Source organism: Acidithiobacillus sp. (genome assembly GCF_023256195.1).
GTDB lineage: Bacteria > Pseudomonadota > Gammaproteobacteria > Acidithiobacillales > Acidithiobacillaceae > Acidithiobacillus_A.
This window is the reverse complement of the sequence record NZ_JAGDWX010000019.1, coordinates 1-56,796: the sequence shown is the minus strand read 5'-3', so window position 1 is coordinate 56,796 and position 56,796 is coordinate 1. Positions and strand designations below refer to the sequence as shown.

At 63.7% G+C, this 56,796-nt stretch carries 55 protein-coding genes, 1 other RNA gene and 1 pseudogene (1 of these 57 only partly in view); 41 read left to right on the top strand and 16 right to left on the bottom strand.

Going from position 1 to position 56,796, the window contains the following annotated elements:
* From Q0C23_RS04445 to Q0C23_RS04420, 6 genes are all read left to right on the top strand, one after another.
* Positions 1–300 carry the final stretch of a hypothetical protein gene (locus Q0C23_RS04445; protein WP_291511176.1) on the top strand. The gene continues 528 nt to the left of window position 1, outside the view, so only the last 300 of its 828 coding nucleotides appear in the window; the start codon falls outside the window, past its left edge; its stop codon occupies positions 298–300.
* A gap of 8 nt (positions 301–308) precedes the next feature.
* The gene (recQ, locus tag Q0C23_RS04440) at positions 309–2,117 is read left to right on the top strand and encodes a DNA helicase RecQ (protein WP_291511175.1); all 1,809 of its coding nucleotides are present in this window, start codon (positions 309–311) and stop codon (positions 2,115–2,117) included.
* 69 nt (positions 2,118–2,186) lie between these two features.
* A complete protein-coding gene (gene cyaY / locus Q0C23_RS04435; protein WP_291511174.1) occupies positions 2,187–2,504 on the top strand; it encodes an iron donor protein CyaY in 318 nt (105 codons plus the stop codon).
* Between the two features lie 3 nt (positions 2,505–2,507).
* On the top strand, positions 2,508–2,966 hold the full coding sequence (locus Q0C23_RS04430; protein WP_291511173.1) for an EVE domain-containing protein: 459 nt from the start codon (positions 2,508–2,510) through the stop codon (positions 2,964–2,966).
* Positions 2,959–3,651, top strand: coding sequence for a glutathione S-transferase (locus Q0C23_RS04425; RefSeq protein WP_291511172.1), 693 nt, complete (start codon positions 2,959–2,961; stop codon positions 3,649–3,651). Before Q0C23_RS04430 ends, Q0C23_RS04425 begins: the two co-directional genes overlap by 8 nt.
* 38 nt (positions 3,652–3,689) lie before the next feature.
* A complete protein-coding gene (locus Q0C23_RS04420) occupies positions 3,690–4,034 on the top strand; it encodes a hypothetical protein (protein ID WP_291511171.1) in 345 nt (114 codons plus the stop codon).
* Positions 4,035–4,073: 39 nt separating this feature from the next.
* On the opposite strand, the gene Q0C23_RS04415 is transcribed toward Q0C23_RS04420, so the two are convergent.
* The 3 genes from Q0C23_RS04415 to lptF all read right to left on the bottom strand — a co-directional run bounded on the left by Q0C23_RS04415 (position 4,074) and on the right by lptF (position 8,393).
* Positions 4,074–6,053, bottom strand: coding sequence for a dynamin family protein (locus tag Q0C23_RS04415; RefSeq protein ID WP_291511170.1), 1,980 nt, complete (start codon positions 6,051–6,053; stop codon positions 4,074–4,076).
* Between the two features lie 145 nt (positions 6,054–6,198).
* A complete protein-coding gene (gene lptG, locus Q0C23_RS04410; protein ID WP_291511169.1) occupies positions 6,199–7,272 on the bottom strand; it encodes an LPS export ABC transporter permease LptG in 1,074 nt (357 codons plus the stop codon).
* The gene (gene lptF / locus Q0C23_RS04405; RefSeq protein ID WP_291511168.1) at positions 7,269–8,393 is read right to left on the bottom strand and encodes an LPS export ABC transporter permease LptF; all 1,125 of its coding nucleotides are present in this window, start codon (positions 8,391–8,393) and stop codon (positions 7,269–7,271) included. The genes lptG and lptF overlap by 4 nt, the downstream gene beginning before the upstream one ends.
* Positions 8,394–8,513: 120 nt before the next feature.
* On the opposite strand from lptF, the gene Q0C23_RS04400 reads away from it, so the two are divergent.
* From Q0C23_RS04400 to nadC, 5 genes are all read left to right on the top strand, one after another.
* A complete protein-coding gene (locus Q0C23_RS04400) occupies positions 8,514–10,016 on the top strand; it encodes a leucyl aminopeptidase (RefSeq protein WP_291511167.1) in 1,503 nt (500 codons plus the stop codon).
* Between the two features lie 10 nt (positions 10,017–10,026).
* Positions 10,027–10,458, top strand: coding sequence for a DNA polymerase III subunit chi (locus Q0C23_RS04395; RefSeq protein ID WP_291511166.1), 432 nt, complete (start codon positions 10,027–10,029; stop codon positions 10,456–10,458).
* A 12-nt stretch (positions 10,459–10,470) separates the two neighbouring features.
* Positions 10,471–11,367, top strand: coding sequence for a hypothetical protein (locus Q0C23_RS04390; protein ID WP_291511165.1), 897 nt, complete (start codon positions 10,471–10,473; stop codon positions 11,365–11,367).
* Entirely contained in the window at positions 11,364–14,180 is a 2,817-nt protein-coding gene (locus Q0C23_RS04385) for a valine--tRNA ligase (protein ID WP_291511164.1), read from the top strand. Before Q0C23_RS04390 ends, Q0C23_RS04385 begins: the two co-directional genes overlap by 4 nt.
* Positions 14,181–14,269: 89 nt before the next feature.
* On the top strand, positions 14,270–15,106 hold the full coding sequence (nadC, locus tag Q0C23_RS04380) for a carboxylating nicotinate-nucleotide diphosphorylase (RefSeq protein ID WP_291511163.1): 837 nt from the start codon (positions 14,270–14,272) through the stop codon (positions 15,104–15,106).
* An 89-nt stretch (positions 15,107–15,195) separates the two neighbouring features.
* On the opposite strand, the gene Q0C23_RS04375 is transcribed toward nadC, so the two are convergent.
* Positions 15,196–16,800, bottom strand: a complete 1,605-nt coding sequence (locus Q0C23_RS04375; RefSeq protein ID WP_291511162.1) for an APC family permease — start codon at positions 16,798–16,800, stop codon at positions 15,196–15,198.
* Between the two features lie 112 nt (positions 16,801–16,912).
* On the opposite strand from Q0C23_RS04375, the gene Q0C23_RS04370 reads away from it, so the two are divergent.
* The 3 genes from Q0C23_RS04370 (at position 16,913) to Q0C23_RS04360 (ending at position 20,235) form a co-directional block, all read left to right on the top strand.
* Positions 16,913–17,392, top strand: coding sequence for a hypothetical protein (locus Q0C23_RS04370; protein ID WP_291511161.1), 480 nt, complete (start codon positions 16,913–16,915; stop codon positions 17,390–17,392).
* 261 nt (positions 17,393–17,653) lie between these two features.
* Positions 17,654–19,096, top strand: a complete 1,443-nt coding sequence (locus Q0C23_RS04365) for a cytochrome ubiquinol oxidase subunit I (RefSeq protein ID WP_291511160.1) — start codon at positions 17,654–17,656, stop codon at positions 19,094–19,096.
* 50 nt (positions 19,097–19,146) lie between these two features.
* A complete protein-coding gene (locus Q0C23_RS04360; RefSeq protein ID WP_291511159.1) occupies positions 19,147–20,235 on the top strand; it encodes a cytochrome d ubiquinol oxidase subunit II in 1,089 nt (362 codons plus the stop codon).
* 83 nt (positions 20,236–20,318) lie between these two features.
* Here Q0C23_RS04360 and Q0C23_RS04355 read toward each other — a convergent pair whose 3' ends face one another.
* The 3 genes from Q0C23_RS04355 to Q0C23_RS04345 are packed head-to-tail and all read right to left on the bottom strand — an operon-like array spanning position 20,319 to position 22,549.
* Complete coding sequence (locus Q0C23_RS04355) at positions 20,319–21,095, bottom strand: TIGR02186 family protein (protein WP_291511158.1); 777 nt, start codon at positions 21,093–21,095, stop codon at positions 20,319–20,321.
* A complete protein-coding gene (locus Q0C23_RS04350) occupies positions 21,092–22,006 on the bottom strand; it encodes a sulfite exporter TauE/SafE family protein (RefSeq protein WP_291511157.1) in 915 nt (304 codons plus the stop codon). Before Q0C23_RS04350 ends, Q0C23_RS04355 begins: the two co-directional genes overlap by 4 nt.
* A gap of 3 nt (positions 22,007–22,009) precedes the next feature.
* Positions 22,010–22,549, bottom strand: a complete 540-nt coding sequence (locus Q0C23_RS04345; protein WP_291511156.1) for a universal stress protein — start codon at positions 22,547–22,549, stop codon at positions 22,010–22,012.
* Between the two features lie 304 nt (positions 22,550–22,853).
* Here Q0C23_RS04345 and Q0C23_RS04340 point away from each other — a divergent pair, with 304 nt between their 5' ends.
* The 3 genes from Q0C23_RS04340 (at position 22,854) to Q0C23_RS04330 (ending at position 25,503) form a co-directional block, all read left to right on the top strand.
* Positions 22,854–23,225, top strand: a complete 372-nt coding sequence (locus Q0C23_RS04340) for a YrhK family protein (protein ID WP_291511155.1) — start codon at positions 22,854–22,856, stop codon at positions 23,223–23,225.
* Positions 23,226–23,318: 93 nt separating this feature from the next.
* The gene (locus tag Q0C23_RS04335; protein WP_291511154.1) at positions 23,319–25,037 is read left to right on the top strand and encodes a proline--tRNA ligase; all 1,719 of its coding nucleotides are present in this window, start codon (positions 23,319–23,321) and stop codon (positions 25,035–25,037) included.
* A 1-nt stretch (position 25,038) separates the two neighbouring features.
* The gene (locus Q0C23_RS04330) at positions 25,039–25,503 is read left to right on the top strand and encodes a universal stress protein (RefSeq protein ID WP_291511153.1); all 465 of its coding nucleotides are present in this window, start codon (positions 25,039–25,041) and stop codon (positions 25,501–25,503) included.
* Positions 25,504–25,542: 39 nt separating this feature from the next.
* On the opposite strand, the gene Q0C23_RS04325 is transcribed toward Q0C23_RS04330, so the two are convergent.
* Entirely contained in the window at positions 25,543–26,196 is a 654-nt protein-coding gene (locus Q0C23_RS04325; RefSeq protein ID WP_291511152.1) for an ABC-type transport auxiliary lipoprotein family protein, read from the bottom strand.
* Complete coding sequence (locus tag Q0C23_RS04320; protein WP_291511151.1) at positions 26,196–27,137, bottom strand: MlaD family protein; 942 nt, start codon at positions 27,135–27,137, stop codon at positions 26,196–26,198. Before Q0C23_RS04320 ends, Q0C23_RS04325 begins: the two co-directional genes overlap by 1 nt.
* A 74-nt stretch (positions 27,138–27,211) precedes the next feature.
* On the opposite strand from Q0C23_RS04320, the gene Q0C23_RS04315 reads away from it, so the two are divergent.
* Genes Q0C23_RS04315 through Q0C23_RS04305 form a run of 3 tightly spaced genes read left to right on the top strand, consistent with a single transcriptional unit; the run spans position 27,212 to position 30,251 of the window.
* The gene (locus Q0C23_RS04315; RefSeq protein WP_291511150.1) at positions 27,212–27,865 is read left to right on the top strand and encodes a protein-L-isoaspartate O-methyltransferase; all 654 of its coding nucleotides are present in this window, start codon (positions 27,212–27,214) and stop codon (positions 27,863–27,865) included.
* Positions 27,865–28,428, top strand: a complete 564-nt coding sequence (locus tag Q0C23_RS04310; protein WP_291511149.1) for an isochorismatase family protein — start codon at positions 27,865–27,867, stop codon at positions 28,426–28,428. Before Q0C23_RS04315 ends, Q0C23_RS04310 begins: the two co-directional genes overlap by 1 nt.
* Positions 28,419–30,251 (top strand): M61 family peptidase, encoded by a 1,833-nt coding sequence (locus Q0C23_RS04305; RefSeq protein WP_291511148.1) that lies wholly within the window; start codon positions 28,419–28,421, stop codon positions 30,249–30,251. The genes Q0C23_RS04310 and Q0C23_RS04305 overlap by 10 nt, the downstream gene beginning before the upstream one ends.
* Here the strand turns inward: Q0C23_RS04305 and Q0C23_RS04300 are convergent.
* From Q0C23_RS04300 to Q0C23_RS04280, 5 genes are all read right to left on the bottom strand, one after another.
* The gene (locus Q0C23_RS04300) at positions 30,218–31,033 is read right to left on the bottom strand and encodes a TIGR00282 family metallophosphoesterase (protein ID WP_291511147.1); all 816 of its coding nucleotides are present in this window, start codon (positions 31,031–31,033) and stop codon (positions 30,218–30,220) included. The two genes, Q0C23_RS04305 and Q0C23_RS04300, sit on opposite strands and share 34 nt — an antisense overlap.
* A gap of 8 nt (positions 31,034–31,041) precedes the next feature.
* Positions 31,042–31,608, bottom strand: a complete 567-nt coding sequence (locus Q0C23_RS04295) for a 5-formyltetrahydrofolate cyclo-ligase (RefSeq protein ID WP_291511184.1) — start codon at positions 31,606–31,608, stop codon at positions 31,042–31,044.
* A 25-nt stretch (positions 31,609–31,633) separates the two neighbouring features.
* Positions 31,634–31,814, bottom strand: a non-coding RNA gene (gene ssrS / locus Q0C23_RS04290) — 6S RNA.
* Positions 31,815–31,823: 9 nt separating this feature from the next.
* Positions 31,824–32,135, bottom strand: a complete 312-nt coding sequence (locus Q0C23_RS04285; protein WP_291511146.1) for a cell division protein ZapA — start codon at positions 32,133–32,135, stop codon at positions 31,824–31,826.
* Positions 32,128–32,385: a hypothetical protein gene (locus Q0C23_RS04280; RefSeq protein WP_291511145.1), complete on the bottom strand. Its 258-nt coding sequence runs from the start codon at positions 32,383–32,385 to the stop codon at positions 32,128–32,130. The genes Q0C23_RS04285 and Q0C23_RS04280 overlap by 8 nt, the downstream gene beginning before the upstream one ends.
* A gap of 76 nt (positions 32,386–32,461) precedes the next feature.
* On the opposite strand from Q0C23_RS04280, the gene mrdA reads away from it, so the two are divergent.
* The 15 genes and pseudogenes from mrdA (at position 32,462) to Q0C23_RS04205 (ending at position 47,889) form a co-directional block, all read left to right on the top strand.
* Positions 32,462–34,405 carry a penicillin-binding protein 2 gene (gene mrdA, locus Q0C23_RS04275; protein WP_291511144.1) on the top strand — a complete coding sequence of 648 codons (1,944 nt, stop codon included), beginning with the start codon at positions 32,462–32,464 and terminating at the stop codon, positions 34,403–34,405.
* Positions 34,402–35,031, top strand: a complete 630-nt coding sequence (locus Q0C23_RS04270; protein WP_291511143.1) for a 50S ribosomal protein L25/general stress protein Ctc — start codon at positions 34,402–34,404, stop codon at positions 35,029–35,031. The genes mrdA and Q0C23_RS04270 overlap by 4 nt, the downstream gene beginning before the upstream one ends.
* 18 nt (positions 35,032–35,049) lie before the next feature.
* Positions 35,050–35,625, top strand: coding sequence for an aminoacyl-tRNA hydrolase (gene pth / locus Q0C23_RS04265; protein ID WP_291511183.1), 576 nt, complete (start codon positions 35,050–35,052; stop codon positions 35,623–35,625).
* Positions 35,626–35,627: 2 nt separating this feature from the next.
* A complete protein-coding gene (gene ychF, locus Q0C23_RS04260) occupies positions 35,628–36,719 on the top strand; it encodes a redox-regulated ATPase YchF (RefSeq protein ID WP_291511142.1) in 1,092 nt (363 codons plus the stop codon).
* A gap of 216 nt (positions 36,720–36,935) precedes the next feature.
* Positions 36,936–37,040 (top strand): Arm DNA-binding domain-containing protein, encoded by a 105-nt coding sequence (locus Q0C23_RS04255; RefSeq protein WP_291511141.1) that lies wholly within the window; start codon positions 36,936–36,938, stop codon positions 37,038–37,040.
* Between the two features lie 15 nt (positions 37,041–37,055).
* A pseudogene (locus Q0C23_RS04250) lies at positions 37,056–37,661 on the top strand (tyrosine-type recombinase/integrase); the annotation flags it as partial.
* Entirely contained in the window at positions 37,649–37,846 is a 198-nt protein-coding gene (locus tag Q0C23_RS04245; RefSeq protein ID WP_291511140.1) for a hypothetical protein, read from the top strand. The pseudogene Q0C23_RS04250 and the gene Q0C23_RS04245, both read left to right, overlap by 13 nt.
* Positions 37,843–38,307 carry a type I restriction-modification system subunit M N-terminal domain-containing protein gene (locus Q0C23_RS04240; protein WP_291511139.1) on the top strand — a complete coding sequence of 155 codons (465 nt, stop codon included), beginning with the start codon at positions 37,843–37,845 and terminating at the stop codon, positions 38,305–38,307. The genes Q0C23_RS04245 and Q0C23_RS04240 overlap by 4 nt, the downstream gene beginning before the upstream one ends.
* Before the next feature lie 105 nt (positions 38,308–38,412).
* Positions 38,413–40,125 carry a DUF262 domain-containing protein gene (locus tag Q0C23_RS04235; RefSeq protein ID WP_291511138.1) on the top strand — a complete coding sequence of 571 codons (1,713 nt, stop codon included), beginning with the start codon at positions 38,413–38,415 and terminating at the stop codon, positions 40,123–40,125.
* Between the two features lie 413 nt (positions 40,126–40,538).
* Positions 40,539–41,798, top strand: a complete 1,260-nt coding sequence (locus Q0C23_RS04230) for a hypothetical protein (protein WP_291511137.1) — start codon at positions 40,539–40,541, stop codon at positions 41,796–41,798.
* A complete protein-coding gene (locus tag Q0C23_RS04225) occupies positions 41,795–42,409 on the top strand; it encodes a hypothetical protein (RefSeq protein ID WP_291511136.1) in 615 nt (204 codons plus the stop codon). Before Q0C23_RS04230 ends, Q0C23_RS04225 begins: the two co-directional genes overlap by 4 nt.
* On the top strand, positions 42,409–45,162 hold the full coding sequence (locus tag Q0C23_RS04220) for a hypothetical protein (RefSeq protein ID WP_291511135.1): 2,754 nt from the start codon (positions 42,409–42,411) through the stop codon (positions 45,160–45,162). Before Q0C23_RS04225 ends, Q0C23_RS04220 begins: the two co-directional genes overlap by 1 nt.
* Positions 45,163–45,164: 2 nt before the next feature.
* On the top strand, positions 45,165–46,028 hold the full coding sequence (locus Q0C23_RS04215; RefSeq protein ID WP_291511134.1) for a hypothetical protein: 864 nt from the start codon (positions 45,165–45,167) through the stop codon (positions 46,026–46,028).
* A 329-nt stretch (positions 46,029–46,357) separates the two neighbouring features.
* Complete coding sequence (locus Q0C23_RS04210; protein ID WP_291511133.1) at positions 46,358–46,669, top strand: helix-turn-helix transcriptional regulator; 312 nt, start codon at positions 46,358–46,360, stop codon at positions 46,667–46,669.
* Complete coding sequence (locus Q0C23_RS04205) at positions 46,666–47,889, top strand: type II toxin-antitoxin system HipA family toxin (RefSeq protein WP_291511132.1); 1,224 nt, start codon at positions 46,666–46,668, stop codon at positions 47,887–47,889. Before Q0C23_RS04210 ends, Q0C23_RS04205 begins: the two co-directional genes overlap by 4 nt.
* A gap of 366 nt (positions 47,890–48,255) precedes the next feature.
* On the opposite strand, the gene Q0C23_RS04200 is transcribed toward Q0C23_RS04205, so the two are convergent.
* On the bottom strand, positions 48,256–49,407 hold the full coding sequence (locus Q0C23_RS04200) for an iron-containing alcohol dehydrogenase (protein WP_291511131.1): 1,152 nt from the start codon (positions 49,405–49,407) through the stop codon (positions 48,256–48,258).
* 365 nt (positions 49,408–49,772) lie between these two features.
* Here Q0C23_RS04200 and purH point away from each other — a divergent pair, with 365 nt between their 5' ends.
* The 6 genes from purH to Q0C23_RS04170 are packed head-to-tail and all read left to right on the top strand — an operon-like array spanning position 49,773 to position 55,708.
* A complete protein-coding gene (gene purH / locus Q0C23_RS04195; RefSeq protein ID WP_291511130.1) occupies positions 49,773–51,338 on the top strand; it encodes a bifunctional phosphoribosylaminoimidazolecarboxamide formyltransferase/IMP cyclohydrolase in 1,566 nt (521 codons plus the stop codon).
* Between the two features lie 9 nt (positions 51,339–51,347).
* Positions 51,348–52,598: a phosphoribosylamine--glycine ligase gene (purD, locus tag Q0C23_RS04190; RefSeq protein WP_291511129.1), complete on the top strand. Its 1,251-nt coding sequence runs from the start codon at positions 51,348–51,350 to the stop codon at positions 52,596–52,598.
* Between the two features lie 4 nt (positions 52,599–52,602).
* Complete coding sequence (locus Q0C23_RS04185) at positions 52,603–53,163, top strand: L-threonylcarbamoyladenylate synthase (protein WP_291511128.1); 561 nt, start codon at positions 52,603–52,605, stop codon at positions 53,161–53,163.
* A gap of 2 nt (positions 53,164–53,165) precedes the next feature.
* On the top strand, positions 53,166–54,059 hold the full coding sequence (gene hemF, locus Q0C23_RS04180; RefSeq protein ID WP_291511127.1) for an oxygen-dependent coproporphyrinogen oxidase: 894 nt from the start codon (positions 53,166–53,168) through the stop codon (positions 54,057–54,059).
* A gap of 6 nt (positions 54,060–54,065) precedes the next feature.
* On the top strand, positions 54,066–55,163 hold the full coding sequence (locus tag Q0C23_RS04175; protein ID WP_291511126.1) for a quinone-dependent dihydroorotate dehydrogenase: 1,098 nt from the start codon (positions 54,066–54,068) through the stop codon (positions 55,161–55,163).
* Positions 55,160–55,708 (top strand): GNAT family N-acetyltransferase, encoded by a 549-nt coding sequence (locus Q0C23_RS04170; protein WP_291511125.1) that lies wholly within the window; start codon positions 55,160–55,162, stop codon positions 55,706–55,708. Before Q0C23_RS04175 ends, Q0C23_RS04170 begins: the two co-directional genes overlap by 4 nt.
* 22 nt (positions 55,709–55,730) lie before the next feature.
* Here Q0C23_RS04170 and Q0C23_RS04165 read toward each other — a convergent pair whose 3' ends face one another.
* Positions 55,731–56,246: a DUF3568 family protein gene (locus Q0C23_RS04165; RefSeq protein ID WP_291511124.1), complete on the bottom strand. Its 516-nt coding sequence runs from the start codon at positions 56,244–56,246 to the stop codon at positions 55,731–55,733.
* Between the last annotated feature and the right edge of the window lie 550 nt (positions 56,247–56,796).

The following is a 56,796-nucleotide window of genomic DNA, read 5'->3' as shown; positions in this document are numbered from 1 at the left end:
CTGGCTGTACGCATTTATGGCGATCGCCTGCGCTGGCTGTTTCTACCCCTGGTCCTTGGCCTCTTCGTCCTTTTGGGCGCCATCGTGCTTGGTCTTGCTTTTGCCCTCTTGGCGGCCCTCCTGGGCGCTGGTCTGAAGTTGCTTGGCGCGATGGTACTGGCCAAGATTCTCATAACACTCCTTGTGCTGCTGTATCTCGCAGTATTTCTCTGCGCCGCGATGGTCTTCGTCTTCGCGTCCTTGAGCGCGGCCGCCACCAATTTGCTGCGCTCCCCCGCGGCGGGCGGGTTTCAGCCCTGAGCGGGATTATGGTCGACGCCTTGCAGTCCGCGCGCGAGGTGCTGCAGCAGGTCTTTGGCTTCAGCGACTTCCGCCCGCCTCAAGATGAGGTCATCGCCAGGCTTCTGGACGGTGGCGATGCCCTGGTCCTGATGCCGACGGGAGGCGGGAAATCCCTCTGTTATCAGGTCCCGGCCCTGACTCTGCCGGGCACCGCCGTGGTGATCTCACCCCTCATCGCGCTGATGGAGGACCAGGTCCAGGCACTGCAGCAGTATGGAGTGACCGCCTACGCCCTGCACTCGGGATTGGACGCCGGTGATACCCAGCGCATCGAGGAGGCCCTGGGCGAAGGTCGGGTGAAACTCCTCTATGTGGCACCGGAGCGGCTCCTGCAGGAGCGCAGTCTGCGGCTTCTGGCGCGTCTGCAGATCAATCTCTTTGCCATCGACGAGGCCCACTGTGTGTCTCAGTGGGGACACGATTTCCGCCCCGAGTACCTGCGCCTGCAGCTCTTGCACGAGCGCTTTCCCACGGTTCCCCGCGTCGCCTTGACGGCCACGGCCGACCCTCGCACCCGCGAGGAGATCCGCAGCCGTCTGGGCCTGCTGCAGGCGCCGGTATTCCAGCGTTCCTTCGATCGACCCAATATCCACTATCGGCTGCAAAGTGGTGGTGAAAGCGGTCGCCAGCAGCTCTTGCATTTCATCCGCCAGCACCATGCCGAGGATTCCGGCATCGTCTATTGCCTCTCGCGCAAGCGGGTAGAAGAAACGGCCCAATGGCTCCAGGAGCATGGGCTGTCGGCCTTGCCGTACCACGCCGGTCTGGACGCCGCCACCCGCCGCCGGCATCAGGCCATGTTCCAGAACGACGAAGTCCGTATCGTCGTGGCTACCATTGCCTTCGGCATGGGCATTGACAAGCCGGACGTACGTTTCGTCGCCCACCTCAATCTGCCCAAGAGTCTCGAGTCCTACTACCAGGAAACGGGCCGCGCCGGGCGGGATGGTCTGGCCGCCGATGCCTGGCTCCACTACGGGCTCCAGGACGTGGTGCAGCTGCGCCAGATGATTCAGCAGTCGGAGGCCGACGCAGCCCACAAGGCTCTGGAACTGGAGCGCCTGGAGGCCATGCTCGGCCTGTGCGAAACCATCGGTTGCCGCCGTCGCGAGCTGCTGGCCTACTTTGGTGAACTGCGGGAGCAGCCTTGCGGCAACTGCGACAACTGTATTTCGCCGCCGGCCGTCTGGAATGCCAGTGAGGCTGCCCAGAAGGCACTGTCGGCGGTGCACCGCACCGGTCAGCGCTTCGGCATCCAGCACCTCATCGACGTGCTCATGGGGCGGGACCATCCGCGCCTGCGTTCCTTCGGACACCACGAGCTGTCCGTCTTCGGCATCGGTCGCGACCTTCCGGCCAACACCTGGCGCAGCCTGTTTCGCCACCTGGCCCTGCGCGGGCAGATCCTGCCCCATCCTGAGGGACACGGTGGCTTCTGTCTCGGTCCACGCGCCCGACCCGTCCTGCGCGGCGAGGAGGAGGTCTGGATCCGCGCACCAGCGACGGAAGAGCCCTCCAAGAGCGCTACCGGGCACCCACGCAGCAGCACTCCGCAGGACGAGCTCTGGGAGCAGCTGCGGGCCTTGCGACTGGAGCTGGCCCGGGCCCGGGGAGTACCGCCCTATGTGATCTTTCACGATAGCACCCTGCAGGAGATCCATCGGCGCCGGCCTCGGGATCGCGCCGCTCTGGCTGCCATTCCCGGTGTCGGCGAACGCAAGCTGGAGAACTTTGGTGAGGACTTCCTGCGCCTCATGCGAGAGCAGCAGGCCTGACCCAAGCACGTGGCTTGCGACGATCTTCGGCTCGGGCCATCATGTGGCGGTTACCTACGGGAGAACAGCATGTCCGATGAAAGCTTCGCCCTCGCGGTAGAACGCACCCTGGAGACCGTCCTCAGCCAATTGGAGGACTGCGCCCCCGAGGTGGAGGCCGACCTGGTGGACAGTGTCCTGACCCTGGAACTTCCGGACGCCAGCAAGATCATCCTCAACCGGCAGGAGGCGGTGGAGCAGCTCTGGCTCGCCTGCAGCGATGGTCCGACGCGTTTCCAGCGGACGGAGCATGGCTGGCAAGATACGCAAAGCGGCAAAGGTCTGGCGGAGGTGCTCAGCACGCTCATCGGTCGGCGTCTCGGCCGTGCGCTCGAGATCCGGCTCTGAGTCATGGCCCACTGGCTGCTCAAGACCGAGCCCGAGGCCTTTTCCCTCGACGATCTGAAGGCCCGCGGGCAGGAGCCTTGGGATGGCATCCGCAACTATCAGGCGCGCAATTTTCTGCGGCAGATGCGCCGGGGTGACGAGGTCTTCATCTATCACTCGCGGGTGGCAACACCGGCCATCGTCGGCCTCGGTCGGATCGTGACGGAAGCGCATCCAGACCCCACCCAATTCGATCCCCAGAGCCACTACTACGATGCTGCCTCCCGTCCTGATGCGCCACGCTGGGATCTGGTGGACATCGCCTACCTTGCCCACTGTCAGCCGCCCGTCTCTCTGGAGACGCTGCGGGAGATGCCCGAGTTCTCCGACAACCCCTTGGTGCGCAAGGGCAATCGTTTGTCCATCGTGCCTATCAGCGAGAGCGAGTGGCAGGCCGTGCTCGCCCGGGTGACTCTTGTCTGAGGCGGTGCTTTACTTCCGCTACGCCGATTCGGCTGGCCTGCGCCTGCGGCTCCTCAGCGCCTGGCGCGGCCTGACCCTGCGCCTGGAACCGCGCCCGCTGCGGGACCTGACTACGGCTTTCGATCTCGGTTTTGCGGACCTTCCGGTGCTGGTGGACGCCAACGACCGGTGCTGGACCGGGGACGTGGAATCTCTACCGGAACTGGACGCGCGAATCAACACCGCTCCCCCACCCCCGGCGCTGGCGGCCGAATGGCCGGCTTTCGTGGCCTGGCGCGCCGAACTTGAGCCGCTACGCCAGCGCCTGCTGGCACCCATCCTCCCCCTCTATCCGGAGATTTCTGCCGATCCCGAGGACTTCGACTGGTACCGGCAGGAGTGCGAGCGGCGCTTCGGCCAAGGGCCGGAGGCGTTGGCCAACGATCGCTACGGCGCCTATCAACAGCTGGAGCGCCTGGGTCGCCTGCGACAGTTGTCCCGCATCCTGGCGCAGAGAAAGTTCTATCTGGGTGATGCTAGCCTCATCGACATCGTCCTGACGGCCGATTTTCACGCCCTGCGTTTTCTCGACGGGGTGACCGTTCCCATCGACCTTCTGTATTATTTTCAGCGAGTGGCCAGCCTCTGTGGCCTGTCCTTGGACAGTGGTCTGGAAGCAGACCGATACACCCATCAGGCGACCTGAGCATCCCTTCACACGCGCAAGCCTCCAGGAGAATAGATATGACCTACGCCGAACTGATCCAGTTTCTAGACACCCACTTGGGCTACAGCCTCACTGCGGGACAGGATCTCAAGGGTGCGCTTGCCGCCGCCCAGGCCGGCACGATGACCGATCCGCTGGCGCAGGAAATCCTGATGGCCATCTATTCCGGTAACGGCTGCGATAGTATCGACGCCACCGTGGATCGCGCCCGCAGCTTCGATGGTCTGGCGGCCCTGCGCCTGCGCAGCCAGGCGGACGATTCCGATCCGGTCTTGTTCCGCAAGGTGCTGAAGCTGTCGGAAACTCTGGATCGCGCCTTCGACGAGGAAATCATCCGCCAGAAGGCGGCACAAGCCCACTGACAGCGGCGCAGCCGAGGACCCGCACGGCCGCGCCGGTCATCATCGGGAGGACATACGCAGGGCAGCAAGGCCCTGATGATCTTCCTCCGTCCAGCGGAAAAGGCCTTGCAGACGGTCGCGCAGAGCCTGAAGTTCCTGGGCCTGACGCTGTAGCGTCTGCTCTCGGCTCATGAGGGACTCGATCCGGGGCTGAATGTTGACGGAAGACTCGACGATGGACTCCAGCGCGCGCAGTTTCTCGTCGGACTGCTCGGCGTACATCATCAGCTGTCGGTTCATCAACTCCAGAGCCTCCTCCACCCAAGCCGTCAGATCCCGGCGCGTGGCCTCGACAAAGCGGCGAATCTGGGTCGCGAGACTCAAGAAGGCCTTGCGGACCACTACCCCCTGAGGTTTCGCGGCAATTTCCAGACGTTTGCCGAAGCGCTCGTAGCTGTCGGCCAAGGACAGGAGCTCGGCACGCCGCGGCAGCAGCGCATAGGGAACGGTATCCAGACGCGGCAGCAGATACTGCTGCTCCAGCCCCTGATAGGCCTCCATCATCATAACCGACAGGCGGTTGGCATGCTCCAGGGCCTGGTCGAACTGGGCGATGGTCTCCGCGAAGAAGCGCGTGAATCGATCGTAGATGCCAACGGTGGTCCAGGCAGCGAGGAGTTCTGCCCGAGCCTCCTCGATCAGACCGTCCAGGCCTTCCATGGCCAGAGGTTCCAGCAGCCAGGTGCGGGAGAGCTCCAGGAATTCCTGCTGCCGGCGCAGAAAGCCGCTGCGATCGCGCGCGAAACTCTCCAGCAATTTCCGCTGCCGCTCCAGTAAGCGCGGCAACTGCTCTCCGGTCTGTGCCTGCAGCCGGCGCATGCTCTCCATCTCCGCGCGCAGATTCTGGATCTGCTCGTCCAGGAGCACCTGCTGATCCACCAGCACGCGCCGCAGCAGCCGGCCGGTATTCTCCTCGATGGCCTTGCGCTTGCCCGGCAACAGGACCTCGGCGATGGCACGTTCGAGACGCTCCAGGCCACTGCGGTGCAGCAACGCCTCGTCCTTGCGAATGCGCCCAACCAGCCCCTTCTGGGCCGATACGGCAACCACCTGGTCGGGGCGCAAATTGAGGCGCTGGGCCACGTTCTGGCTCTGCTGCTCCACCATGGCATCGATTTCACTCGCGGGCTTCAGCTCGTCCCAGAGGGTATCGATCTTGTTGAGCACCACCAGCTGGTTGAGCAGCGGACTGCGCCCCAAGGCCTGTTCCCAGATTTCCAGGTCGCTCTGGGTCAAGCCGGTATCGGCCCCCAGCACGAAGATCACGGCATCGGCATCGCGCGCCAGCTCGAGGCCGAGATCCCCCTCACTGCCCAGGGCATTGAGGCCGGGGGTATCCAGGATGACCAGGCCCGCTTGCAGGACGGAATGGTCCAGACGCAGGAGCCCATAACGCCAGCGAGGTATGCGGACCTTGCCATCGCCACAGGAGGGGCACTGGCTCTGCTCGGGTTTGGCGCCATCCAAGGGCGGGCAGAGCCCCCAACGTCGTGCCTCGCCCAGTCCCACACACAGTGTCTCGGTCAGTTGCCCCATGGCCGCGGCCTGCGCCGCTTCACTGTCCAGGGGCAGTACCGTCCACAGCTCGCGCGAACGCTTGAGTTGCTCTACCGAACCACGCAGGCTCCGGGAACGGATAGGCAGCAGTTCGAGGCTGGCAGCTTGGCCCGAAGTCGCCCGGATCTCCACCGGACACATGGTGGTCTGACCCGGGCCCGAAGGCAGGAGCCGTGCTCCATAATCGTGGAAAAAGAGCGCGTTGATGAGCTCCGATTTACCTCGGGCGAATTCGCCATAAAAGGATATTTTGAGTTGGTCATCCAGTATTTCCTGAGCCAGATTCTCCATCCGCAGGAGGGTCCCGCTCGGGAGCAGCTCCAGACTCAGACTGAATCGCGCCATCTCCTGGACGGCCGCTGCAATGTGTTGCCGCCATTGGTGATATTCCTGCAACCTGTAGATCAACAGCGGCTTTTCCATCGAACCCTCCCGTAAAACGGCCCCTTTCGGCCGTATGTTCCGTTCCTTTGGTCTGGCATGCTGCGCTCCAGCCCGTACTCGAGTCCTCGCTTAATTAGGCAATAAATCCCCAAAAACCATCTCTGAACTTCCCGCAACGAGATCCTCAGCGGTAATAGCGCTGCAGTCCCCAGGCCACGCTGGCAAACAGAGCCAAAGGGAAGACCGTGGCAAAGACCGGAGGGATCCCTCCCGAGATACTGATAAAACCGGACATCTCCGTCAGAAAATGGAAGGCCAGACCCAGCACGAGGCCCGCCAAAATCCGGCCCGCAAGCCCTCCTCCACGCGGGTTACGCGTCACCAGGGGGACCACCAGCCAGATCATGACGAGTCCGACCCAGGGGTAAGTCACCCGCTTCCAGAAAGCCAGCGCGAAGCGGTTCATGCTGAGCACGCTGCCCTGGAGATTCCGGTAGCTCTCCCAAAGGGCCGGCAGGGTCATGGTGCGGGTCGGATGCGAAAAGCTGCGCAAGGTCTCAGGATCGAGACGCACATCCCAGGGCTCCTCGGAGGTATCGCTGGAGACGATCTGCTGCGCACTCAAGCTATGGCTCTGGACCGATCGCAGCTGCCAGGCACCATTGCGGTAGAGCGCTTCCTTCGCCTCCAGAATGCGGGTGACGGCATCGAGGCTCGGTGCCGTGACGACTATACGCAGGCCGTCGAGGCGACGGCCATCGGCGGCGATGGCGCGGATCTGGATCAGCTGCCGTCCCTGGCGCAGCCAAACCCCACCATCGGGAAGGGCCTGAAACTGGCCGCTCTGGCCGTCGTTGGCCCAGATGGCCTCCGCCGCCGGCGAGGTGTAGGGGACCACCCACTCGCCCAAGGCAAAGGTCAACAGCGCTCCCAACAGCCCCACCCAGAGCAGTGGTCTCTGCAGGCGCCACAGAGACCACCCGGACATGCGCAGCGCCACGAGTTCCGAATGGCTATTGAGTAGACTCACCCAGATCAGAGCGCCCAGGAGCAGTGCCAGGGGGACGAGATTATAGGCAAGGTCGGGCAGTTGCAGGGCGATATAGGTCACCAGCTTGCCCATGCCCCAGCTACCGTGGCCCGGTCCACCGGACTTGGCGATGAGGTTGGCCACAAACATCAGCGCCAGCAACACCAGTAGCACCAGCAGGCTGTAACCAAGCATGCCGCGAAAGAGCAGTCGATCGGCGCGCTTCACGGCCGCAGCAGTCCCAACCAGGCGGGCAGCACCGGACGGTCGCCCTGGCGTCGCCAGAAAGCGTAGCCCGCCAGCGCACCCAGCAGGAGCAGCACCCAGAAGAGCCCTGGGAAGCCGCCGATGCGCCCCTGAGCAATACCCTCCTTCAAGAACACCAGCAGATTGTTGGCGGCCAGCAGGGTCAGGATTCCCAGCAGGGCACCCGTGGCCCGGCCCGCCCCGCGCGGCCCGCCGAAGGCCAGGGGGATGGCCAGCAAAGCTAGTATGGGAATAAGCAGAGGCCAGATCAGCCGCCACTCCAGTTCGCTGAGGGCATGCCGCGCCTGCTGCGGCTCGTGCAGGGCCTGGAGCAGCTGGGGAAGGCTCAGTGCCGCCCAGTGTATGCCCCCACTCGAGGCACCCTGTCCAGGTGCCGCCAAGGCGATGCGATAGTGGGCAAAACTGAGGATCTTGAAGCCGGCGGTACCCGGTTGCCCCAGATATCGGTGCCCCTGAATCAGCACCAGAGCGATGCCGCCATCGCTGTCTTTCCGAATCTCGCCATAGGCGGCGGTAGCGATATCCGGCCCGCCCTTGCCACCGAGATCCACGAAGATCTCCCGATAGCGGTGCTCCGAACCTGGGGCCGACTCGCCCACATAGAGGATGCGCCCGCCGGCGATACGGGCAAAGCTGCCGGGCTGGATCAGGGCCTGGGCGGCGGCGTTGGCCAGCCGCAGGCTTTCCGCCTGCAATTGCCGCTGGGCTGCGGGCGACCAGGACAGCGACAGCAGGGCTTCAAGGATGGCGATGGCCAGGATCGGTAGCAACAGGGCTCGCAGCAGGTCCAACAGACTCAAGCCCGCGCTGCGGATGGCGATCATTTCATTGCTGCGATAGAGGTTGGAGAACACCAGGTACACCGAGAAGAAAAAGGCCAGCGGCAGTACCGTCACCAGCAAGGTCGGAGTGGCGAGCCCCAGCAGCTGCAAGGTAACCCCCAGCGGCAGCCGTCCCGACGCCACCTGACTGAGGAGCTGACTCAACTGACCGATGGCCAGGATGCCCAGCACCACCAGACAGCCCAGGACAAAGGTCCGCAGCAGATCGTGCAGGATTCGACCGTGGATACGGCTCACCACCAGCCCCCACCGGGCCCGTTGCCCTGCAAACTTGATCCGCTGCGTCTCACGGCTTATGTTTGCCCATGTTGCTGTCCCCCGCCGGCATCTATCGGCAGAGATTACCACAGGAGAGAAGCCTTGGAGATAGTAGTCCGCACCATCGACCCCTGCCGCGACCCACTGGATTGTCTCATCCTTCCCCTTTTCTCCGACGGCGAACTTCCCCAGGCAGCGGCAGCGGTGGACCAGGCCGGATCCGGCTTTCTGAAGCAGCTCATGCAGCAGGGCGACTTCCGCGCCGACTGCGGCCAGACTCTGACCCTCTACCATGTCCCAGGTGTCCAGGCGGCCCGGCTCATGCTGGTGGGTCTCGGCAAATCGACCAAGATCTCCGACCTGAATTATCAGAAGGCCCTGTTGGCGGTAGGCCGCGCTCTGGCCGACCGGGGGGTAACCCAAGCCGCGCTCTTCGGTCTGGAGCTCGCCGTCCCCCAACGCGATCCGGCGGCGCTGGCGGAGATCGCCGTGCAGGCCATCGCCGACGGTCAGTATCGCTTCGATCGCTACAAGGCGCCTGCAGAAACACCGCGGCGGGAATTGCAGACCCTGACCCTGGCCTTGGACGATCGCCTCGCCCCCCAGGGCGAGACCATTCTCGCCGCCGCCACGGCCGCCCGCATCACCAGCGAGGCTACCGCCTGGGCTCGGGATCTCGCCAATGAGCCGGGCAATGTCTGCACCCCCACCTGGCTTGCGGAACAGGCCCAGACCATGGCGGCCAGCCGCGCCATCGAGGCCGACATCCTCGGCCCGGCACAGATGGAAGCGCTGGGCATGCAACTCCTGCTGGGGGTCGCGCAGGGTTCGCGGCAGGAACCGCGCTTGATCGTCCTGCACTACCGGGGAGGTGAGAAGGATGCCGCCCCCCTGGTGCTGGTGGGCAAGGGCCTTACCTTCGACGCCGGCGGCATCTCTTTGAAACCGGCGGACAAGATGGACGAGATGAAGTATGACATGTGCGGCGGGGCAACGGCTCTGGCCGCCATTCGCGCCGCTGCCGATCTGAAGCTGCCGCTGAATCTCACGGTGGTGGTCCCGGCCTCCGAGAATCTACCCGATGGCAAGGCGACCAAACCCGGAGACATTCACAAGAGCATGCAGGGCCTGACCGTAGAGATCATCAATACCGACGCCGAAGGCCGCCTCATCCTCGCCGATGCCCTCACCTACGCGCGCCGCTTCAAACCCGCGGCCATCATCGACATGGCCACGCTCACCGGTGCCTGTATCATTGCCCTGGGACATCAGACGGCAGCGGTGCTCGGTACGGACGAGGCACTGGTCCAGGATCTGCTCGCGGCGGGTCGGCAGAGTCTCGATCGTGCCTGGGAACTGCCACTCTTTGAGGTCTATCAGGAACAGCTGAAAAGCCCCTTCGCCGATCTCAGCAATGTGGGCGGCCGCCCTGCCGGCACCATCACCGCCGCCTGTTTCCTGTCGCGCTTCGTCGAGGATATTCCCTGGGCGCATCTGGACATCGCCGGAGTCGCCTGGAAAAGCGGCGAGCACAAAGGAGCGACGGGCCGTCCCGTCCCACTGCTGGTGGAGTACCTGCGGCGGCGCGCCGGCCATCCGCGCTGAGGTCCGGCCTTTGCCCAGCGCCAGCTTCTATCGCCTGCCGCCCAACCTGCTCACGGCGGTGGAGCAGCGTCGAGCCATGTGCCGGGTCATCGCCAAGGCCTGGCAGGTGGTAGGGCGGGTCAACATCCTCTGCAGCGATGAGGAGCTGGCGCAGAGCCTGGACGACCTCCTCTGGACCTACCAGGCAGGCGCCTTCACCCCCCACGGACGCGACCCGCAGGAGCCGGTCTGCCTCTACGTCGGCAGCGATGCCACGGCGCTGCGACCGGCACCAGCCCTGGCGCTGGTTGGACTGCGTACGCTGCCCAAGGCCTTGCCGGAAGATGCGCGCCTGCTGGACTTCATTCCTCCGGACGAAGCCAGCACGGCGGACGCTCGCCAGCGTTATCGCTTGCTGCGCGAGGCGGGCTACACTATGCAGACCTACACCCTGGAAGCCTGACGGAGCTCAGCCATGTCATCCCCCTCGCGCCAAGAACCCATTCTCGCCGTCGATGACCTCCCGGAGGACGTGGAGCCGCTCCTGCTCACCAAGCTGGTGCGGGAGGGACTGCCGCCGCCCCTGTGGCATGGTTCGCGCAACTCTGCGGACCAGCACGAGGTGGCCGACGATCGACAGGCTGCAGCGCAGCCCATGCAAGAGCCGGTCGTCGGGCAGCATGAAGCAGTGGCGGATGCGTTCCCAGGGTCCGTGTTTGAGCAGGCGTCGCCCGAGGCCAACGCCGCAATGGCAGCCATACTTGACGAGACCACCGTCGCTCCCGCGGTGGAAGCCGAACCCGCATCTGCGGACCGCGCCCTTCTCGCAGAAGGCGTGCGTGGCGAAGACCGCGCGCCGCATACGACTAGCCCAGCGGATACCGGTTCATCCGAGCCCAAGCCGGCCGTGGAGGATCGCCGCGAGCAGGGTGCCGCAAGCATGGAAGAAGCCGATCTGGCTGAAGCCTTGGAGCGCATCCGCAATCTCTCCTTCCACTACGGCGCTTCTCCAGCGGAGGAAGCACCGGCCCCTGGCAGCTCCACGCCCGCGCCGGAATCCGCGGGTCCAGCGCTGGACATGCAGTTCCTGCAGGAGTTCGAAACCCTACTGTTCCAAGAGGTCGAACGGCGGGTGCTGAGCGAACTGGAAGAACGCCTCACCCAGCACCTGCAGAAGGTGTGGAAGGAACAGGTCAGCATCGCCGTGCTGCGCGCCCTCTCCCTCGAGGGCATCCGCCTGCGTGAAAGCATCAGCAAGGAACTGCAGGAAAGCCTGCCGCAGATCTTGCAGCAGGTCCTGCACGAGGGTTTTGATCAGGCCCTTCACCCTGATATCTCCGACGAAGATCCCAAGCAAGGCCCACAGGCATGACGGAACTCTTTGACCGCCCCTTCGCCCCCGCACAGATTGAGGACGATTGCTATCGACGCTGGGAGACGCACGGCGTCTTTGCCCCGAGCGGGGACGGTCCGGCCTACTGCATCATGCTGCCGCCGCCCAATGTCACCGGCACCCTGCACATGGGGCACGCCTTCCAGGATACCCTCATGGATGTCCTGGTGCGGACCCACCGCATGCGCGGCGAGCGCGTGCTGTGGCAGCCGGGCACGGACCACGCCGGCATCGCCACGCAGATGCTGGTGGAGCGACAGCTTCAGCGCGAGGGTCTGGAGCGGCGGAGCATGGGCCGCTCCGCCTTTCTGGAGCGGGTCTGGCGCTGGCGCGAGGAATCGGGAGACCGCATCGTCCGACAGATCCGCCGTCTCGGCAGCAGTTGCGACTGGAGTCGGCAGCGCTTCACCCTGGACAGTGGTCTCTCCGAGGCGGTCACCGAGGTCTTTGTGCGCCTCTACGAGGAAGGTCTCATTTATCGCGGTAAACGATTGGTGAATTGGGACCCCGTCCTGCAGACCGCCGTCTCCGACCTCGAGGTGCTGAACGAAGAGGAGATGGGCAAGCTCTGGCATATCCGCTATCCCCTGGCAGAGGGTGACGGTCATCTGATCGTGGCCACCACCCGTCCGGAAACGCTCCTGGGCGACGTGGCGGTCGCGGTGCATCCGGAAGATCCGCGCTATCGCCGCTTCGTCGGTCGCCGCCTGCGCCTGCCCGTTGTCGGACGGGAGATTCCCATCATCGCCGACGACTATGTCGACCCCGAGTTCGGCTCCGGCTGTGTGAAGATCACCCCCGCCCACGACTTCAATGACTATCAGGTCGGTCAGCGGCACCACCTGCCGCTGGTCAACGTCTTCACGCCCGATGCCCGCATCCGCGCCGAGGGCGAGGTCTTCGGCGCCGACTGGCCCGCCCCCATCCCTGAGACCCTGCGGGGTCTGGATCGTTACGCCGCACGGCGCGCACTGGTCGCCCAACTGGAGGCCGAGGGCCTGCTGGAGCGCACCGATGAACACCGCCTGACGGTGCCGCGGGGCGACCGCTCCGGTGCCGCCATCGAGCCTTTTCTCACCGATCAGTGGTACGTACGGGTCGCCCCCCTGGCAGAGCCGGCCATTGCCGCGGTAGAGACGGGTCGCCTGCGCTTCGTGCCGGAGAACTGGACCAAGACCTATTTCGACTGGATGCGCCGTATCGAAGACTGGTGCATCTCCCGTCAGCTCTGGTGGGGTCACCAGATACCGGCCTGGTACGGGCCCGATGGCCACATTTTCGTCGCCCGGGACGAAGCGGCGGCGGCAGCGCAGGCCCAGCGGCACTACGGCATGACCGTTCCCCTGGAGCGGGATCCCGACGTGCTCGATACCTGGTTCAGCTCGGCGCTCTGGCCCTTCACTACTCTGGGCTGGCCGGAGCAGACCGCCGACCTGCGGGAGTTCTACCCCACCAGCGTCCTGGTTACCGGCTTCGACATCATCTTCTTCTGGGTAGCCCGCATGGTCATGATGGGCCTGCGCTTCATGGACGAAGTACCCTTCCACGAGGTCTACGTGCACGGCCTCGTACGCGATGGCGAAGGCCAAAAAATGAGCAAATCCAAAGGCAATGTCCTCGATCCTTTGGATCTCATCGACGGCATCGATCTGGAAGCCCTGGTCGCCAAACGCACCCAGGGACTGCTGCAGCCGCACATGGCCCAAAAGATCGAGCAGGCCACCCGCAAGGAGTTCCCGGAAGGTATCCCCGCCTTCGGTACCGATGCCCTGCGCTTTACCCTCGCATCCCTGGCCACCCAGGGTCGAGATATTCGTTTCGACCTCAAACGCGTGGAAGGCTCGCGCAATTTCTGCAACAAGATCTGGAATGCCGCCCGCTTTGCCACCATGCAGGTGGAGCACGTCGGTGATCTCGAGGGCGAGAGCGAGCTGCTGGCACCGGAGCGCTGGATCATCGGCCGCCTGCAGGAGACCGAGGCGGCGGTGAATGAGGCCATCGACCAGTATCGCTTTGCCGACGCCGCCCAGGCCCTCTACCAGTTTTTCTGGAACGACTACTGCGACTGGTACATCGAGCTGGCGAAGCCGGCACTGCGCGGCGAGGGTGCCTTCACTCCCACCCAGCAGCGCGGCAGCCGGCGGACCCTGCTGCGCGTTCTGGAGGCCGGCCTGCGCCTGCTCCACCCCTTCATGCCCTTCATTACCGAAGCCCTCTGGCAGCGGGTGGCACCCATGCTGGGTCGCGGCGGGCCCAGCATTGCCCTGGCCACCTATCCCAAGGCCGAGCTTGAGCGCGTGGATCCGCACAGCGACGCGCAGGTGCAGTGGCTCATGGCCGTGATCAACGCCCTGCGCTCCATTCGCGGCGAGATGGACATCCCACCGGCCCGTCCCCTGCCTCTACTCCTGCAGGGCGGACAGGCGCAAGATCGGCAGCGGGTCGAGGAGTTTTCTCCCTGGCTCTTCAGTCTTGGCAAGCTCAAGGACCTGCACTGGTTGGACGACGGTGAAGCAGCGCCGCCCGCCGCACTGGCTCTGGTGGGCGACCTGCGGCTGCTGGTGCCTCTGGCTGGCGTCATCGATCTTGAGGCCGAGCGCGGGCGGCTGGAGCGAGAACGGCGGCGGTTGGAACAGGACCTCCAGAAGACCCGCAGCAAACTGGCCCAGGAGAACTTCCGCGAGCGCGCCCCTGCGGCGGTGGTCATCAAGGAGGAAGAGCGCCTGAAAGAGCTGGAGAACGCCCTGTCGCAGTTATCCGAGCAGGAAGAACGCCTGCGCCAGCTGGCCTGACGGCCGCTTTCCCATCCCATGTGCTCCTATCGCCCAGCATCGTCAGCGGCGGCCCGCCGCAGCACGCTCCAAGGGAGACTTGCCCGCCCATGACCCTGCTTCCCGCCGATCTTGAACTCAGTGTCCAGCGCGCCTTGGAGGAGGATATCGGCAGCGGTGACCTCAGCGCCGCCCTTATCGCACCCACTCGGCAGCTACGCGCCCATATCCTCGCCCGTGAGCCGGGCGTCCTCTGTGGCCGCCCCTACGCCGAGGCCGTGTTCCGACACTGCTCTTCCGAAATCCACTGCCATTGGCGGGTCGCGGAAGGGATGGAACTGGCGGCCGATACCGTCCTGTGCGAACTGGAAGGTCCGGCGGCCCCCCTGCTCACGGCGGAACGCACGGCGCTCAACTTCCTGCAGCTGCTTTCGGGCACGGCCACTCGGGTACGGCAGCACGTCCGACTCCTGGAGGGTCTGCCTGCACGTCTCCTGGATACCCGCAAGACCCTCCCCGGCCTGCGGCTGGCGCAGAAGTACGCGGTCCGCACGGGCGGCGGACACAATCACCGTCTGGGGCTCTTCGACGGTATCCTCATCAAGGAGAACCACATCGCCGCCATCGGCGGGATTGGCCCAGCCCTGCGCGCCGCGCGCGCTCTCGTCCCCGCCCTCACCCGAATCGAGATCGAAGTGGAGAACCTCGACCAGCTGGAGGAAGCGCTGGCCGAGCGAGCGGACATGATCCTCCTGGATAATTTCTCCCTAGCCGACCTGCGCCGCGCCGTGGAACTGGTCCAAGGCCGGGTGCCTCTAGAGGCCTCCGGCAATCTCGGTTTGCACAACCTGCGCGAAGTAGCCGCCACCGGCGTGGATTATCTATCCGTGGGCAGTCTCACCCGCGACGTCCAGAGCCTCGACCTCTCCCTCCGCTACCGCGACTGAGGGACGCTGCCCCACAGGCCGAGCACCGAAGCGCCCAAGGCCTCGCACCCGCGAACCGGGCGCCGCGATCAACACGCTGTTCGGAATTCTCAGGGCCCGACCGCGGCCTTGCCCTCATTGATCTCGGCCATATAACGCAGGATCTCCCGATCCGGGACGGCAAAGGCCATGGCCGCGCGCAGCACCGTCAGACTGAGAAGGGCGACGATGCCCATGTCCGTGAAGAAAGAAATGTAACCCAAGCCACCCAAGGCCTTTGGCCCGAGATAACTGCACAGCCACAGCAGGCCGAAGTACGGGAACACCCACCACATATGACGCAATCCCAGGGGCTTGCGCTGCTCCGACGGGATGAACAGCCGACGCAGCAGATAGAGCCCGAGGAGCAGAGCCAGGGCCGTAAAGGTGAAACTCAGGGTCTCCAGCCCCGCCCAGAAGATGATCCAGTTGGAAACGATGAAGGCCAAAGGCGCGAGCACCGGCGCCGCCCACAGGCGGAAGGGTCGCGCCGTCTGCGGCATGGCCCGGCGCAACTGCAGCAGGACGATGGGCCCCAAGGCGTAGGACAGTACCGTCACCGAGGAAATATAGCCCACCAGCTTTTGCCAGGATGGAAAGGGAAAGAAAAACAGGATACCTACGAAGTAGACCAGCAACAGGGCACGCCAAGGCACGCCAAAGCGGTTGATGCTGGTAAAAAAGCGCGGAAACACCCCCATTTCGCCAGCGGCCATGCTCACCCGGGCGGCGGACGTCACATAGATGAAGCCGGTTCCGGCGGGCGACACCAGCGCGTCGATATACAGCACGGTACTCCACCAGCCGGCGCCCACGGCCAGCGCCAAGGCCGCGAAGGGCCCCGTAAGCCCCGGGAAATCCACTCCTGCCCATCCGCCGTGACTGAGGTCGGCAGGATTCACCGATACCAGAAAGGCGAATTGCAGGGCCTCATAGAGCAGGGCACTGATGAGCACCGCGCCGATGACGGCGATGGGCAGACTGCGTCCCGGATCCTTGCTCTCTCCGGCGAGGTCAATGGCCTGACGGAAACCAAAAAAGCTGAAGATGATGCCACTGGTGGCCACCGCCGCAAACATGCCCTCGAGAGCGCCGTGGCTCGGTACCAGGCGCAGATTTTCCGGATGCCAGGACAAGGACAACAGGACGAAGACCGTCGCTGCCGGTATCAGTAGCTTCCACCAGGTCGCCACGCTGTTGATGCGCAGCACCCAGCGGATGACCAGAAAATTGAAGGCCACAAAAACGCCCAACAACAGCACCGCAGCCAGGAAGCCACGGCCGCTCAGCAGCCCCTGATTGCCCGGCTCCAGGAAGCCCGGCAGATAGTTGTTGGCGTAGGTGAGCACCGCCGTCACCTCCACCGGCGCGATGGTGACGTAGGAAAAGAAGAGGATCCAGCCCCAGATCCAACCGAGGAGCGAGCCGTTACCCAGGTGACTGATGTGGACGATGGCACCACTGCGCGGTATCAGAGGACCCAACTCGGCATACACCAGGGCCAGCAACAGGATGGCAAGGGCTCCGATGAGCCAGGAAAACAGACTCAGAGGCCCCGCCGTCTGCGCAGCGTGCAGAGGTCCAAACAACCAGCCCGACCCGACGATGGCACCGAGGCTTGCATACAGCAGCCCGAACTTGCCGCCCTCGCGGCGCAACTGACCCACACTCGCCATGCTCCCTCCTCGATCCTCTTTGCGGCTGGATCACCGGGAATGTTTGGGCTTCCCTTCTGTTCCCATGATAAAGTCTCGATTGCATCGAGACAAACGGCAGGGGAAGGAAGCCATGGCCAGAAAAAAGACGCGCGCAGCATCCCACCGCGGATTCTGGCTTGGCGTTCTGCTGGCACTGCTCCTGGGGGCCGGGCTACTGTTTCTGAGTCACCGCTCGATACCGCCCACGCCCACCCCCCAGCCACCCCAACCGACCCAGCAGATACGCACCATCGCCCTTGGCAGCTACGGCGCCACCGTCCGCATCGGCGGTCAGTTCCGCGCCCTGGAGATCCAGCCGCTGGCCGAGCTCCGCGGCCCGGCAGGAACCCCGGCACCCATCCTGTCACAGAGTTCGGTGGAGGCCATCGTCACCAACACCCTCCTCTCCTATCCACAGCTCGAGCGTCTGGCCACCTCACCAGCTACCCGGACGGCTTTTCGGAAGTTGCTGGGTGAGCGCCTCGCCAGGCTTGTGCCGCCCTCTCCGGAGGCCTGGAAACTGCGGGTTATCCGCCTGCATACGCGGATAACGGCAATACCGTCCGCCTGAAACGAGCCCAGGTAGCAGCGAGAGACGGCGCCACGGCGCCCGCAAGAGCGCCCCGCGCCCCAAAAAAACACCACACCGGTGTATATCCACCACCCAGATCGGTGCATATGCACCACCCTCCGCAGTAGAAGCTACACTATAAACAGATAACCATGTGATAATATTGCATTATAATCCGAGCGTTTCTCTCAGGAACAAAAGCTGCTTTCATCCTTTTTGCTTACCGCAAAACATCCTTGGCTTTTTAACGAGGGAAACAACATGATTCTTGAGAACACCCTCCCCATTCTGCTCAGTCGTCTGGACTTTGCCTTCATCACGTCCATGCACATCCTCTGGACGCCGGTGACCATCGGCATGTCCTGGCTCCTCTTTTTTCTGGAGTGGGCCTGGCTGCGCTCGGGGAACGAAAAGTGGTACCGCTTACAGCGCTTCTTCGAGAAGCTCTTCATCGTCAACTTCGGTGCCGGTGTAGCCACCGGTGTGACCATGGAGATGGCCTTCGGCATCCTCTACGGTCCCTTCTCCCAGGCCGTAGGACCCTTCTTCGGCAATATCCTGGGCTTTGAGACCATCACCGCCTTCATGTACGAAGCGGGCTTCATCGGTCTCATGATCTTCGGCTGGGGCAAGATCGGCAAAGGCATGCACCTCTTCTCCACCTTCAACGTCGCCCTCTCGTCCAGCCTCTCGGCCATGTGGATCCTGGTCGCCAACGGCTGGATGCAGTCGCCCACGGGCGTGGTCCTGAAGAACGGTCTCTTTCAGGTGACCAACTGGTGGACCGCCATCTTCAATCCAAACTTCGACATCGGCTTCCCGCACATGTGGATTGCGACCTTGGAGCTCGCTCTGTTCTTCTTCGCGGCCGTGTCTGCCTGGTTCATTCTCAAGAACCGCCATGCCGATCTCTTCACCACCCTGCTGAAGCCCACCCTGCTGGCGCTCATCGTCATCACTCCTTTGCAGATCTTCATCGGCGACGAGCTGGGTCGGGAAGTGGCGGCAGACCAACCCACTTCTCTGGCGGCCATGGAAGGTCATTTCCACACCTACCTTGCCAATGGCAAGCCGGATACCAGTTGGAATCTCATCGCCATCCCCGACGTCGCGGCGGGCAAGAATCTCTTCAGCATTCAGATCCCGCACGTCCTGAGCCTGCTCGAGACCCACACCTGGAATGGCGTGGTAACGGGTATGGATCACTTTCCCGTAAAGGATCGCCCCAATGTCTGGGTGCCTTTCTACGCCTTCCGGATCATGGTAACCATCGGCTTTTTCCTGTTCTTCATGGCCTTATGGGGCAATCTCCTGCGACTGCGCGGAGAGTTCACAGCCGATAGGCTGCGTCGCCATCCCAACTTTCTGCGGCTCATGGTATTCAGCGGCTTTCTCCCGTACCTCGCGGTGTGGACCGGCTGGTGGACTCGCGAGATCGGGCGTCAACCCTGGGTGGTCTACGACCTGATGCGCACCTGGCAGGGTGTCAGCCACATGAGCGTAAGTGCCGAAAGTCTCTGGTTTGCCGGCTATATCGTCTTCGAACTGATGGTGTGGGGCGGCGCCTGGTACTTCTTTTCTCGCATCATCCAGAAAGGCCCGGATGTGGACAGCCCGGTGGTGGGCAGTCCCGAGGCAACGGCCAGCGGCGGCGGTCTGGCGCAGCCGAGCTTTGCCAAGCCCACTCTGGAAAAGACGCGTTAGAGTTCATGGCATCGCGGGACCGGCGCGTCCCGCGACATTTGGAGAAGATCATGGATGGAATCAACGAAATCCTACGTATACACAGCTCCCTCGGGACCTTCTGGTGGATCCTGTTGGGCCTCTTTTTCGTCATCTACATCGTTCTGGATGGTGCCGATCTCGGCGCGGGGGTCTTTTCCCTGATGCTCAAAAACGAGAACGACCGCGCCGCCGTCATGGCCTCCATGGCCGGAACCTGGGATGCCAACGAGACCTGGCTGGTGGTCGCCGGTGGCGTGATCTTTGGCGCCTTCCCGCTCGTCTACGGTTCTACCTTCAATTATCTGATGATCCCCTTGATGTTTGCCCTCTGGGGCATCATCTCCCGCGCTGTGGCCTTTGAATTCCACGTCCACGCCAAAGGCAGCAAGGCCTTCTGGGGCAAGATGTTTGGTCTGGGCAGTCTGGTCGCCGCCTTCTTCGCCGGCGTGGCTCTCGGTGCAACCCTGCTGGGATTCCCCATGTCCAAGGGCAATGCCCAGGGCATCCAGGTGGCCAACGATCCTTTCGTCAACACGGTCCCGCATTTTTCCGGCAACGCCCTGAGCTTCCTGAGCCCGTTCAGTCTCTGGACAGGGATTGCCGCCGTCATCGCCGGTGGCCTGGCGGGCACCCTCTACCTCTGCGCCCGCTTCCAGCAGGATGACCCCATCTACCAGAAGGCCTACGCCTGGGCGACGACCTTTTCTTATTTGGCGTTGGTGGCGGTAGTGGTCACCCTGGTCTGGTCTTACGCCATCATGCCCGACGCCGCCAAGTGGACGGGACCGGGCTGGATAGGCTGGCTGATCCTCTTGTTGGCCATACTCTTTTCGGCCTTCCGCATGATGATGGCCCACGCCGCACACCGGGACTTCCCCGCCTTGCTTTGGTGCGGGGCCATTGTCGTCTTGATGTGGGGCGGAATGTGGGCGACCAATTTCCCCTACATCGTGCCCCAGACTTGGACCATTGCCGCTGGCGCCAACCCGGCCAACGATCTGGCCATCCTGACCCTGTTCATGACCGGCTTCGTTCCCGTCATGATCATGTACAACGCCTATCAGATCTGGGTCTTCCGCCATCGCCTGACCCACTTGGCAGGCTACGAGAGTCACTGAGAAAGACTCGCGACCGAGCCATCCAACTCGCTCGTCCTGGGGGGCTTCGGCCCCCTTTTTTATGGACAGGGCTTGCGCATTTTTCAGCTGCCGCTGCGGCGCTGCATGAGGATGCCGAGACCCAGACCAAGGATGGCCAGCAGCAAGGTCAGACCGATACCGAAGAGCCAGGGCTTACGCTCGGCGACATCGGCCACCCACTGCTCGAGCCCCACCTGCTCCACATCGATGCTCTCGTCACTCTGGGCCAGGACCCTGCCATCGCGGATCAGGTAGGTCTTCAGCGTGTAATGTCCCAGAGGCAGCGAGGCCGGAAGATCGAGGCGCGCCGAGAAGAGTCGGCCGTCCGTGATCTTCACGGCATGGTCCCGCAGGACGAAGCTCCCGGAGCGCTCCTTCGCCGTCAATACCGCTCGTTCCCAACGCGGACGATCCTGAGGCTCCGGCTCGAATTGCGCCTTGGCTATGAGATCCTGCAGATCCAGACCCAACTGCTGCCGGGTGCCAGCCGGCAGCAGGCGATCCAGCGGTGCCGAGGCGGCGATCTCATAGACTCCGGGTAGTTTCTCAACCGTGACCTTTTGCCCTGTGAGCCATATGGGGCCGGTCTGAACCTTCTGGGTGATGGCCAGAGCGCTGGGTGGCGAGCGCAGCACCACCACCACAGAGCCCGGATGAGAAAGCGCACCGAAAACCAACAGCTCCCGACCGGTGAAGCGACTGGTGACCGCCACCCGATCGATGCCGGTACCTACCACGAGCGACGGCGTCTGCCCACCGATATCCCCGGCAGCGGCCGACGCGGTACCCATTGCGACGGCCCCGAGAAGGGACAACGCGAGCCGGGCAAGTCGGATCATAGGACCCTCGTGACCTGGAAAACGTGCTCGGGCGGAATGATCAGTCCCAGCCCCATCTTGACCGCCACCCCCACCACCACCAGGGCCAGCACCAGGCGCAACTGTTCACCGGGCATCCGCGCCCCCAGCCGCGCACCGAACTGGGTGCCAAAGATGGAGCCCACCACCAGGGCCAGCGCCAGATAGGGATCGACGGCGTGGTTCATGCCGGCCTGCAGGATTCCCACTTCGGCGGTGGTGAAGAGCAGCTGGAAGAGCGAGGTACCCACGACCACCTTGGTGGGCATCTTCAACACGTAGAGCATGATGGGCACCATCACGAAGCCGCCGCCCACGCCCATAAGCGCCGTGAGCACGCCAACCGCGAGTCCCAGCGACACCGGCAGCAGGACAGAGATACGCAGATCGGAAACGGGAAAATCCATCTGCCAGGGCAGACGCGTAGCCCAAGAGGACTTTTTCTCACCCGCCGCCGCCTTGGCTGGCCGTCGGGCACCGCGCATGGCCATGAGCGACTCGAGGAGCATGGACAGTCCGATGAAACCCAGCAGGCCCACATAGAGAAAGGTCACCACCAAGCCAAAGTGCCCCGAGGACTCCAGCCAGCGCGCCACCCGCACGCCAGCCAAGCCACCGGTCCAGCTGCCAAGCAGGAGGATCAGGGCCATGCGCATGTCCACATTGCCCATCCGCCAGTGTGCATAGCTTCCTGCTGCCGAGGCACCGACGATCTGCGCGGCCCCCGTGCCTACGGCGATCAGGGGCGGCACGCCCACAAAGATGAGTAGCGGCGTGATGAGAAAGCCGCCGCCCACACCGGTGAGTCCGGACAGGAAACCCACAAGCAGGCCAAAGGCCACGATCATGAAGATATTGATATCCATGTGGGCGATGGGCAGGAAGATTTCCACGGCTCAGTTCCCTTCGGGTGCTTTGCCTAGACGCAGGTCGAGGATGCCGCCGCAGATCTGCCCCTCGGCAGCATCTGCCGGTACCAGCAGTACCGGAATCCGTAAGGCCAGACTGAGCTTGGCACCCAGCCCGCCCAGGGCGTGGGGCAGACCGCGCGGCTTGCTCTCGGTGCCGTAGCCGTGCTGGCCCACCACCACCATGATGATGCGCTCGTCCGCCGCGACGATCTTGGGGATCTCCATCTCAGGACTGCCCTGGACGATGAAGTACTCTGGCAAGGCCAGTCCGCAGCCTTCCTGTATTCGGGCGGCGACACCGCTCAGGTTTTCTTCGGCCTCGCTGCGTGCCTCCTCCAACAGCTTCTGCTTGAGGTCGCTGGAAAAAAGCCCGCTGCCAAAGCCAAGGGGAATGCTCGGCACCTGCAGTGCGGTCACGAGGCCCAGTCGCCCGCCGAGCAACTGCGCAAAACGCGCCGCGACTCCCGCGGCGATGAGGGCGTTCTGGGAACCATCCACCGCCGCCAGGATTACGTGCTCGCCCACCGTCTCCCCCACCGCAAAAATTCGTTGACAAATCCTAAGGCGGTGACGCCGCTTTGTCGAGCCGTGCGGCTTCCCCGGGACGACCATTCACCGCGCGCCCGCTGAGCGGCAACGTCTTCACCACCGGGCTGCAGACCGCCATTCCCTGTCCTGGGCACGACGGTCCCGATGAGGCGATGCAGCCCAGCCATCCTTTCGCCACATCCACCGCGGCCCTGGGAAGGACGCGCGAACCCCACAGGTCACCAGTCCGGAACTTTTTGTACCATCTCGCAGCCCCAAGGATCATCGGCCACGAAGAATCGTGCACACCCACAACCGCTATGGAGAGGTGAACATCATGACCAAGCAGCAGCAGCCGCGCCATCTTGAGGTGGACGGTACCGGGCTTTGCCTGACCATGGGAGGCGATGAACTCGTCATCCGCAACCGTTATGAGACGGCGGCCACGGCCAACGATCTGCTCATCGGCATACTCTTTCTCGTGGGTAGCTGCTTTTTCTTCTATCCCGCCATGGAGTACTCAGGGGTCTGGCTCTTTGTCATCGGTAGTGCCGGCCTGCTGATCCGGCCAATGATTCGTCTGGCGCGCAATGTTCACATCCAGAGTCTTCGGCAACAGAGCACAACGGTTCCCCGTGGCGCCGAGGCAGAGCTCCTTACCGTCGACGACTGAAGCCGCTTTGCCGAGGGCAGTGGGCGCAGCCACTCTTCCTTAGGGCCAGTCCTTTCCTTACACTGGCCCATCGTTTTCGTTTCAGGAAGTGCCATGCGCGCCAGTCAAAGCTTTCTTCCCCTGCTCAAGGAAACACCGGCTGAGGCCGAGCTCGTCAGCCACCAGCTCCTGCTGCGCGGCGGTTTCATCCGGCGCCTAGCTTCCGGCCTCTACACTTGGCTGCCTCTGGGCCTACGTGTGCTGCGTCGGGTCGAGCAGGTCGTGCGCGAGGAAATGGATCGCAGCGGCGCCCAGGAAATCCTCATGACCGTCGTTCAGCCGGCGGAGCTTTGGCAGGAGTCGGGGCGCTGGGACCTCTACGGACCGGAGTTGCTGCGCCTCAAGGACCGGCATCAGCGCGACTTCTGCCTCGGACCTACCCACGAAGAGGTCATCAGCGATCTGGCCCGGCGGGAGATCCGCTCCTACCGGCAGTTGCCCGTCAATCTCTATCAGATCCAGACCAAGTTCCGCGACGAGATTCGCCCCCGCTTTGGCCTCATGCGGGCCCGCGAATTCATCATGAAGGATGCTTATTCCTTCCACATGGATCAGGCCTCCCTGGAGGAAGGCTACCGCGCCATGTACGAGGCCTACGGTCGGGTCTTTCAGCGGCTTGGACTGGACTACCGGGCTGTGGAAGCGGACAGCGGTGCCATCGGCGGCAAGCGCTCCCACGAATTCCACGTCCTCGCCGACTCCGGTGAGGACACCATTGCCTTCTGCCGTCACTGCGACTACGCCGCCAATGTCGAGCTGGCCGAAAGTGCCCAAAAGGAAGCCGCATCCGGCAGCCCCGCTGCCGACGCTCCAACCCCTGTCCTCGTCGACACCCCCGGCATCCGCACGGTCGCCGCCCAGGCCGAACACCTGGGCATCGAGCCCTCTCGCATCGTCAAGACCATTCTGGTCCTGGCCGACGAGCGCCCCCTGCTCCTCCTCCTGCGCGGTGATGACGAGCTCAATCTCGTCAAGACGCAGCGGCATCTGGGCTGCACCCATCTGCGCCTGGCCACGACCGAAGAAGCGGAGGAACACACCGGTGCGCCGGTAGGCTTCATCGGCCCCCGGGATTTGCCGCCGGACCTGCCGGTGCTGGCGGACCTGCGTCTACGCGCCGTGCAGGACTTCAGCAGTGGCGCCAACCGGCGCGACATGCACTGGCTGCACCTACACTGGGGGCGGGACCTGCCCTGGCCGGAGCGCTGGGCAGACCTGCGCGCCGTCCAGGCGGGCGATCCCTGCCCGCGCTGCGCCAGCGGGCACCTGGAGATCTGCCGTGGGATCGAGGTGGGGCACGTCTTTCAGCTGGGTACCCGCTACAGCGAAAAACTCGGGGTGCGGGTGTTGGACGAGGGCGGTCGGGAGCAGACGGTACTCATGGGCTGCTATGGCATTGGGGTATCGCGCATCGTTGCGGCGACGGTGGAGCAATCCCACGACGAGCGCGGTATCGTCTGGCCTGAGGCACTCGCCCCTTTCCAGGTTGGGATCGTCGCGATCAATGCCCGCAAATCACCGGCGGTGCTGGCCGCCGCCGTGGAACTGCACGATCGGCTCGAAGCGGCCGGGATCTCGACGCTGCTGGACGATCGCGACGAACGACCCGGAGTGCAGTTTGCTACGCTGGACCTCATCGGTCTGCCGCATCGGGTAGTGGTGAGCGAAAAGCTGCTGGCGCAAGGCATGCTGGAGTATCGGGCCCGACGCGACACGGACCACCAGCTGCTCGCTCCCGAGGAGCTGTGGCAGCGGCTGCAGGGAGCATCCTGAGATGAGCACGGCGATCCGACATATCCTCGCCGCCGTGGATTTCTCGCCAGCAGCAGAGCTGGTGCTGCAGTGGGCATGTCGCGAGGCGGTCCTGCACGGCGCCCGGCTCACCATTGCCCACGTCTTCAGTCCGCAGGCCATGAACCTGCAGCTGCCGGAGGAGATCCTGCCACCGGATCTCGATCTGATGACGCGGCTGCACAAACTGGCGGAGCTGGAGATGGCCAAACTCAAATCCCACTGCGACCCGCAGATCAAGGACACGGACACGCTGCTCATCGACAGTGCCCAAGGTATCGGCCACGCTCTGGTGCAGGAGGCGCAGGGCAGCGCCGTCGACCTGATCGTCGTCGCAAGTCACGGCCAGGGGATGCTGGGACGCCTGCTGCTCGGTTCCGTGGCGACGGATGTCGTACACCACGCCCACTGTCCGGTGCTGGTGGTCAAACCAGAGGCCCGGGCCTAGCACCTTCGCACCGGCGGCACGGGACCGCCAGAGCGCGTCTCAACCCCCTTGCTCCATGGACTGCCGCGCAGCTGCCGCTGCCCAGGAGCGCAGTTCCGCCATGCTCGTGGCGGTAGCCTGTGTCATGGCCGCTGCTCCACCCTGTGGGCCAATCTGCTTCAGTGGCACCCGCTGCAGGAATTCCCGCTGCGCCACCACCGCGTAGCTGCGCGCGTCCACCAGGGTAGCCGTGTAGGCCAGCTCCGCCTCGCCGCGCTCGGGACCCGAGAAATTCAGCACGAAGTTCTGCAGGCGTAGTTCCAGGCGAAAACGCTTCTGGGCGTCACCGCGGGTCAGCACCGCCTGCCAGTCACCGCTCTGCTCCAGGGTCGTCACCGCCGCGGCGCGCAGCATCTGCGCCGGTGCCGCGGCCCAGCGTGCCTGGCCGTAATAACGCAGCGCTTCGGGGTCGCGGTAATCCAGACGGTACAGATAGCGGCTGCTGTCGAGCCAGGCGGGCGCCTCTACCTCGGCCACCTGCAGCACTGGCAGGACCTGGGTCGAGGGCCGGCTCATGGGCGCAGACGCAGCCGCCGGCAGGACGGAGTAGGCCTGCTCATAGACGGCCGGACCGCCAGCACAGGCCGACAGGGCGAGGCTCAAGAGCGTCATCGTCAGCAGACGCCCCCGGCCCCCGTTCAGGATAGGATGCATCAGGGCCTCCCAGAGGATGCGAAGCCGGGCTGCCCCGGACCCGGAGGCGGTGGCGTGCGGCCAAAGACGAGACTCTGCGGCGCGTCTTCGAGATTTTCCGAAAGCCTTCCAAGCCGTTGACTGCTCTGCGCCAGCTGGCTGCTGAGTCGGTTCAACTCCGGCAGGGTCTGATAGTTCAGGGTCTGTATGCTGTCGAGACCTGCGGCCGAGAGGTCCTGCACCGAGCGTGCTGCTGCGGTGACGCTGGCCAGCGGCGCCCGCGCCGACACCGCCAGATCGTTGAGGTGTCGCAGCAGGGTGTGGCTCGCTTCCATGGTGGAGCGGGTCGCAGCGATGGTGGCTGGCAGCTCTGCCAGCGCCGGCTGGAGCGAGCGTTCCAGGGTCACCAGCTCCGCCGTCGCCTCATCCAGGTGCGTGATGGTCTGGGCAAAGTGTCGCCGATTGCTGTCGTCAAGTACGGCATTGAGCCGCTGAGCCAGGGTATTTCCCTGATTGACCAGAGACTCCCCATTTCGGGACAGGGCCTCGATGAAGCTTGGATGCATGGGGATGACTGGCGGCTCCCCTGGTGGATGGGCAATGGGGGCAAAATCGGTACCGCTGTCGCTCAGGGAGAGATAGCTCAGCCCCGTCACCCCTTGTGGCTGCAATTCTGCAAAGGTAGCGCGGGTGATGGGGGTGTCGCGGGCGACCCGAATGCGTACCTGCACCAGGCGAGGATTCTTGGGGTCGAAGCCGATGGACTGCACTTCGCCGACCTTCACCCCCTTGAAACGTACTGCAGCCTGGGACTGCAAACCGCTTACGCTATAGGGGGACAGGACATCGTAGACCTTGCCTTCGGGCGCGCTGTGGTGCATCCACAGGCCCGCGGCGACGAGCCCGGCGGCGAGCACAGCCAAAAAGACGAGCGCGACCAGAGCGTGGGCACGGCTTTCCAATAGGAACCTCGGTACGTTGACTTGACCCAGCGGCCATGACTAAATGTAGCAAAATTTTAGGATGTTCCACACCTATGTCTTACGATACCCTACGTCAGACCATGATCGACACCCAAATCCGTACCTGGGACGTCCTCGATCCCAAGGTATTGCAGGCGGTGGCGACCACGCGGCGTGAGATCTTTGTGCCGACCGCTCTGCGGCATTTGGCCTTTGCCGACTTCTGTATTCCCCTGGGGCAGGGTGAAGTCATGTGGACACCCAAGATGGAGGCGCGTGTCCTCCAGGAGCTGGATCTGAACGGCAGCGACCGGGTACTCGAGATCGGTACCGGCAGCGGCTACTTTGCTGCCCTGCTGGCACGACTGGCCGGCGTGGTACACACCGTCGAGGACCGCGCCGATCTCCTCCGCCCGGTGGAGGGCCGCCTGCACAGCGAGGGTATCCAAGGCGTGCACCTGCACCAGGGAGACGGTTCCATGGGCTGGGCCGCTCACGCCCCCTACGATGCCATCTGCATCACCGGATCCCTCCCCCGCCTGCCGGAAATCTTCCTCGAGCAGCTCGGTCCGGGCGGGCGTCTGATCGCCATCATCGGCAGCGGCGCCGTCATGGAGGTGTTGCGTCTGCAGAAGGATGAGCGGGGCGTGCTGCGGCGGGAAAGCCTCTTCGAGACACAGATTCCGCCACTGCGGCACCACCTGCCCGGCCCCGGCTTTCAGTTCTGATGCCAGGTCCTCGTCTCACCCACATCCAAGCCGAGCAGGCGGTCCTGCTGCTGGTGGACCTGCAAGACCGCCTTCTCAACACCCTCGCACCCCAGACTCGGCACCTGCTGTTGCGACGGGTGGATGCCCTCGTCGCGCTGTGTCAGCGCCTGAGCGTTCCCATCCTGGCGACGGCGCAATATCCCGAGGGTCTGGGTCCGCTGCCGCCCGAGCGGACGGCACCCTGCGCCGCCGTCTTCGCCAAGACGTCTTTTTCCTGCCTGGGCCAGGCGGACCTGCGCCACTGGCTGCTGGCGCACGACGACCGTCGCCAGATCTGGCTTGCCGGAGTCGAGACCCATGTCTGTGTCGTGCAGACGGCCTTGGATCTGGAGACCCAGGGCTGGCGGGCCGTGGTGGTGGAAGACGCCTGCGCCAGCCGCGATCCCGGCCACCGCGACTCGGCCCTGACCCGTCTGCGCCAGGCCGGCGTGCTGGTGGCACCGGCGGAGTCCATCTTCTACGAGAGCCTGGGCGACGCCCGCCATCCGGCCTTTCGGGAGCTGGCACCGCAGTGGCGCTAGCGGCCGTCGCGGATGCAGCGCCCGCAGGACTGGTCTACCGCGTACACGCGGATCCTCTCACCCATCGCTTCATCGTCGATCTCCACATCCCCGCGACCGACGCCCAGGAGCAGATATTGGCCATGCCGGTCTGGGTGCCCGGCAGCTACACGCGGCGGGATCTTGCCCGCCACATCGTCGAGATCCACGCTGCGGACGACGCTGGCGCACTGAGTCTGCGCAAGATCGATGATCACCGCTGGATCCTCCATCCGCGGGGAATGCCGCTGCGGGTGCATTACACCGTCTACGCCCTGGATCTTTCGGTACGCACTGCCTACCTCGACGAGCGCCTGGGCTTTTTCAACGGCCCAGCCCTGTTCCTACGAGTCCACGGCCACGAGCAAGGTGAACACCGGCTGGAGCTCTCCGGCCCCGATGCCTGGCAGGTCGCGACGGCCATGCCCCGCGTCGGCGGCTCGGACTGCTCCTGGGGCAGCTTCGCGGCTGCGGATCATCGCCGCTTCTGCAACCATCCCGTACTCATGGGTGCCTTGAGCTTCGTCCACTTCGCGGCAGCCGGCCTGCCGCACCGCTTGGTCCTGGCCGGCCACGAGCAGGCCAATCTACCCGCCCTGGGTCGTGATCTTGCCACCCTTTGTACCTGGCAGCAGGAATTCTGGGGCAGCAGCCCCTTCCCGGAATACCACTTTCTCTGCATGGGCAGCGAGAACGGCTACGGTGGCCTGGAGCATGAGCGCTCCAGCGCCCTACTCTGCGCCCGCGACGATCTCACCGAGGCCGATCGCGCAGGCTGGGAGCGCTTCCTGGGTCTCGCCAGCCACGAATACTTTCACAGCTGGTGGGTACAGGCCTTTCATCCCGCGGCACTGCGCGAATCCGTGGGCGAGGAAGCGGTGCTCACCCGCGACCTCTGGGTTTTCGAGGGCATCACCTCCTACTACGACGATCTCGCCCTGCGGCGCAGCGGACTACTCAGCGTCGAAGCCTATCTCGAAGGTCTCGGTCGGAACATCACCACCTTGACCATGCGCCCCGGGCAGGGCCTGCAGAATCTTTGGGAATCCAGCGAGGATGCCTGGATCAAGCTCTATCATCCACACCCCAACAGCGCCAATTTCGAGGTGAGCTACTACAACAAGGGCGCACTGCTGGCCCTGTGCCTCGACCTGCTCTTGCGCGACCGAGGCGAGAACTATAGCCTCGATGCCTTCCTGCAGCACTTGTGGCATGAAACCGGCGGCGAGGGTGCGGCGTTGCCCGAAGGGGAATTCCTCCCCCGCCTCGCCGCCTGGGCAGGTCCGGACGTTGCGGCCACCGTCGATGCTTGGCTGGCCGCGCGCGGACCCCTACCCTTGTCGGAGAGACTCGCCAGCGTCGGGCTGGAGTTGCGGCTGCGCCGGCCAAGCAATCCCAGCGATAAAGGTGGCAAGCCGGCAGAGCCGCCTCTGCGCTGCTGGCTGGGCGCGCAATGGCACAGCCACGCCCAAGGCGTGGAACTGGGCTGGGTAGCGACGGGAGGTGCCGCTGAAAAGGCGGGACTCTGCCCCGGTGACCGGATCGTCGCCCTGGACCGCTGCGCCTGCAGCGCCGAAACCCTGCAAGGCCGACTCGATGCCATGGCTCCCGGGTTGCCGAGGACCCTCCACTACTTTCGCGACGGTCGTCTTTGGGAAACGTCCCTGGTACCGCAAGAGCCTCCAACGGATCGCGCCTTTCTCCATTGGCGTGCGGAAGTCGACCCCGAGACCCGCCGTCGTCGTGCGCGCTGGTTGGGTCTCGATCCAGATCAGGCGGCCGATTCTCCCGTCTCGGGCGGATAATCGCGACGTACCCGCTCGACACGTAGGGCACGGCCGCTGTCCGGATCCACTTCCGCCAGCAGACCGCAAAAGGTAGCCACTCCGTCCACGGGCGCTGCGTGTCCCGGCAGGGCGTGGACGAAACGACGGATGGCGGCGTGCCGATCCACTCCGATCACCGAATCGTAGCAACCGCACATGCCTGCGTCGGCCTGAAAGGCTGTGCCCCCCGGCAGAATACGCTCGTCCGCCGTCGGCACGTGGGTGTGGCTGCCTACTGCCATGGATACGCGTCCGTCCAGATACCAGGCAAGGGCGTATTTCTCGCTGCTGGCCTCGGCGTGGAGATCCACCACCACCACCCGGCAGTCCGCCGGACGCGCCGCCAGGGCTGCATCGGCGGCGCGAAAGGGACAGTCGTAGTTGGGGTGCATGAACAGCCGTCCCATGAGATTCAAGACCCCGAGCTGCCAGCCGCCGGCCATGGGCACACTCACCCAACCCGCCCCCGGCGTGCCGGGCGGAGCGTTGTAGGGCCGCAGCAGACGCGGCTCGGTGTCGATGAACTGTAGGATCTCCCGCTGATCCCAGACGTGGTTGCCGGCGGTGACGACGTCCACTCCCAGGCTGCGGAACTCTGCAAACTGTGCGGCGGTGATACCCATGCCCCCGGCCGCATTCTCGCCGTTGACCACTACCGCATCCACCCCGCCTGCGCCGCGAAACTCCTGCAGGGCCAGCCGCAGGGCACGTCGACCCGCCGCCCCCATGACATCGCCTGCGAACAGAATTCGGACCGTCATAGCTTCTTCTACCTCCGCCAGCCTTTGTCGGTACAGACCGCATCCAGAGCCACGTCCCAAGCTTCATGGGGGAGCTTTGGCAGTTCCTGGAAGGCGTGGCCCACCCCCACCAGCCGCGGCTTGCGCCAGTGGCGTCGATGCCCACGGGCCGCCAGACTGCGATCGTAGAATCCCCCACCCATGCCCAGGCGCCGGCCACTACTATCGAATGCCACCAAGGGCACGATGAGCAGATCCAGGTGGCGCCAGGACCGCTGGGCTCTGGCGCTTGCCAGGGGCTCCGGTATCCCCAGACGATTGCGCGTCCAGGATCCCGTAGGCGTCCCGGGCGCAAAGCGTAGCATGCGTGCTTGGGGACCTGCCAGGACGGGAAAGTAGAACACCTTGTGGCGGGTACGCGGGTGACCCAGGACGCCTAGGGGACTGATTTCACCGGAGACGGGCCAATAGACACCGATACGGCGGGCCTTGCGGAAGTTGCGGTCACTCAGGAGGTAGCGGGCCAGGGCGCGCTGGGCGCTGGCGAGATCACGCGGACCAAGTGCCATGCGCAGACGTCGCATGCGACGTCGCAGATCGGATTTGCTGGCGGAATCAGGAAGACTCCCCGCCTGGGTCGTATAGCCCGCTATCCCAGGAACCTGATGTTCAGGTGGGAATCCACACACCGCTTCAGGCTACTCCGCAAGGGAGCGGCACACCGCGGTGATGACTGGGGATCCCCTGGATAGACAATGTTGGTTCAGGAATCATCTCGGCCACACGTGCCCCGCAGGGAGCAACTTCGAAGCTACTCCTCGCCCCTACCCATGTCAACCAAGGCCTGCAGGCGCTGGGCCACGGCCTCCAGGGTAGCCGACTGCTCGGCACGGGCCTCCTCGGCGCGCAACAGATCCGCCGCCAGGTTCATGGCCACCATGAGCGTCAGGCGCTCCTTGCTGACCCCACGGGTGGCCTGCTGACCTGCCTCCGCCAGCCGCTTCTGCAGCAAGGCGACGGCCTCACGCAGCAGTGCCTGCTCCTCGGGACGACAGGCAACGCGGTAGTGCTGACCCAGCAGCTGGGCATCTACGGAGACCATGGGTGGGGATGGCTCAGCCACGAAGTTCGCCATCCTCGGAGTCCTCCCAGACCTCGATCTGACCCAGGAGTTCGCCCAGGCGCTGACACACCAGCTCCTGACGCTGGCGCAGCAGGATGTTTTCCGCCTCCAGACCTTGCACCTGCCGCTGCAGGTGGCGCAGCACCTGGCGCTCGGAGCCCTGCTCTGGCAGCTGGCGACGCAAGGACCGATAATCGGTTAGCATACGTTCCAGATCGGCAAAGAGGGTTTCGAATCGCGGCTCCAGCACGTCAGCTCCCAGGGCGTCGGACGCTTCGAGTGTACGGAGCCCTCCCGGCTTTTGCAATCGGAGTCCGCCCAGCGTCATGTCCCCTGCCGAACCCTTTCCCAAGGCCCATCACTTTCGCAATCGCCTGTGGCTGGCGGCCGCCGTCATGCTGCTGCTGTTGGTGGCGGTCCTCCTGCGACTGCTGTATCTGGAAGTCTGGCATTATGGCCGCTTTCGTCGTCTCGCCCACGACAACCACGTGGCCCTGGCGCCCGTGGCACCAGCCCGTGGCCTTATCGTCGCCGACCACGGCGAGGTGCTGGCGGAGAATCGTCCGACCTACGCCGTCCAGCTCATCCCCGATGAAATCCCGGACATGGCCACAACCCTGGTCCGGCTGCAGGAGCTCCTGCAGCTGTCGCCGGAGGATCTCGCCAACTTTGCCAAACGGCGGGCGGGAAAGCCGGATTTTGACCCGGTGCTGCTGAAGACCGGTCTCGATCCCCAGCAGATCGCCCGCTTGGCCGTGCGCAGTGAGGATTTCCCGGGAGTACGGGTGGTGGCCGTGCTGCACCGTCACTATCCCTATGGCGCCCTCTTCTCCCACGTGGTCGGTTACGTCGGCCCCATCACCGCGGCCGATCTGCAGCACTTTCATGCACGCAGCTACCTGGGACGGAACTACATCGGCAAAGCGGGACTGGAGCGCCAGTACGAGCGCCAGCTGCGTGGCGAAATGGGTTATGAGATCAAAGAGGTGGATGCCCAGGGCATGCAGGTCGGTACCCTGCACGAGCAACCCCCCGTCAGCGGCGACAAGCTGGTCACGCATCTGCGTCTGCGGGTCCAGGAGGCCGCCGCCGCAGCCCTGGAAAGTCACCAGTACCGCGGCGCCGTGGTTGCGCTGAACCCCAACAACGGCGCGGTGCTGGCCATGGTCACCAGCCCCAGCTTCGATGCCAACTGGTTCGTGGACGGTATCAGCGCCGCGCACTGGCAGAGCCTGCTGGCGAACCCGGGACGGCCGCTGGTGAACCGCGCCGACGATGGTCTGTACCCACCGGGCTCCTGCGCCAAGCCCTTCTTCTCCATCGAAGCGGTGCAGCAAGGGGTCATTCCCCCGGATTATCACACCTACTGCCCGGGCAACTTTCAGTTGGGCGGGCACACCTATTGGGACTGGAACCGCGGCGGCTTTGGCGAAACCGGTCTGACCAAGGCCCTGGCCTGGTCGGTGGACGTCTTCTATTACAAGCTCGCCGTGAAAATGGGCATCCGCATGCAGGACCAGACCCTGTGGCGCTTTGGCTTCGGCCATCGGCCCGGTGTGGATCTTCCCGGCGCTTCCAGCGGCTTCGTCCCGACTCCCGCCTGGAAGCGGGCGCATCTGCACGCCTCTTGGTATACCGGCGATTCCGTGATCCTGGGTATCGGCCAGGGGTATCTACTGGTGACGCCGCTGCAGCTGGCACGTGCCGTGTCGGCCATCGCCAACGGCGGCTGGTTGGTGCAGCCCCAGGTCGGCAAGGCCTTGGTGAGCCCACACCATGGCACCGCGATTCCCATCCCCCAGGCCAAGGCAGAAAACCTGCACATCGCGCCCGCAGCCCTGCATGCCGTGCGTCTGGGGATGGAGGCCTGCGTCCAGTCGGGCACCTGTCGCAGCATCCAGATCCCCGGCATTTCCATTGCCGGCAAGACCGGCACGGCACAGGTCCCCATGGGTCGGAAGAACGGTCGGACCATCTACAACAACGACTCCCTGTTCATCGGCTGGGCGCCGGTGCACCATCCCAGGATTGCCGTCGCCGTGGTCGTGGAAAACGGCGGACACAATGCCTGGCAGGCGTTGCCCGTGGCGCGGGCGGTGATCCAGTCCTATCTGGCGCCGCCCACAACCACCGCCACGAGCACGGTCCGGGCGACAGCACAGCTTGTCAAAGGGGCAGCGCAAGGCTATAGTTCCGCCCTTTCCAAAGGGGAGAAAGGTGCTGTCGACCCTCGCCCCGCTCTCGGCTCATCACAGGAGTACAAACAATGACAGAAGTCCAGTTTTCCATTCCCGCCCAGGAACGCGATGGCCACGGTCGTCGTCCCAGCCGTCGCCTGCGCCGCGACGGGCAAGTGCCGGCCGTGCTCTATGGTGACGGCAAGCCCGCCAGTCCCCTGAGCCTGGAAGCCCGTGTTCTGCGCAAACTCCTGGCGGACGAGCGCGTCTTTACGCACGTCGTTACCCTGGAATTTCCCGATCGCAAGGAAACCGCCCTCATCCGGGATCTGCAAATGCACCCCTACAAGGAGGAAGTGCTGCACGTGGATTTTCTCCGGGTCCATGCCGGTGAGCGCGTGACCCTGCACGTCCCCATCCACCTCGAAAACGAAGCTACCTGCGTCGGGGTGAAGTCTGGTGGCGTGCTGCATCGCGCCCTGGTGGAGGTCGAGGTAGAGGCGCCGGTGGGCCGTTTGCCTGAGGCCATCGTCGTCGACATCGCCCAGCTGCAGGTCGGCGAAAGCATCCATCTGTCCCAGATTGCCGTGCCTGCTGGGGTAAAGCTGATCCCCTTGGGTCACGACGATGACAAGGAAGTCGTCTCGGTGCACAGCGCCCGCACGGCAGCGGAAGCCGATGAGGAGAGCGAAGAAGGCGCGCCTGCCGCAGGCGAGTGACGCGCCCTCGTCATGGCTGTGGATTGGCTTCTGGCCGGTCTCGGCAACCCTGGCGCGGAGTATGCCCACACCCGCCACAATGTCGGCTTCTGGTTCGTGCGCGCCGTGGCCGAGAAGGCTGGCAGTCCGTGGCTCCGAGAAGCGCGTTTCAAGGCGGAGCTCGCACAATGTTCGGCTTCCGGCCAGCGTCTCGTGCTCTGCCAGCCCCAGGATTTCATGAACCGCAGCGGTGGGCCGATACAGGCCATCGCCGCTTTCTACAGGATTCCCCCGGAAAGGATTTTGGTCGCCCACGACGATCTCGATCTGCCGCCGGGGACAGCGCGTCTGAAGTTCGGCGGCGGACACGGGGGGCACAACGGGCTGCGCGATCTGGATCGCGCCCTGGGAACCGCGGCCTACTGGCGTCTGCGTCTCGGTATCGGTCACCCCGGACATAAAGACCGCGTGGTCGCCTATGTACTGGGTGCGCCGGATCGCGACGATCGCGAGCAGGTCGACGCAGCCATCCACCGCGCCCTTGCGGTCCTGCCGGATTTCCTCCAAGGCCGCAGCGACGCGGCCCAACAGCGTCTGCACACTCTGGAGTCCTGACCATGTCCCTGGCCTGCGGTATCGTCGGTCTGCCCAATGTCGGCAAGTCCACCCTCTTCAACGCCATCACCAAGGCCGGCATCGCCGCGGAAAATTATCCCTTCTGCACCATCGAACCCAATGTCGGGATCGTGGAGGTTCCGGACGAGCGCCTGCAGGCTCTGGCGGCCATCGTCAAACCACAGCGGGTGGTACCGGCGACCATGGAGTTCGTCGACATCGCCGGGCTGGTGGCCGGGGCTGCGGAGGGTGAGGGACTGGGCAACCAGTTTCTGGCCCACATCCGCGAGACGGCGGCCATCGCCCTGGTGACCCGCTGCTTTGAAGACGACAACGTGGTGCACGTACAGGGTCGCGTGGATCCCATCGCCGACCTCGAGGTCGTACTGACGGAGCTGATTCTGGCGGACCTTGCCACCGTCGAGAAGGCGCAGCAGCGCGTGCAGAAACAGGCCAAGGGTGGACAGGCAGAGGCGCGGGCGGAGCTTGCGCTCTTGCAGAAACTACAACCCCACCTTGACAGCGGCCAACCAGCGGCGAGCCTGAGCCTCAATGCAGAGGAACGTCTGCGCCTGCAGCCGCTCTGCCTTCTGAGCGCCAAGCCCATGCTGGTGATAGCCAATGTCCACGAGGATCAGCTGGAAGATGGCCCCTGGCGCGCGCCGCTGGAGGCATGGGCCGGTGCCCGTGGAGCGCGGGTGGTGCCCGTCTGCGCCGCCATAGAGGCGGAATTGGCGGAGCTTCCCGAAACCGAGCAGCGGGAGTTTCTACAGGATCTGGGCCTCGCAGAGCCGGGTCTGAATCGCATCATCCGCTCCGCTTATGCCCTGCTGGGGCTGGAAACCTATTTTACCGCTGGCGAGAAGGAAGTGCGGGCCTGGACCTACCCGCGCGGCGCCACGGCACCTCAGGCTGCCGGAGTGATCCACAGCGACTTCGAGCGCGGCTTCATCCGCGCCGAGGTCATCGCCTTCGAGGATTTCATCCATTACGGCGGCGAAGTGGGCGCCCGTGAAGCTGGCAAGATGCGGCTGGAAGGAAAGGAATACCGCGTCCGCGACGGCGACGTGATGCACTTCCGCTTCAATGTCTGAGTCGCCGAGCCGTTTTCCTGATGTTTCATAAAACACTAGGAAAGTTGGAAATCCCAATAAAACCGAGCAGTTGGGCGGTTTTCTTGTTTCATGGCGCTGCTTCGTGTTTCCCGAACAGCCAGAGCATGCCTGAGTACGCTGGTGAGTACAACCATTGGAGGATGTGCGAATAAGTGAGCATAGTGACGCTGTCGCCATGACAAGGAGTCAGCCACCATGCTTACAGACACGCACTGCCGCAACGCCAAGCCCAAGGAGAAGCTCTACCGCTTGAATGACCAGCGCGGGCTCTACCTCGAAGTCAAGCCCAACGGAGTCTAGGCTTGGCGACACCGCTTCACACTGGATGGCAAGGCCAGCATGTCTGCGCTAGGCGAATACCCTGCCGTTACGCTCTCTGAAGCCAGGGAACGCAGCGAGGCCGCACGCAAACTGGTCAAGCAAGGCATCAATCCCGCCCAGCAAAGGCAGTTCGACCGCATCCGGCAAGCCAGCGAAGCAAAAAACATCTTCGAAATCGTCGCCAAGGAGTGGCTTCAGACAAAGGACTGGGAAGATGTCACCAAGAACCGGTGTCTGGATATGCTGGAGCGCGTGGTGTTCCCCAGTTTCGGCAGCATGCCGGTTCGCGAAATAACGCAAGCCCATGTTCTGGATATCCTGCAGAAAACAGCAAAGCGTGGCGCGCCCACGGTTGCCGCCGAGGTACGGCGCACCATGTCCGCCGTGTTCGAGTTCGCCGTCGCCACCTTGCGAGCCGACAGCGATCCGGTTTGGCCGGTGCGCGCGGAGCGCCCTGTAAAGCCGACCGCCGCTAAGGTACCGCGTCATCGAGCAGCCTCAAGCACGGAATCCAGCCCTGAAGAGAATCATGGCGAGGTGGGGCAAAATGCAGTACATTTGCGTGTTATCACTGACGAGACGCTTCCATGTCACGCCTGAAGAACGAAACCCTCTCCATCCGCACCTCCGCTGAGATCAAGCAGCTTTTGCGCTTGGCGGCTGACCGCGAGCGTCGCTCGGTGGCTTCGATGATCGAAATCCTGGTGCTGGAGTACGCCGGCGCGCACAATCTGCACGCCGATGGCCTCGCGAAAACGCCAGTCAAGAGCACGCCATCCAGATGACGCAAGCAGCCTCGACAATCACCCTCGGTCAGCTTGAAAGCCACCTCTGGGAATCCGCCAACATCCTGCGCGGCACGGTGGATGCGGCCGACTTCAAGACCTACATCTTCCCGCTGCTGTTCTTCAAGCGCATCTGCGACGTCTGGGACGAAGAGTACCAGGAGATTGTTGATGAGACCGGCAATGAGCAGCTGGCCTGGTTTCCGGAGTCCCACCGCTTCCAGATCCCGGAAGACTGCCACTGGAACGATGTTCGCACCAAGGCCAGCAATTTCGGGACGGCCCTTCAGCGCGCAATGCGCGAGATTGAGAAAGCCAACCCCGACACCCTGTACGGCGTGTTCGGCGATGCCCATTGGTCGAACAAGGACCGGCTGTCTTTGCCCAGTCCTCCTGGAGGTCAGCCGCTTGAAGCGATAGTGTCCACTATTGTCAGGACACCTCAAACGACTGTCCGGTAAGCGACCGTTTTACAGGCTAGTGGATGACTCCGAGCTGTTGCTGGTCATCCCCGCTGCCGAGCCGCCCGCAGCAGTTGAATGAGATTGAGAGGATAAGGAAGCACCATGGCCAAGGCTGAAGCCAGCGTTGAAGAACTGGTCTCGATGATCGAGCGCGGTGAGCTGCGCTTACCGGAAATGCAGCGGCAGTATGTCTGGCGCTCCACGCGCGTGCGCGACTTGCTCGACTCTCTGTATCGGGGCTATCCCTCGGGAGCGATCCTGCTGTGGGAAACCGATGAGGCCGTGCCCCTGCAAAGCTTCGCCGTCAGCCAAAGCAATAACCCTTATCAGAGCACCCGCCTGCTGCTCGATGGACAACAGCGTCTGACCTCGTTATCTGCCGTCATTCGTGGCGAGCCGGTGTCGGTGCGCGGTCGCCGTCGGCCCATCGATTTGCTGTTCAATCTGGAGCATCCCGACCAACTGGCCGTCGTGACCGAAGTGGATGAGAACGGCGGTGACGCCGAAGTCGATGAGGAAAGCGAGCTAGGCGGCGACGAGGCCGACGCCAGCGAGGACGAACTGCTGACGCGCTTCAACAAAATGACCTTCGTGGTGGCGACCCGGAAGCTGGAGCAGTTGCCGCAGTGGGTGAAGGTATCCGAAGTCTTCAAGACCGACAGCGATGCGCCTTTCCTCAAACGTGCGGGCATCAGTGGCTTTGATGATCCACGCTACGAGAAATACAGCCAGCGCCTAGCCCGGCTACGCGGCATCCGCAAGTACGTGTACCGCATGGACGTGCTGGAGCGAACGCTGTCCTACGACGAGGTCACGGAAATCTTTGTACGGGTCAACTCGCTGGGCGCCAAGCTGCGCAGCTCCGATCTGGCTCTGGCGCAGATCACGGCCAAATGGCGGCACTCGCTGCAGACCTTCCTGGACTTCCAGAGTAATTGCGCCCAGAACGGCTTCGAGCTTGATCTGGGTTTGCACCTGAAGAATTTGATGGCCTTTGCCACCGGGCAATCCCGTTTTCTGACCGTCGGCAGCCTGACCCTGGACGTACTGCAGCAAGCGTGGAAAGAAGCCTGCGAGGGGATGGAATTTGCCCTTAATTTCACACGCAGCAATCTGGGTATCGACAGCCCTGCCTTGCTGTCATCGCCCTTCTTACTGGTGGTACTGGCCTACTTTGGACACCGCCGCGACTATACCCTCAGAACGGAAGATGCGCAGCAGTTGCGCTACTGGGCCTTGGCCGCCAATGCCAAAGGCCGTTTCTCGCGGGGTTCCAGTGAGACCATTCTGGATCAGGATTTGGCGACCATCCGCAATGGCGGCGGCGTCAATGAACTGATCGACCGGTTGCGTCTGCAGTTCGGCCGCCTTGACATCACGCCGGAAGAGCTGGAGGGGCGCAACCAGCGCAGTGCGCTGTTCAAGACCATGTTCCTGGCATTTCGTGCGGCAGGTGCCAAGGATTGGCGCAGCCACCTGGCCATTGCTCTGGACCACTCAGGCAGTCAGCACCGCTTGCAGTTTCATCACATTTTCCCCAAGGCATTGCTGCGCGGCAGCTACACCCCTCGCGAGGCCGACGACATCGCCAACCTGGCTTTCATCGGCGGCAAGACCAATCGCGCGATCAGCGACAAAGCGCCTGTGACCTACCTGTTGCCGCTGGTGGCGCAGCACGGTGCAGCACCATTCGCCGCACAGTGCATCCCGGTGGAGGAGGAACTGCTGGCACTGGATCACTACAAGGCGTTCTTGCAAGAGCGCCGTAAACGCATCGCGGCGGCACTGAATGCTTTCATCCATGCGACCGCTTGAGCTGTCAGCGCCACCTTGTTGCCACACTGTGACCCACATGTCGCCACAATGCTGCCGACATGTTCAACACAATGTTGCCACGCTGTTCACCACATTGACGCCACCTTGTGCACACAGTGTTGCCACCATGCCTGACACATTCCGGCCGGGACGCAGCCCAAAAGTCGCTTGTCCCCAGCACGATGAGCACATTCTTTGTGGTGGCTCGCGAGAGCACAAAGAATGTGGCCGCTGGGCTCGATTTCGCCAGAAATCGGGCGCGGCGGCGTGGGGACAACGAATGGTCGATGCGTCCAGCCTGCACCGTATGAAACGCCGCTGCGGCCATGCGCCGGGTTGCCGCCCTGTGCGGCTGGCGGATGAGAGCATGCCGCACAGGGCATGCCTGCTCGGTGGAGGGAGACTGAACTGACATGGCCAACCCTCGCTCGCTGGTCTACGCGCTTTACACCCATTGGGACACCGTGGAGCTTTTGGTGCGGCTGTCGCGCGAGTTTGCCGTGCTGACCAGCGATCAGGTGTTGAACGGTATTGCCAAGGTATCCGGGCAACGGGATGCCGAAACGCAGGGCGCGGTGCTGCGTGCCCTGGTCAATGCGGACATCCTGCAAACCTTGCCGCGCAGCAGCGATCTGCAGCTCAATGCCTACGTGCTGGAGTTCGTGCGCGGCCTCACCCGTGAACATGAACTGGGCCTGGCTGCCGTACTGCAGGCGCGTGTTGCTGCGATCCGTGAAGCCACCGAAGCACTCAATGAAGGGATGCTCGGGGCCGACATGGATCGCGTGCGCGGAGCCGCCAACAAGCTGGCAGAACTCTTCCGCCAGATCAGTCTGCAGCTCGATCAGGACCGGCACGCGCTCTTTGAGCTGGCGGAAAACGCCAAAAGCGTCGACAGCAGCATGCCGATCAGCCAGCGCTACCGCCAGGTTCTGGAAGCCTACGATCATTATGTGGAGCCGATGAACCAGATGATGGACAGCGGCTCGCAGGGCACCTTCTACCGCTATCTGGAAGAAGCAGAGCGTGCGCTCGACTTGAGCCTAGAGCAATTGTCGGTGCAGGGCGCACTGTACTTACATCGCCTGCAGTTACGTCAGGTGGCACACCAGGCCAAGGAGCTGCGGCGCTTTGGCCGGCTGGTGGCGCAACAGTGCGCCGACACATTGCTGCCCTTGCGCGAAGAGCTGCGTCAGCACAACGCACTGACCAGTGCCATTAGCCTGCTGCTGGGGCAGGTGCGCAAACGCGGCCTGCGTCGCGCACTGTCGCGCCCGGCGGATAAGACCGCACTCCCCGTCTGGCGCAATGAGCGCGGATTCAAACTGCAACTGGGTGATGAGGTACGGACGGTCATGGCTGTCGCGCGCCAATACCAGCCACAGGCGGTGGCCTTTCCGCAGGATGAGCCCGGCGATGACGTTCCGTTGCTGGAGCAGGTGGACGAAGCCGCTATTCGCGCGCATCTGGCCCGCAGCCTGCCTGTGGAAAATCTGCTCGATTGGCTGCACCGCCATTACGCCCACCTGCAGGATGCCACCCTGCTGCGCCTGTTCCATGACCTGCAACATGAGCCCGGCTGGCATTTCGAGGCCGCCAGCCGGCCTGAAAAAACCACGTTGCAGACGATTCGCGTCCTGCATCACCCTCACCGCGTGCGTATCCCGCAATGACGATCCGACACGCTCTGGCAGCCGCGCTATCACAGATGCCGGCATTGGCCGAGCTGTTCCGCCTGTTTCTCTCCGGCAAACACCTGAACCGCGTGGCCGAGCCCGCGCTGTGGGCGGAGCTGGAACAGCACGAGACCAGCTATGTCAGCTTGTTTGCCGCGCTGGGATTCGAACTGCGCCTGGATGCCAGGGGCTTTGCCTGGTTTCACAACAGCGAGGCCAACAGCAACATCGGCAAGATCAGCCGCCAGCTGGCTTTGCTGTTCATGGTGATCTTCGATGCCCAGGCCAGCGCCGGCAAGGCCCTGCAGCGCTTTACCGATTGGCTGATCGACAGCGCCTGGCTGGCCGAGGTCTACAAGCAACAGCAAGACCTGCTGGATGCCGAGGGCCTCAACCCCGACGCTCTGTTGGAGCTGCTGGGTCGCGCCTGCAACCTCGGCTTTGCCGTGGCCGAGCCGACAGGCTGGCGACTGCTGCCCGCTGTATGTCGCTACCTTGATCATTTCGAAAGCCTGGCGTTGACGGCCAAGACCGATGGGGACGAAGAGAGCACGCCGGCAGCGGAGGACTGGACTGCGGATGCACCAGACGACGAGGAGAACACCTGATGCAGTACGGTTTCCAACGTTTGGTCCTGCTGGGGAGTGCCGGATACTCGCGCGCCGAGCTGCCGCTCGATGGTGCGGTCTCTCTGGTGGCGCCCAACAATACCGGCAAGACCAGCCTGATCAATGCCCTGCAGTTTCTGCTGATCATCGACCGCCGCCGCATGGATTTTGGTGCGCACGATGTGGATAAGAGCCGGCGCTTCTATTTCCCCAACAACAGCGCCTATGTGCTGCTGGAGGTGTCGCTGCCGGAGTCCGGCACCGTGGTGCTGGGATGCGTGGGCAGAGGGGTGAGCTTCGAGTACGAGTATTTCGCCTATGCTGGGCCGCTGGAGGTCGAAGAGTTCTGCCTGCAGGATGGCAACTTGGTGGCACAACCGCAGCTGGCTAGCCATCTGGCGAGCTTTGGGCGCCGGGTATTCAGCTACAGCAGTAGCGAATTCGCCGACATGATCTATGGCGGGCGCAGCCGCAAGCTCGCCAGTCAGCAGGATTTCTGCGTTTTCCGGCTGGAGCACGCCGGTGACGCCAGCGTCTTCCAGCGTGTGCTCACCCGCACGCTGCGCCTAGACAAGCTGTGCTCCAGCGAGGTGAAAGACTATCTGCTGCAGATTTTCCGCCGCGACCTGCCGGATGCCAGCATCGACTTCAAGGCGGAATGGGACAAGGCGTTTGCTGACCTCAACGCCGAGCGCAGCCAGTACTTGGCCGCCGTGCGGCTGCAAGCCTCCTTGGGCGAACTGGAGCAGAAGCAGGAAGCCCGCCTGGTCTTGCGCGGCAAATTGCTATGCTGGCGCCCCTTGATCGACACGGCACTGGGTCAGTGGCAACAGCATTACGAGACCCGCCAGCAAACCTTGCAGCATGAGTTGGCGCAGTGCGATGTCGAGCTACAGCGCCTGCGCGAACAGGATATGCAGTCGGCTGGCGAGAAAAAAGAGTGCGAGTTGGAACAAAAGCAGCTCCGCCAACAAAGCGAACAGTTGCGTGCGTTGCAGCAGCGTTTTGCCTTGATCTCCGACCGCGCCCTGCTGGAGGCGCGCCGCCACGAGTTGCTGACGCAACGGGATGCGTTGGTCGTACGGATCGGCCAGGCACAGAGCCGCACGCCAGCGGCCATCGAGCGCGAGTTGGCGCGGATCAAACGGGAATCCGCGCAGCTGGATCAGGAGTCGCGCACCCAGGGGCAGAACCTCTTTCAGCAACTGGCCAGTGTCGTATCTACGGAACAACTCAACGCGCTGAACAAGGTGCTGGCCAGGCCAGTTCTGACCTTGGGCACAGAGGACTTTCAACTCGACGACAAGGCACTGCTTGCGGCTTTGGCCGATACCAATGCTGGGCAACTCAATTTTCCTGGCCTGCAACTGCGGCTGAAAGGCTTGCCGGCACAGTATCAGCAACGGACCCTGGCGGAACTGGGTGAATTGCAGCAGGAGTTACAGCAACAGCAGGCTCAACTGCAAGAACAATTGGCCACCGCCCAAGCCCTGGAGAAGGTCAAGCAACAGCGCCAGACATTGGAGCAGCAACTGGCACAGCTGGATGCCGAACTGCGAGACTACGCGCAGATGGAGGATCTGCAGCAGAGCGAGGCCGAGCGCAAGACGCGGCTGCAGACACTGGAGGGAAGGCTCGCAGAACTCGGCACCCATTTGGCCCAGTCGGCACAGCGGCACTACGCACTGGATCAGCAGCGTCAGCAACGTCAGCAGGATTTGGCGAACCTGCAGCAGCAACACCAGCAGATCGAGCAACGCCGTCATCAGCGCATCGACCACGAAGGCCCCTTCACCTGGCTGGCCGAGCTGCCACACCACCCCTGGCTGGCCCAGCCCGAGTTCGCGCCGGAACAACTGGCCGAACGGCTGCAGACCTATCTGACCGACTGTCGCCAGTTGCTGGAGCTGGATGAGCAGATTCGCCATCTGCTGGGTGAAATCCATACCGGCGGATTGACCAAGTATCAGTTTGTCGGCGAACCGGAAAGCGAGATTGTTCGACTCGTTGAATTCGCCCATCACCTGGCGCAGGAAGCCGAAGCCCTGGAAAAAAAAGTACGCTCGGCGGTGGTGAATGTGGCCGCCGGCCTGCGCGAACTGCGCGACGGCCTGTTTGCTTTCAAGCGCCGGATGCGCGAGTTCAACCGCAAGATCAGCGGCCGGCAACTTTCCGATCTGGCCGTGTTCAAGATCGAACCCGAAGACGAAACCATTCTGGTCGAGGCCATTCAGCTGCTGATCAGTACCGCCGCCAGGGTGGACAGTGGCGAAACCTTCGAACTGTTCAACCAGCAGAGCGTGCTCGAAGATGATCAACTCAATCGCGCCAAGACTCTGCTGATCGAAGAGGGTAACGCCCGCCATGGCCTGCGTGTGGCCGACCTGTTTCGCCTGCGCTTCTGGGTCGGCAAGGCAGATCGCGAGCCGGAAGCCTTCGATGACCTCGACAGTGCCGCCTCCAATGGCACCGTGCTGATGGCCAAACTGGTGACGGGGCTGGCGATGCTGCATCTGATGCAGGATCAGCGTCGCCCCATCCAGGGCATCTGCTACCTGGACGAGGCACTGGCCCTGGACGCCCGCAATCAGCGCAGCCTGATCGAGACGGCGGCGGAGTTCGGTTTCTCGTTGATTTTTGCCTCGCCCGCGCCGCTGACGACCGTGCGCTACTGTGTGCCAATTCACACGCGCAACGGTAGCAACCAGATCAGCCGCCGTAGCTGGCAGGTCATCGAACCGCTGGATGCCTGAATATGGATCGAACCCTGCGCGCAGCCTTGCTCAAGCTGCATGGCCAACAAACCCTGCCGGCCAGCCATTTCACCGCCGTTCAGCGCCGCGCTCTGGATCGCTTTGCCCGGCAGACAGGAGCGGTAATCTGCCAGCGTCAGGGGCGCGGTGATGTTTACCGTGTCAGCGATCCGCGACTATTCGATATCCATCTGAGCGCACTCTCCCCCGAGGTCGGGATACTGGCCGCGGACGACCTGCCGCTGCGGGCGCAACATATCGCCCATGCCCGCGACAGCAAAGCGCGCAATCATCAGCATGAGCGCTACTACCCCTTGCTCAAGGCCGTTGGTGAAAAGGTACTTTGGCAGCAAGGCGAACACAGGAACGAACTACCACTCAGCCAACTCACGCACCGCTTCGGGGCTGCCAGCCTGCGCATCGAAACGAGAGACACCTGGCAAAGCGAGCAGCCGCTCTGGCTGGTGGAGAACCAGGCGCTGTTTGACCGCACGGACTGGCTGCCAGTGGGAACGCAAGCCACCGTGCTGTACTACGGCGGACAGCTCGATGGCCGGCTTCTCGCTTGGCTGGGGCAGCGTCCGCGTGCCAGCCGTGTCGTACTGTTCCCGGACTATGACGGTGTGGGGCTGGCCAATTTCGCGCGGCTTTATGCACAGCTGGGCGATGTTTGCGAATGCTGGCTGATGCCCGACTGGCAAAGCAAGCTGGCACGCTATGGCAGCCAGCGGCTATGGCAGGATACGTTTCGAGAGTTCACCAGTGCTGCTCTGCAGTTACCTGATTATCTGGGCCCGTTAACCGAACAAATGCGCCGATCCGGACTGGCGCTCGAACAGGAAGCGGTCTGGCTATCTGTTCTGTAGGTGCCTTTCGATTAAGCGTGCAATGTCGCCTGGGGGCATGCCCGCTTCCAGAGCCTGTCTCAGAATCGGCTCCAGCCGCTGCCAACCTTGCGGCGAGGCGGCATTGCTACCAACGGCTTCTGTCAGGTGAAACATCAGTCCCTCCAGCAGTTCTTCGCCACCCACGTCCGCTGCGGCCTGTTCCGCCAGCGCCAAGAGGACGTTGCGTGCTGATTAACAGTCACTGCCTGATCGCTCGCAGTAGCTATCGCAGCCATCTGCTTTCAAGAACAGATAAAGTACACTATAATGTCACTTATAATATTTTTTAGTAATCAAGGATCATAAAAATGATTTTTCATCTCTCGACTTCCGCTGAGATCCTGCAGGAACTGGGGGCTCGTCTGCGCGAGCAGCGACTTGCCCAGTCGCTCACGCAGCGTGAACTAGCGCAAATGGCCGGACTGTCGTTGGGGGCGTTGCGCAAACTCGAAAGCGACGGCCAATGCTCGCTGGAAACGCTGGTCCACGTCGTGCAGGCGCTTGGTTTGTTGGAGGCGCTGGACGATCTTTTCGTGCTCAAGCGGCAATCCATCGCCCAGATGGAGCAGGTGGACCTTGTCAGCCGCCGCAAGCGTGCGCCGCGCAAGAAGGCATCATGAAGCTGCTTACCGTGCATTATTGCGGCTGGGGAGAAGACTGGCGGTTGGGACGCTTGGCCGATGACGGTCAATCCCTGCTTTTCGAATATTCTCCCGAAGCCCTGTCTCAGGGCTTGGAACTGTCGCCCTTGCACCTCAAGCTGCGTGCAGATGCCTACGGAAGTTTTCCGGCCCATTTGCATCGCCTTCCGGGCCTGATCGCCGACAGTCTGCCGGACGGCTGGGGTTTGCTGCTGATGGATCGCCTGTTCCGTCAACACGGCTTGCGCCATCCCGGGCCACTGGACCGGCTGGCCTTCATTGGTGAGCGCGCGATGGGCGCGTTACGCTTCGTTCCGGCAAGCGACGCCGACATCCGGGAGCCCGACTGGTCCTTGCTGGCGCTGGCCGAGCAAAGCCGTCTCGCGCTCGCGGGCGAGGCAAGTGTCGCCCTGCGCGAACTCGCGCTCACCGGCGGCTCGCCGCAAGGGGCCCGACCCAAAGCGTTAGTGCAGTACGACGCAGCGACCGGGCAAGTCAGCACCCGTCCGGATGCGCCCGGCAGTCCCTGGCTGGTCAAGTTTCCGGCGCAGAACGAACACAAGGAGGTCTGCGTCATCGAGCAACTCTATGCCGAGTTGGCTCGGGATTGCGGACTGGAAGTGCCCGAAAGTCGCTGGTTCGACCTTGGCCCCGAACTGGCCGCCTTCGGCGTCGCGCGCTTCGACCGGGAGGGGGGGCAACGCGTCCCGGTGCACAGTCTGGCTGGATTGTTGCAAGTGGATTTTCGCCTGCCCGGTGCCACCGACTACACCGCCTTCCTGCGTGTTACCCGTTTCCTGACGCGCGACGAGCGCGAAGTGGAGAAGGCCTACGCACGAGCCGTCTTCAATGTGCTCTTCCACAACCGGGACGACCATCCCAAGAACTTCGCCTGGCGTCTCGGGCCTGACCGGCGCTGGCGTCTGGCACCGGCATTCGATCTGACCTTCAGTGAAGGCCCGATGGGCCAGCATCACCTGGACGTTTGCGGCAAAGGTACCGCCATCGAACGCCGGCATCTATTGCGTCTGGCGGACGAAGGAGGCGTCCCAACGAAACGGGCGGAAGAGGTCATCGACCGGATGTTGCTGCAGGCAAGCTCATTGGGTGAGCGGCTTGAGCGCGCTCCAATTAGGCAGATGCTGGCGCAACAGATAAAATCCACCGTTGACGCCTGTCGCCGGCGCATGGAACGCTGAATTCGAGCCGCCGCAATGGCGCCAGATCACGGTTGAACGTACTCACGACTGTTTTTTTGAGTACAAACATGAGTATATTTTTTGACGGATCAGCATAGCGAACTTTTTACTCAATGAGTTGCGGCCACAATTGCTGTTCAACATCTGAGTTGCCGCGTCGTTTCCTGGAGGTCGTCTGAACCCCCGGGGAAGACTAGGGCACTGGATATAAGAACACCGAATATAAGCTGGAACGCAAGCGGCGCTATCGGCTATCGATCCCCACTGCCGCCTTGCGCCTTCTCGCCGTCGAGGCGCATCGGGGCACGCCCGGGAGCAGGACTCCGGGCCGTGCAGGTCGTGTCCAGCAGACGGCAAGAGCGCTGCTCAGGCGCAGAGTTCCAGAATTTCCCGGCTGCGCTGCGGCGTGATGTCGCCACGCTCCCCGAGCTGGACCATGCCGTGCTTCTCCAACTGCGACACCAGGGCTGGGATGGCGTCGGCGCCGATTCCATAATCCCGCAGATGCGTCTTGACGCCCAGGGACTCGAAAAAGCTGCGCGTGTGGGCGATGGCTTCATCGATGATGCGATCGTCCTCACCGCTGAGGCCCCAGACCCGACGCCCGTACTGGATGAGCTTGTCGCGTTTGCCATCGCGCTGGCGCTGCAGCGTCGCCGGCAGCACCACTGCCAGAGTCTGCGCGTGGTCGAGACCGTGCAGGGCGGTGATCTCGTGACCGATCATGTGTGTGGCCCAGTCCTGTGGTACACCCGCAGCGATGAGACCATTGAGGGCCATGGTGGCGCACCACATCATGTTTGCCCGGGCATCGTAATCTTGAGGGTTCCGCAGCGTCTTCGGTCCTTCCTCGATCAGGGTCTGGAGGATGCCCTCGGCAAAACGATCCTGCAGGGGGGCATTCACGGGGTAAGTCAGATACTGCTCGACGGTGTGGGTGAAGGCGTCCACCACGCCATTGGCGATCTGCCTCGGCGGCAGGGTGAAGGTCTTGCTTGGATCCAGGACCGAAAAACGCGGATAGACGAGCGGGCTGCTGAAGGGCAACTTCTCGTGGGTCGATGCCCGGGTGATGACGGCGAAGGCGTTCATCTCTGAGCCCGTCGCCGGCAGGGTAAGGACGGTGCCCAGGGGCAGGGCCTGCCGCACTGGGGCATGGTCTGCCAGAATGGCCCAAGCATCGCCCTCGTGATAAAAGGCGGCGGCAATGAACTTACTGCCATCGATGACGGAACCACCGCCGACGGCCAAGATGAAATCCACCTGCTCGGCACGCGCCAGTTCCACGGCGCGCATCAGTGTCTCGAACCGCGGGTTTGCCTCGATACCGCCGAATTCCACGACGGCATGACCGGACAACGCTGCCGTGACCTCGGTGTAGACACCATTGCGGTGAATGCTGCCGCCGCCGTAGGTGAGCAGAACCTTGGCACCAGCGGGCAATTCCTCGGACAGAGCTGCAATCTGACCCTGGCCGAAGAGGATTTTTGTCGGGTTGTAGAAGGAAAAATTCTGCATGCTACCTCCGCAATATCTGAGGTGCGAGATGCGCTCGCACGGAAAACCTGGCCGGGCGCCCCAAGGCCGCCAACTCAAGGTAGCCAATATATACCAACCGGTCGGTTCTGCAAAATGGATCGTCCCTTAGATTCCGCGGCACCCCCAAGACTCGGAGCACAGGTGCCCACGGTAATCGCCGTCGGGCCATTGCGCCGCCCCGCGTTCTCGGCTACTATTCATCCATCCGATCGGCTCAGGCCGCATCGAAGTGAACGCTCCCTCCATCAGGAGGTTTGGGTACGACAGGTTTCCTGATCGTACCTTTTTTAATTCCATCGTCGCTGGAGCCCTTGCCCCAGGCGACGCTATCGCAGAGGACGAACATGGGGGAAATCAGGCGCGCACTCATCAGTGTGTCGGACAAGCGCGGCGTGGTGGATTTTGCTCGGCAGTTGCGCGAATTCGGGGTCGAGATCCTCTCTACGGGAGGAACGGCCCTCGCCCTGCGCGAGGCCGGACTCGACGTCATCGACGTCAGCGACTACACGGGCTTCCCGGAACTCTTGGGCGGCCGCCTCAAGACGCTGCACCCACGCATCCACGGCGGTCTGCTGGCGCGACGCGACGACGCCGACCATCAGCAGCAGATGGCGGAGCAGGACATCCCGCCCATCGACCTCCTCTGCGTCAACCTCTATCCTTTCGCGCAGACGGTGGCACGGCCCGATGTGACCTTGGCGCAGGCCGTGGAACAGATCGATATCGGTGGTCCCACCATGCTGCGCGCAGCCGCCAAGAACTGGGAGGGGGTGACCGTCCTCGTGGACCCCGAGGACTACCCGCGCGTCCTTCAGGAAATGGCGTCGAGTCAAGGCGGCGTGGGTGCCAAGCTGCGTTTTCAGCTGGCGACCAAGGTCTTCGCCCACACCGCCCGCTACGATGGAGCCATCGCCGACTACCTGTCCCGCCAGGGCAGCGACGGTGCCACCGCAAGCTTTCCGCAAGTTCTGACCCTGCAGCTGCACAAGGTGCAGGAACTGCGCTACGGCGAGAATCCGCACCAGCGCGCCGCCTTCTATCGCGAGGACGAGGCCACAGGTCTGGCTGCCCTCCAGCAATCTCAGGGAAAGGAGCTCTCCTACAACAATCTGAGCGACAGCGACGCAGCTCTCGCTCTCATTGCTGAATTCGACGCTCCCGCCTGCGTCATCGTCAAGCACGGCAACCCCTGCGGGGTGGCCCTGGGCGACACTCTCCACAGCGCCATTCAGCGGGCCTGGGCCGCCGATCCCGTGTCGGCCTTTGGAAGTGTGGTCGCCTGCAATCGTCCGCTGGATGCAGATTCCGCCGCCTTTTTTGCCGGTGTCTTCGTGGAAGTGATTCTGGCCCCGGACTTGGACCCTTCCGCTCAGGAACTGCTCCAGGGAAAGAAGAATCTACGCCTGCTGCGCATCCCCGACATTCGCCCCTGGCAACAGCCGGGCCTGGATTTCAAGCGGGTCTGTGGCGGACTGCTGGTACAGGATCGCGACATCCGCCGCGAGCCACCGGAGGAGTGGCGGGTCGTCACCCGCCGCGCGCCCAGCCCGCAGGAGCTGGATGATCTGGCCTTTGCCTGGACCCTTGCCCACCACGTGCGCTCCAATGCCATCGTCTATGTCGCCCAGAAGCAGAGCCTGGGTATCGGCGCCGGCCAGATGAGTCGCGTCGATGCCGCCCGCTGTGGCGCGGAGAAGGCGAAGGCACTGGGTTTCGATCTGCGTGGATCGGTACTGGGCTCCGATGCCTTCTTCCCCTTCCGGGACGGCGTCGACACCGCCGCTGCCGTTGGCGTGCGCGCCATCATTCAGCCGGGCGGCTCCATTCGCGACGAGGAAGTCATCGCCGCTGCCGACGAAGCAGACATCGCCATGGTCTTCACCTCGGTCCGTCATTTCCGCCACGGTTAGGAGCAGGCCATGGATCGCGTCCTGGTTTTGGGTCAAGGCGGGCGGGAACACGCCCTCGCCTGGAAACTCGCACAGTCGCCCCAAGTGGAGCGTGTATTCTGCGCCCCCGGCAATCCGGGCACGGCTCATGAGCCCAAGGTGCAGAACCTGCATCTGGCCAGCGACGACCACACAGGCCTCGTCGAGGCGGTGCACCGGCTTGCCATCTCCCTGGTAGTGATCGGTCCCGAGGCGCCCTTGGTGGCCGGGGTTGCGGACCGCCTGCGCCGTGCGGGTGTTGCGGTTTTTGGCCCTAACGCCGATGGCGCCCGCCTGGAAGGCAGCAAACTCTACGCCAAGGCTTTCATGGCCCGGCACGGTTTGCCGACAGCCGCCTATGGCCGCTTCACCGAGCTCGACGCAGCCCGCGCCTTCCTGCGCCAGCAGGACCTGCCCATCGTCGTCAAGGCCGATGGTCTGGCCTCGGGTAAGGGAGTGGTGGTAGCCAGCAGCCGCAGCGAGGCAGAGCAGGCCGTGGACAAATTCCTCCGCCAGGGCCCCATCCTCATCGAGTCGTTCCTGGAGGGTGAGGAGGCGAGCTATATCGCCATCGTCGCCGACGGGCAGGTTCTGGGGCTGGCCGGCTCACAGGATCACAAGCGCCTCCTGGACCGGGATCAGGGCCCCAACACCGGCGGGATGGGGGCCTACTCGCCGGCGCCGGTACTGGATCCCCACATGGCCGAGCGCGTGCGACGAGAGATCATGGTGCCGGCGGCGCGCGGACTCATGGCCGAGGGCATTTCCTATCGCGGCTTCCTCTATGCGGGCCTCATGATTGGCCGGGACGGACCCCGCATCCTGGAATTCAACTGCCGCCTGGGGGATCCGGAAACGCAACCCCTGATGCTGCGGCTGCGTTCCGACCTCTATCCGCTCCTGCTGGCGGCGGCCCGCGGCGAACCGCTCCCGCCGCAGATCCAATGGGATCCGCGCACCGCTCTCTGTGTCGTGCTCGCGGCCGCAGGCTACCCCGATGCGCCGCGGACAGGGGACGCCATCCACTTGCCAGCAGCGCTGCCCGCCGACAGCAAGATTTTCCAGGCCGGCACCTGCGAGCGGGACGGGACCACCTACACCCAGGGCGGGCGGGTACTGGGTGTCACCGTGCTCGGCGCTGATGTCGCCGCGGCGCAGCGGCGCGCCTACGATATCGTCCAGCAGATCTCCTGGCCCGGGATGCAGTTTCGCCGCGACATCGGCTGGCGCGCACGCGCTTGAATCGATGCTGCCCCGCAACCCACGCCGTCAGGATCTGCGCCAAGCGGTAGCGCGCCTGCGGCGTGGCGAGGTCATCGCCTATCCCACCGAGGGAGTGTGGGGCCTTGGCTGTGACCCCCGTCGTCGGCGTGCCTTGCGCCGCATACTCGGGCTCAAGAAACGGCCGCAGGGAAAGGGCGTGCTGCTGATCGCCGCCACGCGGATCCAGGCCGCCCGTTTTGCCATGCTCGAGACGGTCGATGCACAGCTCCTCGACCGCTACTGGCCCGGTACCACCCTGGTGCTGCCGGCGGCGAGGGCGGCGGCCCCCTGGCTGCGCGGCAGGCACGGTGGTATCGCCATCCGTGTGACCCGACACGAGGCGAGCCAACGTCTGTGCCGGTCCTTTGGCAGCGCCATCGTCTCCACCAGCGCCAATCCCTCGGGCTTGCAAGCTGCGCGGGATTTGCGCACCCTAAGGCGATATTTCGGGGCACGCGTCTGGGCCTTGCCGGCCCGCCTGGGTGGCCAGCGCCGGCCCAGTCGCATCGTGGACGCTGCCAGCGGACGCATACTCAGGAGTTGACCGTGACCCAGATCCCCTGTGTGGACACCCTCGAGACCTTCCTCCTGAATCTGCAGGACCGCATCTGTACGACTCTGGCAGAACGCGACGGCCGCGCCAGTTTCCGAGAAGATCGCTGGGAGAGGGGCGAAGGTGGCGGCGGTCGCACCCGGGTCATCCAGGAAGGCGATCTGTTGGAGAAGGGCGGGGTCAACTACTCTCGGGTCTTCGGGCAGAATCTGCCGCCCTCGGCCACGGCCCACCGACCGGAACTGGCGGGCCAGGCCTTCACCGCTCTGGGCGTGTCCTTGGTCCTGCATCCACGCAATCCCTACGTCCCCATCGTCCACATGAACTACCGCTTTTTCAATGCCGGCAGCGTCTGGTGGTTTGGTGGGGGTGCCGATCTCACTCCCATCTACGGCTTTGCGGAGGACGCCCGCCACTTTCACCGCACCCTGAAGACCGCCTGCGATCGCCACGGCCCCAGCTACTATCCCCGCTTCAAGGAGTGGTGCGACCGCTACTTTTATATTCGCCACCGCCAGGAAATGCGCGGGGTGGGGGGTATCTTCTTTGATGACCTCAACGGGGACCCTGCAGTCATCCAGGCCTTGTGGCAGGATCTCGCGGGTGTGTTCCTGGACAGCTGGCTGCCCATCGCCGATACCCGTCGCAACACTCCCTATGGCGAGCGGGAGCGTCAGTGGCAGCTGCTTCGGCGCGGTCGCTATGTCGAATTCAACCTCGTCTACGACCGTGGCACGCTGTTCGGTCTGCAATCGGGAGGCCGTACCGAGAGCATCCTCATGTCCCTCCCCCCCCTGGCGGCCTGGGAATACGATTGGCAGGGCGAGCCGGATAGCCCAGAAGCCCGACTCAAGACCGACTTCCTCACCCCTCGGGACTGGGTCTAAGCCGCCGTGGGCTTTGCATCCTGGCGACCCTGGCTCTTCCTACTGGAACCGGAGCGTGCGCACGCGCTCGGTCTGCGTCTGCTGTGCGGACTCAATGCCATGCCCAAGACCCGCGCACATATCTGGCCGCCCCAAGCCGTGGATCCGCGCCTAGCTCAGGAACTGTGGGGCCTGCACTTTGCCCACCCCATCGGACTCGCCGCCGGCTTCGACAAAGAGGGAGAGGCCCTCATCAGTCTCGCCAGCATGGGTTTTGCGTTTCTGGAACTTGGGACCGTCACGCTGCGTCCACAGGTCGGCAATCCCCGCCCTCGCGTTTTCCGTTACCCCCAGCAGCGTGCCGTCATCAACCGACTGGGCTTCCCCAGCCGGGGAGCGACAGCGATAGCCGCAAGTCTGGCCGCCCTGCCCAGCCTGCCCGTGCCCCTCGGCATCAACATCGGCAAGAATCGCGAGACGCCGCTGGCCGCCGCGGTAGCCGACTATCGTGCGCTCATCCGTCAATTGGGGCCCTTTGCCGATTATTTCAGCATCAATGTAAGCTCCCCCAATACCCCGGATCTACGCCGACTGCAGCATCCCCTCAATCTCCGCCCCCTGCTCCAGGAATTACGGGAGGAACGGCAAAAACTGCAGCGCCAGCCGCCGCTGCTGCTGAAGATTGCCCCCGACCTCGCGCCCAGCGAAGTCGCCGCCCTGGCCGCCCTGGCGCAGGAGCCGGAACCGCTGCTGGACGGCTTCATCGCCACCAACACGACCTTGAGCCGGCCAGCCGACTGGACCGCACCCCACGAGAACGGTGGACTCAGCGGCGAACCGCTGAAGGTGCGCGCCAATCGCATCATTGCCCAGTTGTATCAGGCCAGCGGCGGACGGCTGCCCATCATCGGCGTGGGTGGCGTATTCACGGCGGAGGACGCACTGGCCAAGATAGAGGCGGGTGCCAGTCTGGTTCAACTCTACACCGCGTTGATTTACGAAGGTCCCGGCCTGGTCCGGCGCATCACCACGCAATTACCGGAGCTGCTGCTGGCACGCGGAGTGGAAAAGATCGACGCACTGGTGGGAACGCGCGCCGCGCAATGGGCCGCTACGCCGGTATGACGGCGGTCGTTGCACGTCTGGCCGGCACGGAAGATCTGCCGTCGCTGGTAGCCCTCGTCAACGGAGTCTACCGCGGTCCCGCCGCTGCGGCGCGGGCCTGGACCACGGAAGCCCAGATCATCGACGGACAGCGCTGCGATCTGGAGATGTTGCAGGCGCTCCAGCAATCACCAGCCGGTTTTTTCCTGCTCCTGGAAGAGCGCGAGACGGGACGGATCTGCGCCGCCTGTCATCTGCAGGACTGCAGTGAAGCGGTAGCGGAGACGGGTATGCTGTCCGTAGCCCTCGATCGACAGGGAAAAGGCTTGGGCAGCCAACTCCTGAGTCGTGCCGAGGCAGAGGCGCGGGCCCGCTGGCGCAGCCGTGTCATGCGGCTCTGGGTCATCGACTGCCGGGCAGAGCTGCTCGCCTTCTACGCCCGTCGCGGGTACCGTGCGACAGACATTTACCGGAGTTTCCCGCAGGATCCCCGCTACGGCGTACCGAGGCTGACGGGATTGCGACTGATGGCTCTGGAGAAAAACCTGCCGGAGTCGGACGGCTAGACGGTACTTGCCGAGGCCTTCGTCACTGCAGCGGTATGGTCTCCTGCCCTGCCGTCTGATCGGAGTTCTCAGCGCTGCCCATACTGGGCGTCGTGCCGCTGGGAGCCGTGGCGCTGGCCGCCGCACCCAACTGCTGAGACAGAAGACGCTGGAACTGCAAGGACTGAGCCTTGTCGCCGAAAGTACCGATGCGGATATTGACTTTGGTCACGTCCGTCGCCATGGAGGTGAGTGTCACCCGCGCGGTTTGTCCGCGGTCTGTGGTACCCTCGATAACGGCCTCATTGGCCGACTTCTGAATCATTCCGTTGTAGCGGATGTTCATCTGCTGAAAGGCGGCCTGCGTCCCCCGACTCGCCAAGTTCAGCGAGACTGGATAGAAGGCGTAGTAGTTCGCCACACCACCGTTCTCGACATAGGCCACCGCTCCCCCACCGGCGCCGACGCCCAAGAGGGCCACACAGCCGCCCAAAGGCAGGGTAGAGAGCAGCGCCAAAGTCAGCAGAATTCTACGAGGACGTCCAAAACGTGTATGCATACTTGTCTCCCAAGGGCTGCCGTGCGTTGACGCATTCGCTGGTAAAAATCACCGGCGGCATCGGAGCGCAGCCCAAAAACGGATCGGTGGCCGACATCACGGACACCGCTGCGCGACCCCCGCAGCACCGCTCCGAGCTAGCGACAGCGACAAAATATCAGCAAACCCAATTATAAATCGTCGATTATCATAGCATACCGGAGAATGGCGTCCATGTGGGAGAGCGTCTGTGCTTCCCCGGGGCCCTACCCGCCTCCAGGCCGATCGCCATAGACACGATACCGGTGTAACGGGGCGCGCTGGCAGCTTTGGCCGGTGACCTTTCCGACCGCACCCGAAACTCGAAAAAATGCGGAAATTTCCTCGAATCGACACCTACGAGAGGGACTTTTCCAACGACGCGCTCTTTACCCGGCATTCTGCGCTGCTTTCTTGGACTTCTTTCGCGATCATCCAGATGTTTTGCGCACGAATGCGATCACGCTGCCCCCAATTGTTGGTACCGAGAGTCGGACTCGAACCGACACGGTGTCACCACCACCGGATTTTG

Bases quoted from the DNA above. Each gene is read 5' to 3' on its own strand.
- Q0C23_RS04200 (WP_291511131.1), bottom strand. From the start codon at position 49,407: ATGCAGAATTTTTCCTTCTACAACCCGACAAAAATCCTCTTCGGCCAG.
- Q0C23_RS04365 (WP_291511160.1), top strand. From the start codon at position 17,654: ATGATTCTTGAGAACACCCTCCCCATTCTGCTCAGTCGTCTGGACTTT.
- mrdA (WP_291511144.1), top strand. From the start codon at position 32,462: ATGTCCCCTGCCGAACCCTTTCCCAAGGCCCATCACTTTCGCAATCGC.
- purD (WP_291511129.1), top strand. From the start codon at position 51,348: ATGGATCGCGTCCTGGTTTTGGGTCAAGGCGGGCGGGAACACGCCCTC.
- Q0C23_RS04310 (WP_291511149.1), top strand. From the start codon at position 27,865: ATGCCAGGTCCTCGTCTCACCCACATCCAAGCCGAGCAGGCGGTCCTG.
- Q0C23_RS04170 (WP_291511125.1), top strand. From the start codon at position 55,160: ATGACGGCGGTCGTTGCACGTCTGGCCGGCACGGAAGATCTGCCGTCG.
- Q0C23_RS04205 (WP_291511132.1), top strand. From the start codon at position 46,666: ATGAAGCTGCTTACCGTGCATTATTGCGGCTGGGGAGAAGACTGGCGG.
- Q0C23_RS04165 (WP_291511124.1), bottom strand. From the start codon at position 56,246: ATGCATACACGTTTTGGACGTCCTCGTAGAATTCTGCTGACTTTGGCG.
- Q0C23_RS04245 (WP_291511140.1), top strand. From the start codon at position 37,649: ATGTCACGCCTGAAGAACGAAACCCTCTCCATCCGCACCTCCGCTGAG.
- Q0C23_RS04370 (WP_291511161.1), top strand. From the start codon at position 16,913: ATGGCCAGAAAAAAGACGCGCGCAGCATCCCACCGCGGATTCTGGCTT.
- Q0C23_RS04430 (WP_291511173.1), top strand. From the start codon at position 2,508: ATGGCCCACTGGCTGCTCAAGACCGAGCCCGAGGCCTTTTCCCTCGAC.
- Q0C23_RS04210 (WP_291511133.1), top strand. From the start codon at position 46,358: ATGATTTTTCATCTCTCGACTTCCGCTGAGATCCTGCAGGAACTGGGG.
- Q0C23_RS04335 (WP_291511154.1), top strand. From the start codon at position 23,319: ATGCGCGCCAGTCAAAGCTTTCTTCCCCTGCTCAAGGAAACACCGGCT.
- Q0C23_RS04390 (WP_291511165.1), top strand. From the start codon at position 10,471: ATGTCATCCCCCTCGCGCCAAGAACCCATTCTCGCCGTCGATGACCTC.
- Q0C23_RS04355 (WP_291511158.1), bottom strand. From the start codon at position 21,095: ATGATCCGACTTGCCCGGCTCGCGTTGTCCCTTCTCGGGGCCGTCGCA.
- Q0C23_RS04230 (WP_291511137.1), top strand. From the start codon at position 40,539: ATGGCCAACCCTCGCTCGCTGGTCTACGCGCTTTACACCCATTGGGAC.
- Q0C23_RS04185 (WP_291511128.1), top strand. From the start codon at position 52,603: ATGCTGCCCCGCAACCCACGCCGTCAGGATCTGCGCCAAGCGGTAGCG.
- Q0C23_RS04225 (WP_291511136.1), top strand. From the start codon at position 41,795: ATGACGATCCGACACGCTCTGGCAGCCGCGCTATCACAGATGCCGGCA.
- Q0C23_RS04360 (WP_291511159.1), top strand. From the start codon at position 19,147: ATGGATGGAATCAACGAAATCCTACGTATACACAGCTCCCTCGGGACC.
- nadC (WP_291511163.1), top strand. From the start codon at position 14,270: ATGACCCTGCTTCCCGCCGATCTTGAACTCAGTGTCCAGCGCGCCTTG.
- Q0C23_RS04385 (WP_291511164.1), top strand. From the start codon at position 11,364: ATGACGGAACTCTTTGACCGCCCCTTCGCCCCCGCACAGATTGAGGAC.
- Q0C23_RS04270 (WP_291511143.1), top strand. From the start codon at position 34,402: ATGACAGAAGTCCAGTTTTCCATTCCCGCCCAGGAACGCGATGGCCAC.
- Q0C23_RS04255 (WP_291511141.1), top strand. From the start codon at position 36,936: ATGCTTACAGACACGCACTGCCGCAACGCCAAGCCCAAGGAGAAGCTC.
- Q0C23_RS04215 (WP_291511134.1), top strand. From the start codon at position 45,165: ATGGATCGAACCCTGCGCGCAGCCTTGCTCAAGCTGCATGGCCAACAA.
- Q0C23_RS04420 (WP_291511171.1), top strand. From the start codon at position 3,690: ATGACCTACGCCGAACTGATCCAGTTTCTAGACACCCACTTGGGCTAC.
- Q0C23_RS04415 (WP_291511170.1), bottom strand. From the start codon at position 6,053: ATGGAAAAGCCGCTGTTGATCTACAGGTTGCAGGAATATCACCAATGG.
- cyaY (WP_291511174.1), top strand. From the start codon at position 2,187: ATGTCCGATGAAAGCTTCGCCCTCGCGGTAGAACGCACCCTGGAGACC.
- recQ (WP_291511175.1), top strand. From the start codon at position 309: ATGGTCGACGCCTTGCAGTCCGCGCGCGAGGTGCTGCAGCAGGTCTTT.
- purH (WP_291511130.1), top strand. From the start codon at position 49,773: ATGGGGGAAATCAGGCGCGCACTCATCAGTGTGTCGGACAAGCGCGGC.
- Q0C23_RS04220 (WP_291511135.1), top strand. From the start codon at position 42,409: ATGCAGTACGGTTTCCAACGTTTGGTCCTGCTGGGGAGTGCCGGATAC.
- ychF (WP_291511142.1), top strand. From the start codon at position 35,628: ATGTCCCTGGCCTGCGGTATCGTCGGTCTGCCCAATGTCGGCAAGTCC.
- Q0C23_RS04315 (WP_291511150.1), top strand. From the start codon at position 27,212: ATGTCTTACGATACCCTACGTCAGACCATGATCGACACCCAAATCCGT.
- Q0C23_RS04325 (WP_291511152.1), bottom strand. From the start codon at position 26,196: ATGCATCCTATCCTGAACGGGGGCCGGGGGCGTCTGCTGACGATGACG.
- Q0C23_RS04330 (WP_291511153.1), top strand. From the start codon at position 25,039: ATGAGCACGGCGATCCGACATATCCTCGCCGCCGTGGATTTCTCGCCA.
- Q0C23_RS04300 (WP_291511147.1), bottom strand. From the start codon at position 31,033: ATGACGGTCCGAATTCTGTTCGCAGGCGATGTCATGGGGGCGGCGGGT.
- Q0C23_RS04240 (WP_291511139.1), top strand. From the start codon at position 37,843: ATGACGCAAGCAGCCTCGACAATCACCCTCGGTCAGCTTGAAAGCCAC.
- Q0C23_RS04375 (WP_291511162.1), bottom strand. From the start codon at position 16,800: ATGGCGAGTGTGGGTCAGTTGCGCCGCGAGGGCGGCAAGTTCGGGCTG.
- Q0C23_RS04235 (WP_291511138.1), top strand. From the start codon at position 38,413: ATGGCCAAGGCTGAAGCCAGCGTTGAAGAACTGGTCTCGATGATCGAG.